This window comes from Arsukibacterium sp. (assembly GCF_018402695.1).
Taxonomy (GTDB): domain Bacteria; phylum Pseudomonadota; class Gammaproteobacteria; order Enterobacterales; family Alteromonadaceae; genus Alishewanella.
Window position 1 is genome coordinate 286,578 of sequence record NZ_JAGYIM010000024.1, and the last position, 57,671, is coordinate 344,248.

Sequence of the window (57,671 nt, forward strand, 5' to 3'; positions counted from 1 at the left end):
TGCTGCGCACTAACGGGGTAGAAGCTCAGACTCAGCAGCAGAGAAAGCACAGCCAGCAGGCGGCAAAACGGCAAAGGGCTTAGCCCTGAGTTGAAAAACATATGCCGGTTCCAGATGAAATAACTCTGTTGAAGATAGCGTATTTTGCCATCAATTACAGCAAATGATGCGACTGAGCCCCTGCTTCTGTCTGAATATTTTCAGTTGCTTAGGGTTATTAGCAGCTGATTAAAGCTCTGCTAACGTGCTTTCTCAATTTTGCTTATGTTTGCCGATAGCGCTGACCATTTTAGCCCGCTAACGGTGGCCCTTTGATCGTCAGATAATTCACCATGTTCTGTTTGATGGCCCCTTGTAAATCATCGGTCAGGGCCTGGCGGGCATCGGCGTAATCACAGCGCAAACCGGTAATAGCGTATACCTGATTACGGCCATTAACTTTGCTCAGGTACAGCGCCATATCCGCTATCTGTAAAGCGCGTTCCCAATCCAGCTCCTCTTCACTAACACCGGCAAACGGCAATGGAATAAAGCCGCCACTGGCAGTTACCGGAATGGACTTACCCTCATAGAATACCGGCTCATTGCCAATCACTTTCAGCAGGCGCTGGCAAAAGCCGGCTACCTGCTCAGGAGATATACTGGCCAGGTACAATAAGAATTCTTCACCACCCCAGCGTACCACCAGATCCTGCTCGCGGCATGCCACTTCCAGCCGGCTGCTAAGCTGTTTCAGTACTTCGTCGCCGGCGGCATGGCCGTATTCATCATTAATCTTTTTGAAAAAGTCGATATCCAGTAACAAAAAGCCATTGGCCAGCGGGGCGGTATCGTCTTGTCTGCGGCCATAATTCTGGCGGCGTTGCATTTGCTCCTGCAGTGCACGCCGGTTGTACAGGCCGGTAAGCGGATCACGTAGTGACTGATATTCCAGTTGCTTGTTCGCTTCTTTTAAACGGCGATTGGCCTGGCGAACTTTCGCCATTAACTGTAATAGTAATAAAGCGCCAAATAATATTGCCACGATAAACAGCAAGGTGACCTTTTGTTGTAATTGCTTGTTTTGCAGCAATTGGCGGGTTAAATCGTTATCTTTTTTCAGCAGGCTTATTTGTTGGGCTTTGGCTTTGGTATCATAGCGGCTTTGTAAGTCATGCAATACCTTGTCACGCTCCGTGCTCAGAATTTGCTGCTGAAGCGCCATTTGTTCCGCCAGGGTGTCTGCTCTGGCTTCATGTTTGCCGGCCAGGCCATAGGCCTTTGCCAGCCAACCCAGTGTGTCCTCTAGTTGGTTTTTATGGTCGTTTTTGCGAAAATAACCAATAGCCTCCTGCATGGTCGCCAATCCCTGCTGATGCTTACCTTGAGCAACGTCAATATATCCGAGGTTAAAGCGGATCAGGTGGGCATCATCCGGAGTTTGCATGTCATTGGCTTGTTGCAAGGCATCGCTTAGGATTTCACGGGCTTTAGCGAAGCTTCCTTGCTGGATATAGCCAGCCCCTAAATTATTTTTGAAGATTAAAGCCAGATTGTCTTGCCCCAACCTTTGTGACTCTGCCAGCCCTTGCAAATTAATCTGTTCAGCCAGTTTATCCTGCTGCTGATAACTGACTATAAAACCATACAGTAAATAGTATTCCGGTAATGCCGCCTGTAATTTTGATGCTTTTGCATCTGAAATAAGCTGTTCTATCAATGCCCGGGCTTCGCTGTAGTTTTTTAAATCAGCATGAATACTGGCAATCATCTGATTCAGAAACATATTTCTTGGCAAGGTCCGCTGGTCTTCGGTTTCGGTCACTGCTTGTAGTGCTTCAGCAAAATGTTCAAGAGCCAGCTCGTATTGGCCATCATCGCGAAAAACCCGACCCAGCAGATTATGCGCATAATAACGCACCCGGGGAGCGACAGCCATGAGACCAAGCTGGTGCAGCTGTTCAGCTTTTACCACAGCATCGTTAAATTGCTGACTACTGGCGAGTATTTCAATTTCCGTGGCATAGGCTTCGGCCAGCCCGTCCGGATCATTGCTTGTAGTTGCCAGAATGAGCGCCTGGTCAAGCCAGAGTTCGGATTGCTTCTTATCAGCAGCATCAAAATAATGAATCGCCAGATAGCTGTATAGCCGAACCCGACTGGCGACCGGGAGACTGTCTGAATCCAGTTCCTGCAGTTGCAGCAGTAACGCGGTTGCTTGTTGATAATCCTCTGCCGCCAGTTGCAGAAAATTATCAAGCTGTAGCTCAAGTTCGTCCTCTTGCCCGACAGCCTGAGTGCTTAAAAGCACGCTGCAGAAGAATAAAATACCCATCACAACTGCATGGACAGTTGTCCGGCGGCAGTATTCAAGAACAGAGTTTTTCATTGTAGTTTTTTCTCGTTACTGAACTCTACTATTCGTTGTAATAAAACCAGCCGCAGATTACCAGCCTTATTTTAGGGTGTGTTGAGGTTTGGGGGTTATATTGTCAGCACATAGTTATTTTGCAATGATATTTTCCGATGACTAGCGCTTTTGTCTTATCAGAGCCGCTATAATCAGGGTTGCTAACCTGAACGGATAAAATATGAGTACCCTGGAATACCTGTTTATTATGTTGCTGCTGGTGGCTGCCAGTTCCTTTTTCTCCGTATCTGAAATAGCTCTGGCAGCCTCGCGTAAAATGCGGTTGCGCTTAATGGCCAGTGAGGGCGATGTCAGCGCGGAAAAAGTGCTGATGCTGCAGGAGCATCCGGGCAATTTTTTCACCGTGGTACAGATTGGGTTAAATGCGGTTGCCATTTTAGGGGGGATTTTAGGCGAGTCCGCGTTTACGCCATACTTTGCCTCCTTGCTGGGGTTGGTTACCGACGCAAGCTGGGTGTCCGGCGCGGCCTTTATGTTGTCCGTATTTTTTGTCACGTCGCTATTTATTTTATTCGCTGATTTAATGCCAAAACGGCTGGCGATGATTGCCCCGGAAAAAATTGCGGTAAAAATTGTCAGGCCAATGACACTGTTAATTTTATTGCTTAAACCTTTTGTCTGGTTGTTTAACGGCCTGGCTAACTTGTTTTTCAGTTTGTTTAACGTGCCGACGATGCGTAAGGACGATATTACCCCTGATGACATTATGGCGATGATGGACGCCGGCGCTCAGGCCGGGGTGCTGCAGCAGCATGAGCATCAGTTGCTGGAAAACGTGTTTGATATGGAATCGCGCACCGTGACGTCGGCGATGACAGCGCGGGAAAGCCTGATTTTTTTTACCAATAACGAGTCGCAGGACAACATTAAAGCCAAAATTGCCGAACACCCGCATGCCAAGTTTATTGTTTGTGATGAAGTGCTGGACCGGGTTGTGGGTTATGTTGATACCCGGGATATTTTAATGCAGGTGTTGCACGACCAGCCTATTTCGTTGAAAAAAGAAGGCATAGTGCGTTCGCCGTTGATCATTCCGGATACCTTGTCGCTATATGAAGCGCTGGAGCATTTTAAATCTACCGGCGTCGATTTTGCGATTATTATGAATGAGTACGCGCTGGTGGTCGGGATCATTACCCTAAAAGATGTAATGAGTATTGTGATGGGCGAACTGGTCAGTTCCGAAGAAGAGCAGATAGTAAAACGCGACGCGAATTCCTGGCTGGTAGAAGGCCTGACTCCGCTGGCTGACGTGATGCGGGTGCTGGATATTGACAGCTTTCCCAACCCGGAAAATTATGAAACCATAGCGGGCTTTATGATGTTTACCCTGCGCAAAATACCCAAGCGCACCGACTTCGTGCTGCACGGTGGCTATAAATTTGAAGTGGTTGACATCGACAGCTATAAAATTGACCAGTTGCTGGTTACCCGGATTGATAGCCCGGATAACTAAGGCAGTTAGCCCGGGCTGTTAATTAGCGGGTAGGGTTGTCTGGTTCAGCAGTATCCTCTGGCAAGTCTGGTTTAGCCTCAGTTGTCTGCTCAGCCAGCTCCAGCATTTTCTGGCGGAAGTTATCCAGGCCCGCCATCACTTTGGCGTAGGTCTGGTCAACCCCTCAGAGACTTCACCTTCATAAACTTTTAAGCCTTTCAGAATATCTTTAGCATCGGTAAAGCCTTTTTCGATACCGCCGCCAATCACTTCTAAAAAGCTGTCCAGTTGCTCCTGCTCTGACCGGTCCGGATTCAGCTCTTTGTAGCGGCTGTAAAAACCGGTAGCAAAGGCCACAATGCGCTCGGCTGTGGCCTCGGGTGACGTATCAATACCAGAGTCATAGATTTTCTGGGCGGCATTCTCGCCAAACACCGGTTCAAGCTCGGCATTAATGCCTTCCAGCGCTGTTTTATACAGCAAGCTCAGCGAGTCGTTATTACTGCTCAGTGAGACTTGCTCATTAGCGCGTAAAATAGCCACGTTTTGCGCCTGACGGGCGCTAGCCGCGTTGTCTGCAATACCTTTACTGCCGGTATTTTTGTTCTCAATATTTTTGCTTTCAACGTTTTTGCCAGCCGTGCTGGCGGCAGGGGCTGAACTTGGGGTAATAGCCATAATGATGACCTCTTGTTACGTCAGCCAGCTATTAATGCTGGCGGTTAGTTAAAGTATAGCGTAACGAGGGTATCGGCCGGCGTTGTTGAAACTTTAAGCTTAGTTTGGATAAAAAAACGGCGCTGCTGAAATGGCGCGCCGTTTTAAGTGGGGTAGCTTAGAAAGTATCTGTCCCGGGTGCTTATCCCGGGTGCTGCTCTGCGGCCACTATTGGTGTTTTAGTGGTTATTGAATCAAGCCCATGGCCTCCCGGGCCCTGCTCAGTGCGCCACAGTTTGTACGAGAAATACAAACCTAACGAGGCCAATGCGGTATAGAACCACATACCTGGGGTATAGCCATCAATATTTTCAGGCCCCGCCAGGTAAACATCGTTCAAATAACCGACGGCCAGTGGCACTATCGCCCAGCCAATTTGCTGGCAGAAAGTCATTAAAGCATAAGCACTACCCAGCCGGCGGCTGTCAACGATGTAGGCAACCGATGGCCACATCACCGCCGGGATCAGCGAGAAAACCATACCTAACAATAGAATTACCATCAGCAGGGTAAGCGGTACCACGGCACTGCCAATAAAGGGGATCATCACATTAACGTCGGGCCCGGCAGGCAGGTAGGTCACCATTAAAAACAGTGGCAGCATAACCAGCGAGCCAACGGCCATAAACAATGCCCGTTTGCCTACCCGGTCAACCCACAGGCCGAACAGCGGGGTGGCAATAATAGCGGCAACCGGTAGCAGACTGCTTAAAATGCCGGCGGCTTCGCGGTCCAGGCCATGGGCCTGTTGAAAATAATCAATCGCAAAACTGCGAAACGGGAATACTGTGGCATAAAACACCACACAAAGCGCTACTATGTACCAGTAGGAGGCGCTGAAAGAGTACAGGCTTTTAAATTCCAGTTTATCGGTGCTGTCTGTTACGCCTAAGTCGTAGCGGCCTTCGGCCCGGCGCTCTAAAATCCAGTATAAAATGGCAGCGGTAACCGAGATGCCGGCGACGGCGGTGGCCAGCCAGAGTGGGTCTTGCCAGTTTACATACAGCGGGCTGGCAAAGCCGGTTGACCAGTCGGCTGAGGCCGAACCCAGCCGCGAGATAGATAAGTTGATGCCAAAGGCAAAGCTCAGCTCTTTGCCCTTAAACCATTTAGCCAAAACTGTAGTTGCCGCCACAATCAGTGGCTCTGCACCCAGGCCCAGCATAAAGCGGCCGGCAAACATGGTTTCAAAATTGGGGCTGAATGCTGTTAACCCTGCTGCTACCAGACAAATTAACGCAAACAGGGTAATGGCCTTTTTGGTGCCCCAGCGGTCAATAATATAGCCGCCGAGTAACAGCACACACAAAGCCGCGATATTGTAGGCAGTCGATAACCAGCCAATTTGCTGATAACTGAAATCGCGCTGCTCGCGCAGTAAGTCAACAATCGGCCACAGCGAGTCGTAAATATAATAGTTACCAAACATTGCCAGGCTGACAAATAACAATACCATCCATCGGTAAAATGATGATGGTTGCGGCAAAGCCGACAGTGGCGGTGAAATAGTGGAAGTACTCATGCAGGTTGCGTCTCGTTATTAGTGAGTGCCCGGGGCACCCTGGAATTATGACGCTGTCCACTCTAACCGAGGGGCCAGCGCTTAGCAATAACTTAACAATAAGCCTGAGGTTTTTAAGATAATGATGACTGCACTAACTGACCGTTTTGCCACTGGTGTCGCAGTACCAGCGCCAGGCTGATACTGCGCAGCGCCATAAATACCGCAAGCGCTGCCCACAAGGCATGGTTTTGCCAGCTTTGCAGCAGGTAGAAGCTAACGGCAAAACCTAACAGGGCGATGACCATGCTGTTGCGCAGGGTTTTACCCTGGGTAGCACCAATAAATACCCCGTCCAGCAAATAGGCCCAGCAGGCCAGCAGTGGCAGCAACATCATCCAGCCAAGATATTGTGCAGCATGCTGTCGCACTTCAGGCAGTGATGTCAGTAAACTGACAAAGCTATTACCGAATAAGCCGTAACCCACGCTAAACAACATTGCCAGCAGTAAGCACCAAAGGGCCAGTAAACCAAGGGTATTACCTAGCAGGCGGTTATCACACGCGCCAATGGCTTTTCCTACCAGGCTCTCGGCTGCGTAGGCCAGGCCATCCATGGCGTAGGATACCAGCATTAAAAAGCTCAGCAATACGGCATTGGCCGCCACGGTATTATCGCCGTATGCCGCACCCTGAAAGGCAATAAACACAAACACGCTTTGCAGGCACAGGCTGCGCAGAAAAATATCGCGGTTTAGCGCAAACAGACGTTTTAACCCCGATAACTTAGCAAGCTGACCGAGCAGGGCGTTTAGCAGCGCTTTAGCAGCAAGGCGGCGCAGGAGCAGGCTGCTGCCCAGTAGTAAGCCGGCATAATCGGCTACGACCGAAGCCGCCGCAATGCCGGCAACCTGCCAGCCAAAGCCCAGCACGAATAACAAGTCGAGCAGTATATTGACCAGATTGGTAACCACTAACATCCACATTGGATAACGGGCATTCTGCCGGCCTAAAAACCAGCCCATTAACACCAGATTTAGCAAGGTGGCCGGGGCGCTCCAAATCCGAATGCTGAAATACAGCTGCGCTTGTTGGTTTACCTCGTTACTGGCATCACTAAAGCTGAATGCCAGCTGGGCCAGCGGCCATTGCAGCAGTAGCAACAGGGCAGCCAGCAACAATGCCACTAACAGGCTCTGGCTTAAACACCGAAGCTGACCCGCGCTGTCATTCGCACCATAGGCCTGAGCCGTTAAACCGGTGGTGCTCATCCGTAAAAAGCCCAGCAGGAAAAACAACAGGCTGATTAAACTGGAACCGAGTGCGACGCCGCCCAGATACCAGGCATGCTCCAAATGACCACTTACCGCGGTATCAACCAGCGCCAGTAGCGGCACCGATAAATTCGACAGCACCATCGGCAAGGCAATGGCGGCCACTTTTTTCTGTAGCGGGGCGTTGAGAAATAACGACAGCAAATAAGGGTCCTGTAGCATGCGGCAGTGGCCTCATGATACACGGCTTGCCGGTTGCTCGAAACTGCCTGGTAAAGTCGCTATACTGCTGTTTTCCCGGCGAAGGGTGCTGTTAATGAAAAAGCCTGCCTGTGATCACGTATAAATCAGCAGCGTTTTATCAAAGCTGCTTTGCGCTCTGTCTGGCTGCTGTGGTGGTATTTGCTAACCTGCACTTATTGCAGCCACTGTTGCCGCAGCTCAGTCGCGAATTCCAGCTCAGCCCGCTGCAGGTTAGTCTCAGTTATACCGTTGCCACCTTTGGCCTGGGGTTATCTTTATTAGTGTATGCCTCGTTATCTGATGCCTGGGGCCGTAAAACCTTATTATTGCTAACCTTAGCGGGCATGACGCTAAGCACTCTGGCGCTGACTCAGGTAGAAAGCTTTGCGGCGCTGGTATGCTGGCGGGCGATTCAGGGGGTTTGCCTCGGTGGCTTGCCGGCCATAGCCATTGCCTGGATGGGCGAGGAATATTCCACGCCGGCGCTGGTGACAGCGGTGGGCTATTACATCAGCGCCAATTCGCTGGGCGGGATCGGTGGTCGTTTACTGGCCGGCGGTCTGGCTGATCTGGGCCACTGGCAGTGGGTGTTCTGGCCTATGGCAGTGCTAAGTGCAGTTAGCTGCTACTTTATCTGGCGTTATCTGCCGGTATCCGAGCGCTTTACCGCGCAGCCTTTTCGCCTGAGACAAGCGCTGCAAAATCATGCCTTTCATCTGCGCCAGCGGCTGCTGTTGCTGACTTACCTGATTGGCGGCCTGAATTTTCTGGTGTTTTTAAATCAGTATACGTTTATTAGCTTTGTGCTGGCTGCACCGCCATACCTGCTTAGCAGCAGTATGCTGGGGTTATTATTTATTACCTATTTTAGCGGTACGGTCGGGTCTGCACTGTCGGCAAAAATTGCCCGGCGCATGTCAGCACCGCTGGCGATGGCGCTGGGTATTGTGCTGATGATGCTGGGTAGCCTTGTTACCTTGCATGCTCAGGTATCTGTTATTGTCAGTGGCTTTTTTATCAGTGCCTTTGGTTTTTTTCTGTGTCATTCGCTGGCCAGTAGCTGGGTAAACCAGCATGCCACGCGGGCTAAAGCCAGTGCCAGTGCGCTTTATCTGGTGTTTTATTATGTCGGCGCCAGCGTGGGGGGCCTTTACCTGCAACCATTCTGGCAAGCACTGGCCTGGCCTGGTGTCGTCGTGGCCTCATTGCTGATGTATGGCGTAACCCTGTCACTGGCACTGTGGCTTTGGCTAGGTAGTCGCTGAAATTTTTTCGCCCGCTTTAAACCTTTCCAGGACAACATTCGACTAACCTGTCAGTACTTATTTAACACGGCCAGTAAAGGGCATGTATGGCAACGGAGATTGCAGCAGCAATCGCAGCAGCGCAGCAGGGCGACAAGCAAGCATTTTACCTGATCTACCAGCAGTTTATCGGCCGGGTATATGCAATTTGCTGGCGACTGTTAGCCAATAAACAACAGGCTGAGGATGCCAGCCAGGAAGTCTTTATTAAGCTGTGGCAACAATTGCCGGCGTTTCGTGGCGACAGCAGTTTTGCTACCTGGTTGCATAGTGTGGCTACCCGCACCGCGATTGACTGCTGGCGACAGCAGAAAAATCTGCGTTTAACAGACAGCAGTGATCAGCTTGACATGCCGGAGCCAACTATTCACTGCACGGGTGACACAGCCACGCTGGAACAAGCGATTTTACGGCTGCCAGCGCAGGCGAGGGCAGTATTTGTGTTATTTGCGCTGGAAGGGTATCAGCATCAGGAGATTGCCAGCTTGCTGGGTATCGCCGAGGGTAGCAGTAAAGCCCAGTACCACCGGGCCAGGCAATTATTACGGGAGTGGTTAGCCGATGAATGAGCAACAATTTGAGCAGTCACTGCAACATTTAGCGAGAGAACGGCAACCAGAGCGCGATCTGTGGCCGGCTATTGCGGCCCGGTTGGAGCTTACCCACCAGCAACCAGGTAATGGTGCACCTGTACCAATGGCTGTTGCCGCGCAGCACCACAGCCCCCGGCTTATTCACTGGGCCAGTGCCGCAGCATTTTTACTGGTGGCACTCATTGGCTGGCAGCTGGCCATTTTGCCCGCAGCGGGCCAGCGCACAGTAGCATCGCCAAGCGCAGAACTTATCTTGTTGCAGGTTTACGAGCAGCAAAAATCCCGGCAGCTGGCACAGGTAGTGGCAGTGGCTGAGGGCTTCGACAACTGGCAACAACAGCTTACCATTTGGGATCAGGCCATCGCTCAGGTGCGTCTGGCCCTGCAATTTTATCCGGATGAACCGCAGCTGTTAGCGCAGCTGCAACAGTTATATCAGCAGCAACTGCGCTTTATTCAGCAGGCAACGTTGCAACAACCGTCAATAACCAGTTAGGAGTGTATCATGCAACAAACAATAACAAACTGGCTTGCCAGCCTGGCCGCTATAGTACTGTTAGCCGCCAGCCAACTGGCGCTGGCCGACCCGCGTGAAGTGGTAAATGAAAGTCGCAGCGTCAGTGGCAACGAGAAAATTTATATTGAGGTAATGAGTGGCGAAATTACCATTACTGCAGTGTCAGGTAATACCTTCAGCGTTAGCGGTAAACTCGATGAAAAAGCGACTGGCTATGAGTTTGACAGTAAAGATGGTTTTAGCCGCTTTGAAATGACTATGCCGCGTCAGGTAAATTACAACTGGAAAGATAAAGCCAATGCAGCAGAACTGCGGATTGAAGTGCCGGTTGGCAGCAGCGTCGAGTTCAAAGGCGTCAACGGCAATGTCAGCGTAACCGGTATTCATGGCAGCAGTGATATTGGCACGGTAAACGGGAAGATCAGTGCCAGTGACTTACGAAGCAGCGTCAAGCTCAGCACCGTTAATGGCGAAATAAAAGTTAAAGGTGCCAGCGGCAAGGTAGAGCTGAACTCAGTTAACGGCGAAATTAACGATGAAGGTTCATCGGGCCGGCTACGCTACGAAGTGGTTAACGGCAAAGTGCAGGCCAAAAGCCAGGCAGAAGAGGTCAGCATCAGCACAGTAAACGGCGATGCAAAGCTGGAACTTACCGGCACAAAGCAGCTGAAACTAAACACAGTAAATGGCGAAATTGAAGCAGAACTGCAAGGTGTAACCAGCCCACGGGTAACGGGCAGCAGTGTTAGCGGTGATATCGAACTTAAGTTCGCAAGTAATGCCAGTGCCCGGGTTGAGATTAAAGCTTCAGCCGGTGGCAGCATTGACAATAAGCTAAGTAATGACAAAGCAACGAAAGCGAAATATGGCCCGTCACGCAGCTTGCAGTTCACCCTCGGCAATGGCGATGGCAGCGTGGAGCTTACCACCGTCAGTGGCGATATCAAGCTGGAGAAGTTGTAACAATTTGAGCAATTGACACGGTGAGTGATCCGGTAAATAACAAAGCCGCTAATGCGGCCTTGTTATTCAGCTAAATCGATTTGTTGGGGCGTTAGCTTTTTCGCTTACTCCAGAATTGCTGTGAGAGCTCACTTAATCCAGTTGATAATTTGGCAACAGCTGAGGCACTTTCCAGGTTTCCTTTGCCTATGTTGACACTGTCATTAGCGGCCTCGCGAATGAAATGTACACCCCGGTTAATATCCTGGCTTACTGCCCCTTGCTGTTCTGCAGCTGTTGCAATCTGTACATTCATTTCACTAATTTCATTTACTTTCTGGCCAATACTTTTTAGTGCTAATGCGGCATCTTCAGCATCCTGCACGCAGCCATTCGCCTGAATGCTGCTCTGAGCCATTGCAGTAACGGCGGTCTGGGCCCGTTGTTGCAGGGTATCAATCATGTTCTGAATGTCGGTTGTTGATTGCCGGGTGCGACCAGCAAGGCTTCTGACTTCATCGGCGACAACTGCAAAGCCTCTTCCCTGCTCACCAGCCCGGGCAGCTTCAATAGCCGCATTCAGCGCCAACAGGTTAGTTTGTTCAGCTACTCCACGGATAACTTCAAGAACGGTTGATATTTCAATGCTTTGTTTTTCAAGCTCGTTTATTGCCTGGGTGGCTTTACTCAGTTCTTGCTCCAGGCTTTTAATTGAACCTCTGGTTTTCTCGACCAATTGCTGGCCATTTGCCGTTTCATTGTCGGCTTGCTCGGCGGCATTTGCTGCAACCTGAGCGCTGGTTGCGACTTGCTGAATGCTGGCAACCATTTCGTTAACTGCGGTGGCTATTTGATCTGTTTCAGCCTGCTGTGAGCTACTGACTTTGTTGCCTGCTTCCACCTTTAATAATGAACTACGGGTATGCTCAGTTAATTTGCCTGAGGCGTCATTTATTCTACCAACAACCGAGCCGGTTTCAGCTTGCAACATGCGTAATGCAAATTCAATCTGACCAAATTCATCATTGCGATTGGTATACAATTTTTGGCTCAGTGGATTATCAGCTATTGCCGCTGCAAGTGATTTTAGCTTTGCGAAAGGGGCCAACAGGTAGCAGACAACTGTGCTGCAAAGTACAACCGAAACTGCTAACTGGAGGGCAAATTGCAGCCAGATCACCGTAGTCGTCAAACTTATAACTCCCGCTGCCATAATGCTGCAAATTATCAGTAAAATCAGCTTTAACTGCACTGATAACATTGGTCTACCCGGCGCTGCTTTGCCCTGGTTCAGCTGTGCATAGCCTTCTTCTGCGCGCCGAACGAGTTCAGGGTCGGCTTTGGTTCGAACAGATTGAATTTCGGTAATAGCGCCATTTTTACTGATCGGTGTTACAAAAGCGCTAACCCAGTAGTGATCGCCATTTTTACAGCGATTTTTTACCAGTCCCATCCACGAGTTCCCGGCTTTCAGGGTCGACCACATGTGTTTAAACGCGGCTTGTGGCATATCGGGGTGGCGCACCAGGTTATGCGGTTGCCCTAACAACTCTTCTTTGGTAAAGCCACTAATTTCTATAAAGTCATCGTTTACATAAGTTATATGGCTGTTTGGACTGGTGGTCGATAAAATATTAGATGTGTCACTTAAAAAAACCTCTTTATTGGTGACAGGCAGGTTACGTCTCATCTGGCTTGGCTCTTAATCTTCTAGCAATGTTAATGTGAAACTTGGCTTGACGATTTCAAGCTCAGTTTGAATAGTTCATTTTTTGAACCGGCGCGGATAGTATAGATACAGTTCAATCCGGTAAAGTGAATTATTCTGCTTTTTCTAATCATTTTTTAGAATGAATATTTGCAGCTGAATGAGCAAGAAAAATTAAGCTTTGACACTAATAACTTAGGATAAAGCTTTAGGTTTATTTACATGATCTTATTGCTGATAAGACTGCTGTTGCAATGCACTGACTTCATCATTTTCTAACTCCCGGTACTGATCCATCGCCAACTCACCCAGCGGCAGGGCGCCGATGGCAGTGCGTTGTAAGGTTAACACCCGGTAACCCAGGGCTTTACACATATAGCGGATTTGCCGGTGCAGGCCCTGAGTCAGGGTTATTTCAAATTGTTGTGGGCCGCGTGCATTTACCTGACAGGGACGTGACTGATAGTGGTTTTTGCCCAGTGTCCAGCTTACTCCGCTGGCCATCTGTTGCAGAAACTCTGGAGTTACTGTTTTATCCGTCGTTACTAAATAGGTTTTGCTATGGTAATGATCCGGATGTAATAACCGCTGACTCAGCGCACCGTCGTTGGTTAGTAACAGCATACCACTGGAGTCTTTATCTAGCCGGCCCACTGCAAACAGGCGTAGCGGCAGGGTTTTTAGTAACTGATGCAAACTGGCCGGGTCATTTGGCCGGTTATTACAGTCGATACCGACAGGTTTATGATACAGAATGTAACAACGCGCAGGCTGCGCAATAAGGCGGATATCGTCTATTAAGATGCGGTCAGAATTGTCTACGAGGTCGGGATGTCTGGCAGCCATACCGTTAACATGAACCCGGCCGGCAGTAATTAACCGCTCAGCCGCACGGCGTGAACAGTGGCCACTTTGAGCTATCCATTTTGCTAGGCGATGTTTAGTTTCCAGAGTCGTGCTCAACCGTGCTCAGCTTACTGTTAATTATCAAACTACCTAAAAAACGCAATATTACCCTACTCAGCGGATAAAAAGCAGATCTCAGGGCAATTTGTCATAATACTGCCATTAACAGCTGTCAAACTTAGCCCTGTTACACCTTCCTTCCTGGATATTATTCACTCGGTTAGTGATGGGAGCTTCGGCTCCCATTTTTTTCTGCCATTTGGCTTGATTATTTGTTTTGCTCAGTCAAACGGGTCGGATAACTTTGATAAATAAGCTGCACTGTTTCATTTATCGCTTGCTGTGGGTTTGCCATGGCTTTTTTGGTAAGGCGGCCGTCAATCAGGCCCTGCCAAACCAGCCGTTTTTCACTGGCATCAATTACATCAATCGTTACCGTGCCTACTTTGTACTCCGTTTTTTCCACTTGATTGCCAAACAGCGGAATGCCAAACATAAAACTGCTGCTTCTGCCGTAATAACCGTAACCGGCATTAATTGAGAACGGTGAGCTACGCACATCACTGCGGGTTTCTACATTTGTCATGTAATTAACTAACAGCTGTGGGTTTTGTTCGCTGTACTGATAGCCCAGTGCTGCCATTTCGGCGTTAATGGCACTTTTAAAGTGCTGATCCAGTAAGGTGGTATAGGCTTTAGCATCGGCATCCTCAGTTTTTGCCTCTTCTGCCAGCGGTTCAGCTGAAGCGGCTTGCTCAGTTGCTGCCTGTTCTTCCGGGCTGGGCTGATAGAAGCCGTAAGTTTGGTACTGTTTAAAATTTACAGTCCGATCATAGTCTACCGTAGCCTGGCGTGGGCTGGAACACGCGCTAAGCCCAAGCAATAGCGCAGCGCTAAGGCTGAAAATACGTAGCTGTGGGTTGTTAATAATAGCCATAATTGCCTCTTAACAGCATAGAACAGTAACTTAAGTGTATAGCAGCTAAGACCCAAAGCTAAACAATAAGTTTGGTTAATTTGTAAAGCTGTGGGTCAGGCGGTATTAAAACCGGTAATTAAACTGCACGGCCAGTAATTGTCCTTTGTTGCTGTACTGCCCCTGATAGCCGCTGGCGTAAAGTGGCTCATTCTGCACATTATATTCACGCTCATTTACCGCCACATCACCGGTAAATAAATAGCCATAAGCCACATCCATTGTTAATTGTTCAGTAAACTGCCAGTTAGCACCCACGGTCAGCCATAGCCGGTCATCAGTTGGGATCCGGGCTGTTTTATGCGCTGAGGCAATCGGATTTTCGTCAAATGCCACACCGGCTTTCAGGGTCAGCTCTGGCCGGACAATGTAGGTTGCACCTGCAGCAAAAGACCAGCTGTTTTGCCATTGCTGCGGAATATAGCCAATGTAACCTGCACTGTTCAGGTTGGGTGGCAACTGAGTATTTAACGAGATGCTGGGGGCCGCATCATTGCTAACAATATCGATGCTCTGAAACTCGCTCCACTCGGTCCAGGCCAGGCTCAGCTGGACAGATAACGCTTTGGTCAGTTGCTGATCCAAACTGAATGCTGCACTGGCCGGGGTGGTAAGGGCTAATTGACTGGCTTCTGTTAACAGAGGGTTTGCGGCCAGTTTACCGGTGCTTAAATCGATAGCAGGTAATTGTGGCGCTATTACCTGGTAATTCGGATTGCCGGCAACGCTGGCGCCGGTGATCGGGGTGTTGCTAATAACTGAGTCACCTTGCAGCTTGTAGCGTACTGCAGAATGCCAGGTTAATGCCAACCGGGTGCCGGCAATGGGTTCACCATGAATACCCAGGGTATAACCAAAGGCAAAATCATCGCCGGTTACTTCGTAATGGCTGTTGCAGTATGCATCGTTATATACCGGTGCGCCGAACATGGCGTTAGTGGCCGCCTCGCCAAGTTCACACAAACCGCTGTGATCTTTATATTTTGATAAGGTGCCTTCAATATGGTTTACCGAAATGCCGGCGCCGATTGACCACTGTTCATTTAACTTATAACCAACAGCCGGTTGCAGGCTCAATACCTGAATTGCCGTTTCATCGGCAAAGTAGCGGCCGACAAAGTCATTGTCGTAATCTGAAGACAAACCAAAGGGCACATAGAAACCAATGCCCCAGCTTAATTGTTCCGACAGCTTGTCTGCGTAAAACACAAAAGGAATTAGTTCATTTAAACTATTTGCCCCTTCTGTCCGTCCAACTACGGGTTGGCCGCTAGCACTTTGCGCGCTGGCATTGCGGTAATTGGTTTTGGCGTTTATCAGGCTTATGCCGGCAGACAATTCTGCGCCGCTTAGCCTGGTCATAGCGGCCGGGTTTGAATACACCAGGCTGGCATCAGTAATTTGCGCACCGCGACCAGCATAGGCATTGCCCATGCTACTGACTGATTGTTCGAACAGTTTGTAGCCTTCAGCAGAAACAGTGGCACTGCTAACAGCCAGTAATACAGCCAGGCTAAGGCGGTTTTTTGAAAAAGTCATGTGCTTACTCCGTAATTAACGTTTTACCATTATAGAGAGGTCAGACCTTAGAGTATATGCACTACTTCCTGCTATTTGGCCTATTAAACGCAAGAATTCGCTATTTTTAACCAAATTTTAGCGTAACTCGCCAACTGCGGGATGCCAATAATATTTGATTACATATTAATACCGTTTAACTTATTGAAATTAAATAATAAAAATATAAGATTCAGGCTGGCACAGGCTCTGCATTAGTCGCTACCAGCAGTAACTACAAATTTAAAAGCACCGTTAGCCCATCAGCTGACGGTAAGTGCATAACAAGGACCTAATAAAATGAAAAAGTTATCTCTGGTTGTGGCAGTAATTAGCGCTGCAGTTTATTTAACTGGCTGTAACCAGGCCAACAGCAGCAGTAACAGTGATACCGCTGAAGTTATCGCGATACCGGTGGAAGCCGCTCTGGCCCGCCAAGGCGAAATCAGCAGCAGCTACCATACCAATGCCACCCTGGCAGCGCGGGCGGAAACAGACGTTATCAGTAAAAGCAGCGGCATTGTTCAGCAAGTTCTAGTGGAAGAAGGTGACTCCGTGCAGGCAGGTCAGTTACTGGCGGTGCTGGAAAATGAGCGGCAGCGCTTTATGCTGGCCAAAGAGCAGGCTGAATTAAGCCGGCTGGACAGCGAACTGCAGCGGATGGGCGAAATGTATCAGCGCAAATTAATCAGCACCGATGTGTATGAAAAATTGCGCTGGCAATATGACTCCGTTAAAGCCTCTGTGGATTTAGCGGAGTTAAGTGTCCGCGAAACCGAAATTCGTGCCCCAATCAGCGGTGTGGTGTCCCGTCGGTATGTGAAAACCGGTCAGTTGATCAGCCAGATGGCACCGCAGTCATTATTTCATCTGGTCGCTAATGCAGAGCTGGAAGCCGTGGTGCATATTCCGGAGCAACAACTGGCGCAGGCGAAAGCCGGTCAGGCAGCTATTTTACGTTTTGCCGGCATGTTACCGGTAGAAGCCAATGTCAGCCGTATTTCACCGGTGGTTGACGCCCAGTCAGGCACAGTGCGCACCACCTTAATTATCGACAATAGTGACGCCAAGCTGCGCCCCGGTATGTTTGCCCAGGTAGAACTGAAATTTGATGTTAAACCAGAAGCGCTGCTGGTGCCTAAGCGGGCCATTATTACCATTGACAACCAGCATAGTGTGTTTGTGGTGGATACAGAAGATAAAGTCAGCCGCAAAGCCGTGCATCTTGGCTACAGTTCAGACACGACGGTGGAAATTTTAGAGGGTGTGGCCACTGGCGAGAAAGTTGTTATTGCCGGCCAGGGGGCCCTGAAAGATCAAAGCTTAGTGACGGTAGTGACTACCCGCGAATTTTAACTGCTACGCCCGGCCTTGCCGGGCGGTTAACCACAGTAACGAATAAATAATAAAAAATGCTGAGAAGGAACCGATTATGAAACTGGTTGATGTAGCGGTAGCACGCCCGGTCACAATATGGATGTTTACCCTGGGTATCCTGTTATTTGGCTTAGTCTCTGCCGGACGGCTGGCCGTAAATTTACTGCCCGATCTATCTTATCCGAGTTTAACTATTCGCACTGAATACCTCGGTGCAGCACCGGTAGAGGTGGAGCAATTAGTTAGTAAACCGATTGAAGAAGCGTTAGGCATTGTCAAAGGGGTGCATAAGGTGCAATCTGTGTCACGCTCTGGCCGCTCTGATGTAGTGCTGGAGTTTGACTGGGGCACCGATATGGATCTGGCCATGCTGGAGGTACGGGAAAAACTCGACGTACTGATGCTGCCGCTGGATATTGAAAAGCCGCTGTTGTTACGTTTTAACCCCAATTTAGACCCGGTGGTGCGGCTGGCTTTAAGCCGCGAAGGGGGCATCAGCAGCGAGCGGGAGTTGGTGTCATTACGCACGTACGCTGAGGAAGATTTACGCCGCAAACTGGAAGCGATGCCCGGCATAGCCGCGGTGCGGCCGGACGGCGGTTTAAACCAGGAAATTCAGGTGCTGGTCGACCCGAACAAGTTAAGCCAGCTGCAACTGGATATTGGCCTAATCAGCAGCCGGCTGGCCGAGGAAAACATTAATTTAGCGGGCGGACGGCTGGAAACTCCGGGCTACGATTTTCTGGTGCGGACCATTAACCAGTTTGCCGATTTGTCCGCCATTGAAAACCTCTATCTGGCAACGGTCGGCACCTCGCAGATACGTTTAAAAGATGTGGCTACCGTGGTCGATGCCTTTGCTGATAGGAAAAGCGTAACCTACGTTAACGGTAGCGAAGCCATTGAAGTGGCGATTTACAAAGAAGGCGATGCCAACACCGTTAACGTCGCCGAATCGCTGCTGGCCGAGCTGCCCAATTTGCGCAAAGGGCTGCCGCAGGATTACAGCCTGACCCTGGTGTACGATCAGTCGGCTTTTATCAAGCAAGCAATCAATGAAGTAAAATCAGCCGGGATCATCGGTGGTTTACTGGCGATGCTGGTGTTGTATTTATTTTTACGCAACGTCTGGGCCACAGTCATTATTTCGGTGTCCATTCCTGTTTCTATTATAGCGACTTTTAATCTGATGTACGGTCAGGGTATTACCCTGAATATGATGAGCCTGGGCGGCATTGCCCTGGCAGTGGGCTTGCTGGTCGACAATGCGATTGTGGTGCTGGAAAACATTGCCCGCCACAAAGAGCAGGGCAAATCTGCGCCCGAGGCAGCAAGAACCGGTACTGGTGAAGTGGCAATGGCTATTACCGCCTCAACCCTGACCACCGTCGCCGTATTTTTCCCACTGGTGTTTGTCGAAGGCATCGCCGGCCAGCTTTTTAAAGATCAGGCACTAACCGTTACCTTTGCTTTGCTGGTGTCACTGGTAGTGGCCTTAACGCTTATTCCTACTATGGCGGCACGTCAGCGCCGGGTAGTGGATGGCAATGTTGAACCAACAGTGGCCAAAGTAAAAGGCACGCGCTGGTATCACAAACTGGGCCGTATCTTGTGGTGGGTGCCCGGCATGATTTTCAAAGGCCTGTATTTTATCTTGCTGGCACTGCTAAGCCTGTTTACGTTGCTGTGGCGGGCAGTCAGCCGGGTGCTCGGGCTGGTATTTAAACCGCTGCTGTTTGTGGTTAAAGCCAGTCTGGACGGCCTTACCCGCATTTATCGCCGTTTACTGAGCGGCGCTTTGCAGGCGAAGTTGCTGACAATTGGCAGCACCTTACTGGTGGCCGCGCTTTGTTATAGCCTGCTGCCACGTTTAGGCGCAGATGTGATCCCAGAGCTGAGTCAGGGCGAATTTTATGTTGAAGTGCAACTGCCGATTGGCAGTGCCATTGAACAAACCGATGCTGTGCTGAAAGATCTGGCAGCAGTTGCGACGCCGCTGGCCGGGGTTGCCCGTAGTTACGGCCAGGTAGGCACCGGTGCTCAGATGACAGTAGACCCGGCCATTGGTGGCAGCCACTGGGGCAGGTTGAACATTGTGATGCAGCCCGGCAGTGATGCCCGGGCCGAACAACAGGTCGTAGAGCAGTTACGCCAGCATATTGCCGGTATGGCCGGGGTTAAAGCGCGTTTCGATAAGCCGGAACTGTTTAGTTTTGCCACGCCGCTGGAAATTGAATTAACCGGTTTTGAACTGGCCGAATTGAAGCAGGCGGCTGATCAGCTGCTGGTCAGCCTGGCTGCAGAGCCACGCTTTACTGATGTTAAAACCAGCCTGCGGCCGGGACAGCCAGAAATAACGCTGTACTTTGATCATGCCCGGCTGGCACAGCTTGGCATGACAGCGCAGCAGGTGGCAAAACGGGTAGCGGTGTATGTGGGTGGTGAAGTCGCGGGCCAGTATTCGGTGAACGACCGCAAAATCGATATCCGGGTGCGTTTGGCTGAGGAATATCGGCAAAATGAGCAACAGTTAGCCTCGCTGATTATTAACCCGGGCAGTGCCCAGCCGTTACCTTTATCGGCAGTGGCCGATATCCGCCGCGAGCTTGGCCCCAGCGAAATTACCCGGGTTGCCCAGCAACGGGTGGCGATTGTCAGCGCTAATCTGGCATTTGGTGACTTAGAACAAGCCACCGCCAGTGCCCGTGCCATCGTTGCAAAGCAAAGCCTGCCCTTTGGTGTCAGTGCGGTGGTAGCCGGCCAGAGTGAAGAAATGCAGCGGGCTTATAGCTCACTGACGATGGCGTTATTGCTGGCTGTTTTTCTGGTGTACTTGGTGATGGCCTCACAGTTTGAAAATCTGCTGCAGCCGCTGCTGATTTTATTTACGGTACCGCTGGCCGGTGCCGGCGCTATTCTTGGCTTGTGGCTAACCGATACCCGGTTGTCTGTTATTGTGTTTATCGGTCTGATTATGCTGGCGGGTATTGTGGTTAACAATGCCATTGTGCTGATCGACCGGATTAACCAGTTACGCCACAGCGGCGTTGAATTAACCGAGGCAATTATTGAAGGCGGTGCCAGCCGCTTACGGCCGGTGCTGATGACTACTCTGACCACAGTACTGGGCTTATTACCGATGGCGCTGGGTGGCGGCGATGGCAGTGAAATCCGTGCGCCGATGGCGGTTACGGTTATTTTCGGTTTATTGTTATCTACCTTGTTAACCCTGGTATTTATTCCGGTGTTATATGGCTTATTCAGCCGGCAACAGCACGCTGCTGAGCCGGCTGTGGTCGCGGAAAATGCGCAGGAGGCGGTATGACTGAGAAGCCATTAGCCATTACCCGGCTGGCGTTAAGCCGGCCGGTTACCGTCACTATGCTGTTTATTTCGCTGCTGTTATTCGGCGGCCTGGCCAGCCGGTTGTTGCCATTGGAAATGTTTCCCGGGATCGATATTCCGCAGCTGTACGTTAATGTGCCGTATAACAACGCCAGCCCGGCAGAAGTTGAGCGGCTGATCACCCGGCCGCTGGAGGAGGCACTGGCGACGGTCAGTGGTATTAAACAAATGCGTAGTTTCTCCAATGAAAACAGCGGTGAAGTGTCGCTGGAATTTAACTGGAGTGAAAACATTGGTAGCAAAAGTCTGGAAGTGCGCGAGCGAATAGATACGGTGCGCCACTTATTACCGGACGATGTCGAGCGGGTGCTGGTATTTCAGTTTAACACCGATGATATGCCGATATTTCAGTTGCGGATATCGTCCGAGCGTGACCTGGCGATGGCCTACGATTTGCTGGAGCAGCAGATAAAACGGCCGCTGGAGCGGGTGCAGGGGGTGTCTAAGGTCGAATTGTATGGGGTGGAGAAGCGCCAGGTCATTATCCGGCTTGACCCGGACAAACTGAAAGCACTGAATGTCGACGCCAATGCGTTATTGGCCCAGTTGCGCGGCAGTAACTTTGCACTGACTGCCGGCGAGCTTAGAAACGCCGAGCAAAGTATTTTGATTAAGCCGCTGGGTGAGTACCGCGAGCTGGCCGAAATTGAACGCTTGCCGGTGCGGCCCGGTTTAATGCTGCGCGATGTCGCCAGTATATCGCTGGAACTGCCAAAGCGCGAGGATGGCCGCCATTTGAACCAGACTTATGCAGTCGGTATGAATGTATTTAAAGAGTCGGGCGCCAACCTGGTCGAGGTGGCCAAAGCCGCGATGGCAGTGGTGGAAGCGGCCGACAGCAATCCGGCTTTTAACGGCATTAATCTGTACATTATGGACGATGTTGCTGATGGCGTGACAACCTCACTAAAAGACTTATTAATGGCTGGTGCTATTGGCGCCTTATTGTCTTTTGTCGTGCTGTACTTATTTTTACGGCACTTAACCACCACCATTGTGGTCGTGCTGTCGGTACCCAGTGCCATTATTATTGCGCTGGGCGCCATGTACTTTATGGGCTACAGCCTGAATATTCTCAGCATGATGGGCCTGATGCTGGCCATTGGTATGCTGGTCGATAACGCGGTAGTGGTTACCGAGAGTATTTTTCGTGAGCGGGCGGCAGGGGGTGATATCCGGGCTGCCACCGAACGCGGTGTGCGCCGGGTAAGCCTGGCTGTGCTGGCTGGCACCGCGACGACTGCCATTGTATTTCTGCCGAATATTATCGGCCAGAAAATGCAGCTGACTATCTTCCTTGAGCACGTAGCTATCGCTATTTGTCTGTGTCTGGCCATTTCGCTGGTGATGGCACTAAGCCTGATCCCGCTGTTAACCACAAAGTTAAAGGTCATTCCGGTTGAGAATGCCAACGGCAGCAAACTGGATCGTCTATACAAGCGCAGCCTGCAAGGCGTAATGAACTGGCCAAAACTGTCGGCGCTGGCCGCTCTGCTGGTGCTGGCCAGTATTGTCGTGCCAATGGGCTCTATGGGTTCAGACGACGGTGATGATGGCGATAATGGCCGGTTGTTTCTTAATTATCATATTCAGGGCAATTACAGCCTGGAAGAAGTACGCGATGAAGTCAGCCTGATGGAAGCCTACCTGTACAGCCGCCAGGACGAACTGCATATCGAGTCGGTTTACAGTTACTACACCGCCGGTTATGCCATGTCGATTATCTTATTAAAAGAGCAGCCGCCACTAAGCCTGACCCAGCTAAAAGATGAAATTCGCAGCGGCTGGCCTACGTTAGTCCGGGCCCGGCCGGTGTTTGGCTGGGGTGGCGGCGGTGGTATGCAACTCCATTTGCTCGGTAACTCTACTGAAGTGCTGATGGAATTATCTGAGATGCTGGTGCCGATGCTGCAAGGGTTAGCCAGCCTGGAGGATGTTACCTCGGACTTAACCGATGGCCAGCAGGAAGTGCAGATTATTCTCAACCACCGCCAGCTGGAACGCTATGGTGTCAGTGCCCAGCAGGTTGCGCAAAGTGTATCGCTGGCCCTGCGCGGCGTGAACTTACGTACCTTTCGCAGCCCGGAGCAGGGTGAGTTGCTGCTGCGGCTGATTTATGATGAGAAAATCAGCCAGTCGGTTGCAGAATTAGAACAGCTGCCGGTAACCAGCGCCAATGGTGTGCCAATAACCCTGGTTCAGCTGGCTGATTTAAATGTTATGCCACGCTTATCCAGCATTCGTCGCTTTGACCGTGCTACCGGCGTTGCTATTCAGATGAACCCGGCCAAAGATTCTGATATGGACAAAGCCCGGGCCGATATTGAACAGCTGATGAAAAGTGTGGCCCTGCCGGAAGGTTACCGCTGGTCATTCCGGGGGAGTTTTCAGCGCCAGGACGAAGAGCAACAGGTGATGATGGTCAATATGCTGCTGGCAGTCGCGATGATTTACATTGTAATGGCCGCGCTGTTTGAATCATTGTTGCTGCCAACAGCGGTTATTGGCTCATTGCTGTTTTCATTGGTAGGGGTGTTCTGGACCTTCCTGTTAACCGGCACCGGCATGGGTGTGATGGGCATGATTGGGATGCTGGTGCTGATGGGGATAGTGGTCAATAACGGTATAGTACTGGTCGACAGGATTAATCAGGACCGCGAGTTATGGCCGTTGCAGGACCTTAAAACCACTATTATTCACGCCTGTGAAGCCCGTTTAAAACCGATCTTAATGACGGTGTCGACCACCGTGCTGGGCTTGTTGCCGCTGGCGATGGGTGGTACCCAGATTGGTGGCGGTGGCCCCAGTTATGCGCCGATGGCGATTGCCATTATTGGTGGGTTATTATTTTCGACCTTAACCAGTTTACTGCTGGTGCCACTAACCTATTACGGCTTGCTGAAACTGCGCGGCGCCTGTGGCCGGCTGGTTAGCCGCAGCAGAAAAATCAGCGACAAAGTATTGCTGGCAAACAAACCTGGCCAACAACCTCCGGGCTAATTTAACGTTGCGGCCGGCGGGCAGAGTTCATACAATGCCTGCCGCCCTGCGTAAGTTCGCCACCGAGAGTTGTAATGGACGCTTTATTTTCCTCGTTTTCTGCTGTCGCCATTGCTGAAATTGGCGATAAAACCCAATTATTATCGTTATTTCTGGCGGCGCGGTTCCGGGCCAAAGGTGCCATTATTGCCGGCATTCTGGTTGCGACTTTATTAAACCATGCGGCATCAGCCTGGCTGGGTGTCTGGCTGGCGCAGTTTATCGCCCCGGCCATTGGCCCCTGGTTACTTGGCGGCTCTTTTATTGTTGTTGGTTTATGGCTGCTTATTCCGGATAAAGATGACAGTAATGAAACCGGGGTACTGAGATACGGCGCGTTTGCGGCCAGTTGTATTTTATTTTTTCTGGCTGAAATTGGTGATAAAACCCAGATCGCAACGGTTATTCTGGCGGCGACTTTTGAGGACGCCGTCTGGATGGTGATCTGGGGTACTACCCTTGGCATGCTGGCGGCCAATGTGCCTGTAGTATACGCCGGCAGCTGGCTGCTCCAAAAAATCTCGCTGGATTGGGCCCGGCGTATCGCCTGCGCGGTCTTTATCATCCTTGGGGTAGTAACCATACTCTCAGCATAAGGAATTTAAGCTACCTATTATCAGCCAGGGTTCAGCCGGGATCGGTTCTGATAGCGTCATGCAATAAGAAATGCAGCCAGATCGCGGCAGCCACAGAGAACCTTTATGATGAAATTAATGCTTATTAGTGCGGGTTTGCTAACTTTTATACCGGCTGCTGTTTTCGCCGATACGGTGCTGACCGAGCAAAACCTGAGCCGGCTGGAAGCGGCTTTGCCGAAACTGGCAAAAATAAAACAGGATGATGTGAGATCACTGCACAATGTAAGACTGCAGCGCCACTGTGACTGGTCGCGCCATGCCATTGAGGTAAGGGCCCAGCAGCAGGGTAAAAGCTACCTGGCCGAGGTAGATAACATACTGGCTGAACATCAGTTAAGCCCGTCATTATTTATGGAGCTGACAGCTAAAAGCAGCTGGCCACTGCTCCGGTCACTGCAGCCGGTATTGTCAGTTACCCGGCAAACTCTGGCATTTTTACCGCAAGCGCAGCGTGATCAGGCCGAACAATTACTGGCCCAGACCGACAATATGACCCAGGTGGTAGAGCCATGTTTGTCTGAGGCGGATAGCATCGCGTTGCGTCAGCACCAGCAGCGCTTAATTGCCCTGGCCAGCAAACTGCCGGGCAGTATTTTGCCGGTGCAACCGGGTGCCGCGGCCAACCCTGATTAACCCCATTTCGCCGCGGAAACAGTTAAGGAACACAATGAATAGTGTCACCATTTTGGTTGATGTACAGAATATCTACTACACCAGTCGCCAGGCTTTTGGCAAAAGCTTTGACTACAACGCCTTCTGGGCAGAAGTGACAGCCGGGCGCAAGGTGGATAAAGCCATAGCTTATGCCATAGACCGCGGCGATGAAAAGCAGCGCCAGTTTCAGAATATTCTGCGGGCTATCGGTTTTGAAGTAAAACTGAAACCCTTTATTCAGCGTGCTGACGGCTCGGCCAAGGGCGACTGGGATGTGGGTATTACCCTGGATGCAATTGAATATGGCCAGCACAGTGATCTGTTGGTACTGGCCTCGGGTGACGGTGACTTTGCCCTGCTGGCTGAGCGTTTGATCAGCAACTACCAGACTGAAGTCGAGGTTTACGGTGTCCCAAGCCTGACGGCACAGGCGCTGGTGAATGCCGCCAGCCGCTTCATACCCATTGGCCCGGCACTATTGCTCGGTTAAGCCAGGCGACTGCACCGCTTTAAAAAAACGTTGCCAGTTGTTGTAACGGCCGGTACTGATCGTCGACCAGCCACAAGTAACGCCATTTGTCGAAAGTAAGACAAGGATGCGAGGTACTAAGCAGCACAATATCACCTACTTGTGGCGTCACGGTTGCGCTGTATTGCCAGAATGCATGCTGATCCATCACTTTTACTGTCTGACAATCGCCTAAGTTGTCACTGATAAGTATGCCGTCGCGGTAAATGGCATCAGCTTGCGGCAGACCGGCATCAAAGGCGGCATCACGTTTACCAAAGGCCAGAATGGCCAGCCCCGGCTCAGGTAACGACTGTACATATACTGCTATTTGCAATGCGTTGACAAGGCTGGAGCCAAGCTTAGCGGCCAGTTTGCTGCGCTTATCTACCGCATGTTGCGCCTGACAGTAAATGCCCTGATCATGGCTGACATAGCAACCGGGGCGCAGCACAATCTGCATGTTGGTTGGTACCGTGGCTTTGGTTAATTCCGCGGCCACAATATCGTACCAGGCCGAGCCAGCCCCGCTAATAAGCAACTGTGAGTGCGACAGTAACTGTTGTCGATACAGCGCTTTACAAAGTGCTGCAGCTTGCTGGGCGAATTGAGCAACGCTATCTTTGACATTGTTGCTGTTAATTACGCCTTCATAGAACTCAATACCCGCCAGTGTCACGCCAGGCATTCCGGTAAGCTGTTGCGCCAGAGCCAATGCTTGCTGATTAGTGCGGCAACCGCAACGTCCGCCCGGCACACCCAATTCAATCAGCACCGGCAGCTGCAGTTGCCGCGCCTGAAAGAAAGCTGACAGCGCCGCAGCGTTATCCGGATGATCAACACAGACAAACACCTCAATACTATCGGCCAGCAACGCGGCTACAATCTGCATATTGGCATTACCCACTAACTGATTGGCCAGAATGATCCGGCTGGCGCCCGCTTCAGCAGCAATTTGCGCCTGATACGCAGTTGCGACAGTTAAGCCCCAGGCGCCGGCAGCCAGTTGCTGTTGAAACAACCAGGGGGTCATGGTGGTTTTACCATGGGGTGCCAGTAATACGCCGCTGGCATCAGCAAACTGCTGCATCCAGCGAATGTTATGGAGTACCGCTGGCTGCTTTAACAGCGCAGCAGGCAGACAGATATCATGCCCAAATAAAGTTGGTTCGGTGTTATCAGCTTCCGGCATCGCTGCTTTATGGTTTACTTTTTGGTACTTCATAACATCCTGCTTGTTGTTTTTTAAGTGTATTTTCACCATCACTTCAGTAAATGACTGTAATAAAGCCATTTTAATATTTACTTTCTGGCGTTGATGGTACAAAGTATCTTTATTGGTGATGTGAATGTTACTTTAGCAAAAGTTACTGAGTAACACTATATAACAAAACAGGTATTAACGATGAGTTATGAAATTGATGTGCTGTCACGCATTTCTGAGCGGTTTGTCGAAATGAGCGAGTCAGAGCAGCGGGTCGCCCAGCTTATTCTGGACAACGTTAAAGCGGCAACCGAAATGAGCATTGCCAAACTATCGGCTAATGCCGGGGTTAGCCAGGCTACGGTTACCCGCTTTGCCAGAACAGTAGAGTGCAAAGACGTACGCCAGCTTAAAGTTAAACTGGCCCAGTCGCTGGCGGTAGGCCAGCGCTTTGTCGAGGAGACACCCGATTTAGACGGCATTCAGGGCGTTTACGAAGCCATTAAAAACACCCTGGATTTAAGCCGCAAGTTGCTGGTTGAAGCAGATATCCGCCTCGCCGTCAGTTACCTGCAAAATGCGCGGATGATTTTTTGTATTGGGATGGGCGGCGGCTCATCGATTGGCTCGCAGGAGCTGCAATACCGGTTATTTCGCTTCGGCATGCCGGTATGCAGTTATCAGGATGGCTTGTTAACCCGAATGGTGGCGGCGGCGGTAGAGCCACAGGACGTAATGGTAGCCATTTCGCTTACTGGTAATACCGGTGAAATTATTGATTCAGCCGCCATTGCCAGACAGTATGGCGCTAAAGTCATCGCGATTACCAAGCCTGGCTCTGCGCTGGCGGCCAATGCCGATATCGTACTGGGCTTACAAGCTCCGGAAACCGACTTTATTTACAAACCATCGGCATCGCGCTACGCCATGCTGGCGATTATTGATGTGCTGGCAACCGAAGTAGCCAAGCTGAATAAGCGCAAGTCGCGCGATAAGCTGCGCCGGGTAAAACTTTCACTCGACAGCCACCGCGGTGGTGATGAACGCCAGCCACTGGGAGATTAAGCAGATGACCATTACCCGCTACGGTATAGACCAAAGCACCGGTACCGGTGGCCAGCGCTTACCCTTTGCCAAGGCCGTAGAGGCTGGCGGCTGGCTGTATGTGTCAGGCCAGACCCCAATGCGCGATGGCGAAGTGGTTGAGGGGGGTATTGTTGAGCAATCGAAGCTGGCCCTGCAGAACTGCCTGGATATTATGACCAGCGCCGGCTTTGCGCTTAGCGATGTGGTGCATGTCAAAGTGTATCTGACAGATGCCCGTTATTTCAGCAGTTTTAATCAGGTATTTGCCAGTGTATTTGCCGACGCGCCACCGGCACGGATCTGTGCCGTGGCAGATTTAGTGGTGGATTGTAAGGTAGAAGTGGACCTTACCTGTTACCGCGCCGACCGGGCCTGATATGAACGGCGGCCACTTTTTATTTGGCTTTGGTTTATACCTGTTACTAATGATTATCATCAGTTATCTGGTATCGCGCCGTCAGCACAGTAATGACGATTTTTTGTTGGCCGGGCGAAATGTCTCAGCCCGTCTGACTTTTGGCAGCACGGTGGCGACCATGATTGGCACTGGTACCAGTATGGGGGCCGTCGGTTTTGCCTACAACCATGGCTGGAGTGGCATGTTATACGGGGTCGGAGGGGCGGTGGGCATTTTGCTTACGGCCTGGTTATTTGCACCGCTGCGACGCATGCGTTTTATGACCATGAGTGAAGAGCTGAGCTATTACGTTGCTGCTAATCTGTGGGTGAAACAGGCAAGTGCGGTCCTGATTTTTCTGGCGTCGCTGGGCTGGCTGGGCGCTCACATTATTGGCGGGGCGCTGTATTTATCCTGGGCCACCGGTATTGACTTACTGTATGCCAAACTAATGATTGGCGGCGCTTACACCCTGTATGTGATGATTGGCGGCTACCGGGCAGTGATCTGGACTGACAGCATGATGGCCCTGGTGCTGTTCAGCGGCTTCTTGTTGATGGGCTACGCCGCGTTACAGGCAGTGGGTAGCCTGAGCCAACTTAATGTCGCGCTGACAAGTGCTACAGAAAGCGGTGTTATCACCCATATTTCATTGTTGCCGGCGATTTCACTGGCTGCCGTGGTCGCGGTGGGCGTACTGGCCACCCCGTCTTTCAGGCAACGGATCTATGCCGCAAGAGATGTCAGAACAGTGCGCCGCTCCTTTATCTGCTCTGGCTTGCTGTATCTGGCCTTTGCTGCGTTGCCGGCTTTAATCGGGATCTCGGCACGGGTTCTGAGCCCTGAACTGGCTAATCATCAGTTTGCTTTTACCACCCTGGCAGTGGTGCTGCTGCCGGGCTTACTTAGTATGGCAGTATTACTGGCCGGATTATCTGCGACCTTGTCATCAGCCAGTTCTGATGCCATTGCAGCGGTATCGGTATTGATCCGTGATCTGTATCAGGGGGCGACCGGCACTATGCCCGAGGCGGGCAAAGCCATTTTGTACTCGCGGCTGGCAGTATTGCTGGTGTCTGGCCTGGCATTAACCCTGGCGCTACTGTCTGATGATTTAATCCGTTATATCACCGGCATGATCGCCACCCTGATGTCCGGCCTGTTTGTCTGTGCTTTGTTAGGGCGCTTCTGGCTGCGTTTCAGTTGGCAGGGAGCGCTGGCGGCAATGCTTACAGCCATGTCCACTTCGTTAGCGATCCTGAATCACGCCGGTTGGCTGGCTTACTGGGGCAACCCCTGTTTACCGGCAGTAGCAGCTTCTATGCTGGCGGCGGTGGTAGTAAGTCTGGTCACGCCAGCGCCTGCTATCAGCCGGCAGCAGGCGCTGGCAATAATTACTGCCCAGCGCGAACCGGCCATGGCTACGTCGCAGCAGCCGGTAGTTCAATCACCCCACACCCGCAGCACTTAGCGGAGGACTAATGCGTATTTTCACTGCATCACTGGCTACCGAAACTAATACGTTTTCGCCGATGTATACCGACATTCATAGTTTTTATGACAGTTTTTATGCACCACCTGGTCGGCATCCGGCAACGCCAACCCTGTGCAGCGCGCCGCTGGTTGCCTGCCGGGAAATTGCCGCCGCCGACCCATCGCTCGAGGTGATTGAAGGCAGTTGTGCCTGGGCAGAACCTGGCGGTTTATTAAATCGCCAGTCGTATGAACAGCTGCGCGATGAAATATTGCAGCAGCTGCAACAGGCCATGCCGGTGCAGGCCGTATTGCTGGGGTTGCATGGCGCTATGGTGGCGCAGGGTTATGATGACTGTGAAGGGGACCTGCTAAGCCGGGTGCGGGCAATAGTTGGAGCCGAGGCTATTATCGGCGCTACGCTTGACCCGCATAGCCACTTAACGGCCCAGCGGCTGGCGGCAGCCAACCTGTTGATTGCTTTTAAAGAATTCCCGCATTTAGATTTTATGCAGCGGGCGCGTGAGCTGGTACAACTGGCCCTGGCTGCGGTAAGAGGTGATATTAAACCGGTGATGAGCAGTTTTGACTGCAGGATGATTGATGTATTGCCTACCAGCCACGAGCCGATGAAGTCTTTTGTCAGTAAAATAAGGCAACTGGAGCAGCAAGCCGGGGTGTTATCGATTTCAGTGATCCATGGTTTTATGGCGGGCGATGTCGCCGATATGGGCAGCAAATTGCTGGTGATCACCGATAATCAGCCCGAGCGGGGACAGGCACTGGCTACAACACTGGGAATGGAGCTGTATACATTTCGTGGCCGCACCTTGCCACAGTTCAATGACATCGCCAGTGCACTGGATCTGGCCGCTGAGGTGAAGGGTACTACCGTACTGGCCGATGTCTGGGATAACCCGGGCGGTGGGGTTGCCGGTGACGGCACCCTGATTTTAGAGCAAATTATTGCCCGCAAGCTCAGCGGGGTAGCAGTGGGCACTATCTGGGATCCGATGGCGGTTAAATTGTGTTTTGCCGCAGGAGAAGGTGCGGTTATTGAGCTGCGTTTTGGTGGCAAAAGTGGCGCCACGGCCGGACCGCCCCTTGATAAGCAGGTAGTGGTAGAGCGGTTACAGGCCAATGCTGAGCAGCAATTTGCCGACAGCAGTGTACCGATGGGTGACTGTGCTTTAATAAGCTTTGAGGGTATTAAAGTGATTTTAAACAGTAATCGTTGCCAGTCATTCGACCCCAGTTTATTCCGGGCGCTGGGAATTGCGCCGGAGCAATGTCGGATCCTGCTGGTGAAATCGACCAACCACTTTTATCAGGGCTTTGCGCCGCTGGCCGAGCAGGTGATCTATGTCGATGCCGGGGCACCTTACCCCAGTGATCCGCGGCACAACGGTTATAAAAAGCTTAGCCGGCTGTTATGGCCAATCAATGACAGGCCATTTGACTAGCCATTTGACTATCTCCGCACTACCCGCAGCTAGCGTGGCAGGTTAATGCGCTCGATACAGCCACATTGCTGAATAGTGATATATAGCAGCGAATCATCATTATTAAGGCTGACATTGGTCGGCAGCGGGTGATTCAGCTTGTATTCGGCCAGTAGCTCGCCCGTGCTGCTGAGTTTAACCACGGTACCTTTGCCATAGCGTGCTACGTACAGGTTACCGTTGCGGTCAACGCGCATGCCGTCCAGGCCATGATCGCTGAAACGGGCGACCAGTTGCTTTTCGCCAAGGCTGTGGTCGGCGTTTATGTTAAAGCGCCAGATCTGACGCTGAACACTTTCATTCACATATAAATAGTGTTGGTCGGGGCTGATGGCAATACCATTGGTTGTGCCCATTACAGCCATAAGCGTGCTGTCGCCGTCTGGGGTAACCCGCCATAGCTGACCGCTGTTATCAGCCCAGTTTGGGTCGCTGGCATAGATCACACCGTTATCCAATACCGCCAAATCATTCGGTTGGTGCATGGCGCTGTTATGGGCGTGCACGGTTAAATTGTTGTGCTGATATTTAAGAACATTATGGCCGGTATAATCGGCAATATACATAGCGCCGCTACGGTCAAAGACAATGCCATTGCCGGTGCTACCCTCTGGCAACTTCAGGTGCAATGATGCGGTACCTTCAGGCGTTACTTTGCCAATAGTCCCGTCCACTTCAAAATTAACCGCATACAGATTTCCTCCGCTATCCACCGCAGGCCCTTCCACTGCGGCAGAAAAGGTGCCGGGCTTCAGCCAGACTTCACTGTGGGGCGCAACTTCCAGCAGCTGTTGCAGCGGGCGGTGCAGGGCGATGATCATTTCCTGTTGAATAGTTGCAGCACCGGTCAGTTGCCTGCTGATAAGATCCCGCTCTGTGGCAGTTAGCGGTTGTTGCTGAGCGATGCGGTTAAGCATGGTTAGCGCAGACTGACTAAGGGCTGCTATCTGATCAAATACAGGCGCCAACTTCGGATGGTTAACATCAGCTAATGCTTCAGCTGCCTGGAGCCATTGCTGCAGCTGCGCAAGCAGCCGGGCATAAACTGCCGGATTTTTATCGGCCAGCCAGTGGCTGATTTCTTCGCTGAACCTGCGCATCGCAGGATGCTCTGCTGGCAGATAATCTACCAACTGATTAAGCGGTGCATCAGCATGATAAAAGCCAGCCACTGATTTTTCATGCAGGCGGTGGTAGTAATGGGCCGGCTCCAGCGTCTGACTAAGCAGGGTCAGTGCTGCCAGCTTATCCTTGCCAACCAGCGCAGCAAAGCCCTGCTGTTGCTGGCGAACGCTATGCAGTTGGTTGTTGGTATTGGCGTGCTCAAACCGCTGCTGCATGCGCCGGTACAGGCTTTGCTCATCCTGCAAAGCGGCGGTTGACCATAAGCGCTCGGCAACGGCAAAACCGTTTGGCCATAACCGGATATCAATGTTCTGTGGTGTTACCAGTTCGCCCCACAGCGCTATTTCCCCGCCGACAATCCGCTGCCGGCTGGCAGCGTCCAGCTCCTGCTGCTGCAAGCGGAAGGGCAGTGCTTTGCTTGCCGGTTGTGCCAGCGCTATCGCTCTGCCGTCGACTGAATAGGCGGCATTGCCGACCAGCAGCTGGCCATGCAATCCGGCTGCCGCCTGATTATCGTCAGCATCAGCAGTGACGCTAAACTGCCCTTGCAATGGCCCCATCCAGCTATCGGCAAAAAAACTGAGCTGATTGGCATTAATGCTGAATTGCTGCAGCAATTGGGGTTGGCGCCCGCTAAATTGCAGCAGGGCATGACTGTTGCCGTCCGCCAGATATAACAGCAGTAATTGGCCACTGATGGCATTGCCGCGCTTACGGGCAAATTGAAACTGCCAGGCCGACCATTGCTGCAACGTACTAAGATCGGGCATTGATGTTGCGTCAGGCAACGGATCATTGCGATAGTGATAGCTGGCAAATTGCGGCTGATCCAGATAGTACCCGGTCGATAACATGGCCTGATGGCCGGCCCGGGCGGCATCGGCCAGTGATTCAGTACCCCGCCAGGACTGAACAAGTACCGATGTTGGCAGCTCACCTTCCAGTACCTCATCCCAGCCAATCATCTGCCGGTCTAGTTGCTGCACTATTTGTTGCAACCGGCGATTAAAGTAGGCTTGCAGCGCCGGTGGATCAGCCAGTTGCTGTTGCTGCATAAAGTCGACGATATGTGGGGTAGTCAGCCAGTGATCAGGCAGTACTTCATCGCCGCCTATGTGCAGGTAGCGATCAGGAAATACGGCGGCCACTTCGGCCAGCAAATCGGCCAGGAAAGCATAGACCTGTTCGTTACTCGGATCTAACACCGCTTTGTGCACGCCCCAGTGCCGCTCGGGCACCGCCGGCCCTGCTGCGGCCATCAGTTCGGGGTAGGCCGCGCCCAAAGCAGTAGTATGGCCGGGTAAGTCTATCTCCGGCACTATTCTGATGCCACGCTCGGCGGCGTAATGCACCAGCTCACGCAGTTGTTGCTGGGTATAGTAGCCGTCGCGGCCACCAACTTTATGTAATTCAGGGTAGCGAAGTGATTCAAAGCGCCAGCCCTGATCGTCTGTTAAATGTAAATGCAGCACATTTAGTTTTGCTATCGTCATCATATCTAACTGGCGTTTTAAAGTTGTCAGCGGCAAGAAGCGCCGGGCCGGGTCCAGTAACAATCCGCGCCAGCGAAAGCGTGGCTGATCGTTAATTGTCAACGCCGGGACACTGATCGTACTGTCACTTATCTGCACCAGCTGCAATAACGTTTCAAGGCCGCGCACTATACCGATATTATCCGGCGCCTGCAGGAGAATCTGGCCGGGCGTTACCTGCAGCTGATATTGCTCGGCCATCCCCAGCTGCGGTACTGGCTCAGCCGGATCACTGCCAGATAGTTGCAATAACAAAGTGGGGTTAATATCAGAGTTAAAAGCCAGTCCGGTTTGCTGGCTTAACCGCTGTTTAAATCGATTTGCTGCTGCTTCCAGCATGGGATTGTTGGCAGGTACGGCAATTGCAAAGTCGCTGCTGAGCGCAAAGTGGCCAGTCTGTCGGGTTAGCTCTGCCGGATACGGCAACAGCGGCAGCTTCGAGGCAGCGAAAACCGGCGCCATGCATGGGATCAGCAGAATTAACCAGCATAAATAACGCATAACAAAAGTGCTTTTTGTTGTTACTTGGTAACATATTAATAAGCAATAACTTCAGGCTTGTCTAGAATTAGATGCTATATAAAGCTGTTTTTTCGCTGATTAATGTTTACTTTTTGAACTCAATGGTACAAAGTAACATTTGAGCTTGGCGTATTTGGTAGTGATGTTGGGCTTTACCGGGAAGAGCAAGATAAAAATATAACGACTTTGTCAGTAGCAAACCCGCTGACAGCTTGCATGGATAACAACAAGAACAGAAGAGACTTAAACTATGTCTGAATTACTGAGCGACAATAATACGTGTGGGATCAGGAAAGCCCGATTAAGCCTGGCAATTTCTGCAGCCTTACTGGGGATAAGCCCAATGTGGCTGGCGGCACAGGCTTTGCCTGAGAATGACAGCGGTGTCATTGCCCAGAGCAACGCTGAGCAAGTAGAAGTAATTGAAGTAAAAGGGATCCGGGGCAGTATTCAGTCGGCTCAGGATTTAAAGCGGTATGCTGACACGGTGAAAGACGTTATTACTGCCACAGATATTGGCGCGCTGCCGGATAAATCGGTTACCGAAGCCCTGCAACGCATTCCGGGTGTGACCATAGAGCGTTTCGCCTCTTCTGACGACCCTAAACATTACGCCGATGAAGGCACCGGTGTTTTGGTGCGCGGTCTGGATCGGGTGCGCTCAGAAGTGAATGGTCGTGGAGCCTTCAGTGCCAACCCTTGGGGTGGTCTGAGCTATGAAGACTTCCCGGCAGAATTACTGGGTGCAGTTGAGGTAGTGAAAAACCAAACTGCGGATCTGATCTCCGGTGGTATTGCTGGCACAGTAAACCTGATTACCCGCAAACCCTTAGACTCTCATAAGCGTTTGCTGTCTTTTAACGCGAAAGCGAATTACGGCGATTTTCGCAAAGAAGTGACGCCTTCTTTCTCTGCGCTGTTCTCAGATAGCTGGGAAACCCGGGCTGGTAAATTTGGTTTTCTGATTGCCGGTTCGCAATCAGAATATAAATCACGTGGTGATGGTATTGGTTTAGGTAATTTTCATTCCCGGGGTGATGCATTTATCCCTACTCTTGATCAGTGGGGAGGTATCACCGGTGTAGACCCGGCATCTCCGGTGGATGGACCGGCGCTGCCGGGTCAGCCTGCTGGCAGCGTCTGGCATGTGCCTGTAGCAATTCACATGAGCACGGCCGAAAATGATCGTAAGCGTACCGGTTTCACGACTTCTTTGCAGTGGGCTAATACTGATAACACCATTGTTGCCACCCTGGAACACATTAATTCCGAAGCCTCTTTGGAGTGGAATGAGCGGCAAATTGGTCAGGCGGCACAAGGTTTCAGAAGTTTTATGGGTTCGTCGCAGAACTGGCAGGACGATGCCGCTAATGGTTATCCTTTAACTACTGACGGCGGTTTCGTCACGTCAGGCATTGCGCTTGGGGTAAGTCCTGAAACACCTTTTTTCTATCGCAGCCGCTGGAATTACAACGAAAATACGGTTGAAGACACTTCATTCAATCTGATGCTAAAACCATCGGATCGCCTGACATTAAACTTTGATTATCAGCGCATCGATTCTGAGAAAGTAGTTCATAATTACAGTATGTCAGGACAAACCCGCGGTAATCATGTGCATGTGGTATCTCCATACTTCCTGGACATGCGGGGTTCCCGCCCAACAGTTGAATTTCTGAGCGACAACATTCTAACCGCCGGTTGGTCTCCGAATAGCGACTGGGATGGACCTGTGCCTAATGTATTTCTGGGCAGTGGTATGGAGCAGGAAGAACACAATACAGCAAAAGCTAACAGTTTAAAATTCGACGTCAGCTATGAGCTGGATGGTGTCTTCACGGGCCTTAAAACAGGTTTGTACCACTCCGATAAAGATCTGACTGTTCGTGACACAGCATATGAGGGGTGGTCTGCCATTGGTACCCCGTGGAATATGAATGACCGTAATGCAGCAGCTGCTGTCAACAGGCCTGAGTTGTTTGAGCGCGTGGATTTCTCCGATTACTACAATGGTAATGTCCTTATTGGCAATGTTAATAACTTTCTGTTCCCTAAAATGGAACTTGTGAAAAACTATGCCGAATCGTTACGCCAGGGCTGTCAGGATGGATGGCACAACGCTACCAGCAGCGCTGCCAATAATGGTATTTGTACAGGCACTTATGTGCCTTATGCCGACAAACCTAATCGGGTTGAAGGACCATTCGCGGCACATAATATCAGCTCGTCGAATGAAAAGCGTACTGAGTTTTATCTGCGCGGCGATTTTGAGTTTATCAATCAGGATATTCCTATAATAGGTAATTTCGGGCTGCGCTATGTCAGTTACCAGCTGGAATCAACCGGTGCCTTCGTGCAGCCATTAGCATCGAGACGTGGTGAGCCGGGCACATCTCTGAATAATGTAATGCAACAGCCAGAATATCGGCGTTATTATGATCTGGCTTCTGGCGAATCTGAGTTAAGCACCGTGCAAGGTACTGACTACGACACGGTATTGCCGAGTTTAAACCTGAACTTTGGGGTAGCCGACGATGTAGTGGTGCGCTTTGGCGCCTCTAAAGGTTTGTATTTCCCAAGCTTAGTGGATGCCCGTAATATCAGCCTGCTGGATTTGGACTATACCCGTCGTTTGCAAACGCCAGGGCAGGACCAGGATGAAACCACTAACCCGGTTGTAGCTCTGGATGATATCGAAGTCACTGCATTGGCAGGCAACCCCTATCTGGAGCCAGAAGAGTCTATTAACCTAGATTTAACTGCTGAATGGTACTTCGCGCCGGCTGGCTTTTTAAATGTGGGACTCTTTCACAAAAAGCTGGATAACATTATTCGCAACAGACAATTTGATCTGGATGTGATGTATAACGGTGAGAATTACGCCGTATCCGCTTATGGTCCTGCCAACACAGGCTCTGGCACGATCCGTGGGGTTGAATTTTCATACTCCCAATTCTATGACATGTTGCCAGGTGCCTGGGGCGGTTTAGGCTTGCAGTTTAACTACACCTATATCGACCAAAGTGGTCTGGAAGATCCTAACGAAGTCGCTGAGGGTACGCTTGGCTTTGACGAAAATGGCAATCCAATTGCGGATAACCGCAATACCTTCCGGGTATTTAGTGGCTTGCCATTGCAAGGTTACTCAGATCAGAACATGAACATCGTTGGTATGTACGAATACAACAATATCTCATTCCGTCTGGCTTATACCTGGCGCTCCGAATACCTGCTGACATTACGTGAATCTGAGGAATACGTGCCGGCATATGCAAAAGCATCCGGCATGATGGATGCCAGCCTGTACTACACCATTAACGATAACTGGAAAATTGGTATTGAAGGCAGTAACTTGCTGAATACAGAGACCAAAACCCAGTATCAGATGAACCAGGCCGGTGTCAGAACGGATGCGCTAAGCTTCACGACGGATCGTCGTTATGCGCTAAGCGTGCGGGCTATTTTCTAGTGGTTTTTGCCCCGTGGAAACGTGATTAACTGTGTTACTGCGGGCGGTTACTTGTGCTTCTCCCTGCTTCAGCATTATAAATTGTTGAGTAAAGTAACCGTCCGTGTCTTATTTACCTCCATATTTTACAATTTTTGCATATTTAACCAGCTAGTCCCATTTTTACGGTGTAGTTCGGGGTAGTCTATGCTTTAAACAGAGACGCTAATTGCAATATTGCTAACGGAGGTATTTTGACTGAAAGTGTAACCAATTTATTAGGTAACTGGCCAGAATGGTGTGCGGTGGCGATTGAGTTGCTGGGCATTGGTATTATTACTGTTATTGCTGTGTATTCGTTGTTGCATGGCATTATCCGGCTGATTAAACGCGATTCACCCCGGGCTATCCAGCAGGAAATTCGCCAGCGGCTGGGGCGGGGTATTTTACTGGGGCTGGAGTTTTTGATTGCAGCCGATATTATTCATACCGTTGCCGTTGAGTTGACGTTCTCTACTGTCGGCGTGCTGGCGCTGGTCGTGCTAATCCGGACATTTTTAAGTTTTACCCTCGAGGTAGAACTTACCGGCAAATGGCCGTGGCAGTTGGCCAGTTCAGAAACGCCGGAATAATACTGGGTTAAGCCGGCGCCTGATTGGCTGAAGGTACATCGGCGCCGGCTAAACACTGACATTTAACCGCCGACATATTACATGACGCTGCTGATCGCATCACGTGCACTGCGATACAGCGCCGCCAGCGTTTTATCAAATACCCAGCGAATAAAGTTAAAACTTAACTCGGTTACTGTTGTTACCACTTGTCGGGCAAATACCAGCATGTGCCCAAGTAATCCTCTTGTTTGCTCAGCCAGCTTGCCTGAGGCTTTTGCTACCGCCTCCAGGGTTCTGGCCAGCATATCGTAAAATGTTAAGCCGGTACCAATTGCTGCCTGAGCCATTACCGCGCTGTAGTATCCCGCATCTTTGAGTAAGGTAATTAATCCTGAGCTTATTTTATCCGCCCAATAACCGCTGAAAGATGCCTGATGACGGTTTTCATAGTGCAAACGCACGGTGCTGTGGTTAATTCCTGACTGAGTTTGTAAATTAGCCCAGCTATTATTATTTGCGGTATTCAAATAACCGGGTGATGCTTCCATCGCCATTTTGTGAGCGTTAAAACTAATGCCCTGACCCGGTGCGAGCAGCACTTCCTGGCCTTGATAGGGAGCATGGACAAAGGGCCATAGCGGCACCATCGGCACCGGATCGGCGGCATGGGTGCAGCGGAAGATCCGGTCAATATTGGTTGAGGTTTTTATCGCAAAACCATCAAGTCCTACTCTTGGCGCACCAAAAGTGTAAAGAAATACCTGGTTTTTAAAACGCCGTTTTACCCAGTCGGCAGTAATGTGGGCGAGCGCACCGCCTAAGCTGTGGCCAACGCAATGGACTGTGCCATTGCTGCTGCGGGATAGTAGCGGGCTAAGCGCATTTTCCAGTGCTGGTTTCATACTGTGGAAAGTTTTATTAAAACCGGCGTGGATTAATGAATTATTATCCCCCCCGGTCAAACCAATATGAGCATCGGTAATGCCATCAGCCAGGCTGGCCGTGCCGCGGATAGCGATCACATGATCACCCTGATAGCCGGCCTTACCTTTACCGACCATCGCAAAGCCGCTACTGCGTTTTAACATTCTGGCCAAAATGCCGCCAGAAATACCCTGAATGGGGCCGTTAGTTAAATCAAACTGAAAAGCCCGGTCAACGTCTGGCGCCGATTTGCCGAAGCGATATAAACCTGAGGAACTCGGTTCTTTAATTTCGTACGCAAGTGAGGCCAGTTGTACTGCCAGTTTAGGCGTTAAGGTTGCCATTTGCTAATCCTTTAATGGGTGGTTAATCCAGACTGCATACACCTGTAACCCCATGAGGGTGCTCAGGAAACTCTTGGTTCGGTAATTCGTAGGTTTTTTCCGGCTGTGTTAATTCACAGTTTAATTGTTGCAGTTTGCCGGTCAGCGTTGCTGCTGCGCCGGCATTCAAGGTGCTGTAGTACCAAAGCAAATAGCGTTGATTGTTGTGGTCGACATACAAGACCTGGCGTTTGGCGGTATCAAAAGCGCTACCTGGACGACGTGAACGAATTGATTTTGCAGCAAAACTGAAATTACCTTCGCCGTCAGTCAGGGTGTGATCCAGAAATTCCCGATGGTAAGTCAGTTCGCGGTAAACTTTAAGCTGAGTAACTGGCTGCCCGTTATAGGTAATTGTTCCGTTGATTGCAGGGGATAAATGCACATCATATTTTTTTAGCCAGTCAAACATATTTGCGTTAACCTGCGATGACAATGTAAGTGAAATCAGTATGCTCAGTCGTGCCGTCAGCAACAATATTGGCCTGAATCTAACCAGCAGCATAGCCAATGCACTCCGGCGAAAATAACGTTGCTAAAATATATCAAATAAAAATTAATTGTAAACTTATTATTTTTGAAATTTTGATGAAATAAGAAAGAGAGGGACAAAGCCGGACTTTTTTCTGTCCGGCCAGCTTTAATCAGCTTAAGTGGCTGCTGTTAGCAGCGCATCATCCAGCTTGTTAGCGCGAATAGCGGCTTCCCGGGCATACAGGCGCTGCACATATTCAGTAAAAGCGGGACGCGCTTCCACCGTTTTAAATTGCATTCCCCAGCCAAGATGGCTACCGACGTAGACATCTGCCGCAGTAAATTGCTCACCACAAATATAGGGGCCATTGTTAAGTGCCGTTTCCAGCGTATTCAGCATATCCTGATAAAAACCGCAGCCAACCGCCTGCACATTATCATCATCAATCCGCCAGTCATATGCTTTTGCTGTGGTGGCCATTTCCATCGGCCCTGCCGCGAAGAACAACCAGCGATAATAGATGCCGCGCTCTGGGCTGTCAGTGGCCGGCGCCAGATGTTTCTCAGCGAAATAGTCCGCCAGGTAAGCACATATTGCCGCGGTTTCAGTTACCACGACATCACCATGGGTAATAACCGGTACTTTTCCCAGCGGGTTCAGCGCCAGAAATTTTGCTGACTTGATGTCAGCGCCATACTCCAGCACTTTTACAGTGTAAGGTACGTTTAACTCTTCCAGCAGCCAGCGAATAATCCGGCCGCGAGAATTAGGGTTTGTATATAAAGTCAGTTGCAGCATGTTTCTGTTCCTTGTTGGTTAATAACATCAGAATGTTGCGGCTAATCAGCATAATTGATAGCACAATTACCCTGGTTTACCGTGCGAACAACCCACTTTACTTGCCAGTAGGACAGATTACGTCCTAGTTGTTTGCTATATTTGCTGGCAGGTTAACCGTACCGAGTCAGACAATGCAAAAAGAGGTGGAATGGTGAGTGCGCCGACGGTCCGGGTGCTGAGTTTGCTGGAGCTGTTGCAGTCTAATAATCAGCTTAGCGGCAGCGAGTTGGCCAGCCGGCTAGGAGTAGATAAGCGAACGGTCAGGCGCTATATCCGGGTGCTGGAAGATTTGGGTATTCCGGTAACCTCAGTGCAAGGTTGCAGTGGCGGCTATATGCTGGTGGCGGGCTATAAATTGCCGCCGATGATGTTTACCAATGAAGAAACGCTGGCGTTGTCACTTGGCCTGTTAGCAGCGAAGAACCTGAGACTGGCAGATACCGAAGCGGCAATAAGCGGAGTGCAGGCTAAGCTGGAACGGGTCATGCCAGCGAAACTGAAGTCGCGGGCCAGAGCGATAGCCGGCAATATTAATATCATGCTGCCGGAGGCTGCGACTGACACCCCGCGCCAGCATCTGGAGCCACTGCTTAATGCTATTGAGCAGCAATGCTCAGTAGTCATTAGTTATGCTGCCAATCAACAGCAACCAATAACCCGTCAGATAGACCCCTATGGTTTGCTGTTTCGCCAGGGGCACTGGTATATGAGTGGCTATTGTCATTTACGCCAGGCGCTGCGTACTTTCCGGCTGGACCGATTACAGCATGTCGAGCCGCTCGCTGATAGTTTTACCCGGCCGGCTGACTTTAACAGTGCAGAGCACTTTCAGCACAGTCTGAACAATATGCCAGGTAACCTGGATGTGCAGGTGCTATTACAAACAGAGCAACGCACAGCAGCAGAAGTGTTAGGTGCCATGGCCAGTATGCTGAAACCGCAGAATGGGGGCTTGTTGCTTAGCACCCGAACGGACAGCAGCGACTGTTTCGCTTTGTGGTTATGCCAGTTGCCTTTTGCTTTCAGTATAATTCAGCCGCCAGAACTGAAACAGGCGCTGAAGCGTCATGCTGATAAATTATTGAAAATTGCTGAGTGTTAGCCAGAGATATTAATTAATACCGTAACCAATATAGAAAAATATAAATGGTAAAATTGCTGGTGTACTATCAGAGGCAGGTTTATACGAAGTGTGTAACGATAATATAAGGAAAAGGGCGCAGTATTGCGCCCTTACGTTGAACTAGGTGATTATCACTATTACAGTGGGTGAGAGGAATTTATCCTCACTTTGCCTCGTAAAGCGGGGGTTGAACCTTCACAGTGCTGAACGAAGTCTACCGCCAGACTTGTAACTTCGAAAAGATTTTCACCGTAGTCGTTCGTGATTTCAGTGAACTCAATTTCAAATATCTCAAACCAACCTGACTGGGTATTACAGCCCCGGCCATCGCCAAAGAAGTCTATACCATTGCCCCCAGCAGGCTTAAATGCCGCTCTGGTCGCATTCTGATAAAGGCCAGGCTGCAGCTCGGTACCCTCTGCCGTCGCTAACTCAAGAAACCACCACACATTATCCTGGTTATATTGCCCTTCGTAATTTACGCTAAGCTTGCTTTTATTACCCATTGCGGTGTTGAACTGGCCGAAATTTGTGGTCAGAAAACGGGTTTGACCTTGTCCAATATAATCTCCTTTATCGCTCTCGTAATACAGCACGTCAGTATCACCGGAGTTATATAACAACTCCACTTGTGTAGTGTGACTGCGACCAAGTGTATCTGTGACGGTTAAACCGATGAGAAGCAACTGACCCGGGTCGACTTCCGGTACTGTAAAGCTTGTCGATATAGCGTTAGGGGCATCGAATACCACCCCAAAGTCGGTCAGCTCGTGCCACTGATATGTCACCGTCAACCCCTCGGCGATAATAGACTCTGAAGCAGATAACGTGGGGACCGAATCGGCAGAAACTGCAACTTTATCCTTTGTGATAACGGCGCGGATAGCGTTGTTGACAGTAAGATCCTGTCCGTAATAGTGATAATAAGTTACACCCAGCTGGTTGATTGCTTCAAAACTGCCAAGGCGATAGGTGGCACCCGGTTCAAGGGCTGTTTTCGGTGTAATATGGACTAAAGCGCCCTCAATAACTGCTTCTGCGCCAATGTCAGCGTAACCCCACTCAGTATTGCTAAAGAAGTTGTTTAGAGACTGACTATTTATCGAGGCCACCGGCCGCGAAAATAGAAATGTAACTGTACCAAGGGTCGGGAAGTCATTGAGATTATTACCGTCGATCGTGCCGATAAGGTCAAAATTATCATGCCGGAAGGTGCGAATATTCTGATTGGTCGTTAAACCTGGCCAACTCCAGTAAGTGCCTTCAGTAAAAGAGTTCCAGTAGTACAACATACTGTCACTTTGATTAAATTTTAAGTTCGCCAACTCAGAATTCACAACCTGATTAGCACTGATAGCAAGCAAATTGTTTTGACTGTCCGTTAATTCAATCTGCCCCTGATGCGGGTACTCACCAAGGTAGCCCTGCAAGGGAACTGATGTTCTAACAGTTAAATACTGGCTAAACTCGTTAAACGTTATGCGTCCCTGGTAATCATTCCGATAGAGCGCAGTCATCAAATCAAGCTCGCTACTTAATTGAAACTGACTCAGAGTAAAAATATCACCGTCACTCGATGTAAACCGCACCTGAGAGCCCAGCGGTTTTACCTGGATACGTTTTAACAAATTATCAGTAATGAAGGTCACGTTTACTGTATCAAGCACGGTAATTTCCGGATACCCTTTGAAAACGACTTTACTAAGGTCGACGTTCATTGTCAGGGTATCGCCGTTCGCAGTTTGTTGCTGGTTAGTAATAGTAAGCGTAACTTCGCCAGTTAATACGGCATCCAGAGCTGTCACCTGACAATCGTCCAGCTGGTCAGTTATAACACTGCCAGTAGTGAGGGGGAGCCCCGTATTTAAACTGATGGTGCGGCCACCGCCATTTTCACAAAGCTGAAATTGCCCGAATGGGAAACTTTGCTGGATAGCAAGGGTATCGGTGTAATGAGCAATTTGCAGCATACTTTCCGGTAGGTTCACGGCAACAGTTGCGAATGCATCGAGCTCACTTGAATTAATAAGGATTGGAGGTAATGGATTACTCCCACCAGATCCACTGCCTGAGCCTCCACCGCCAGTCGGTGGGCTACTATCACTGCTACCACCTCCGCAGCCAGCCAGCAATAACATCAAACTAAATAAACATCCTTGCCAAGTACTACTCATTAAAATGTCCTTATATAGGTAAATTTTTTCGAAGTGTAATTCTAAAAAATGTAGCCGGCAATCAAAATGTTTTAAATTTCAACATGGCGTTAATTTTAAAATTTCTTTACTAGGTGTTTATTTTTTATGTTGCTGTTTTGTAGGAATATTTTATGGGCTAGGGCGTTTGGCTATGGGTTGGATCTAACTGGGAGATTGTTAAATAAAAAATAGCTTTAGAGAAAAAAGTAAACCGGACGAGCCGGTTGAGTAAGCTATTAAACGCTATTATGCGCCAGTATAATTTGGGTTATTTTTGCTTATTCAGCAGCGCTTTTAAATCAGCGAAGGGATTATGGGTCGCTGCAGCCACTTTTTGTTCAGTGGTGCCACCATACAGCACAAATTCGTGGAATTTATTGTGTTCGTTGTCATGGCAATAAATACACAGTAATTCCCAGTTACTTCCGTCCGCCGGGTTATTACTATGGTTGTGATCAATATGATGCACGGTCAGTTCGCGCAGGTTAGAGTGAACAAATTCACGGGCGCAACGGCCACATACCCAGGGGTACATTTTTAGTGCTTTATCACGATAGCCCTGTTCTTGCTGCTGATAGGCCTGGGCGCCGATGCTGTTTTTACTCATTACAGTCTGCTCTTTCCGGTTTCAGTTTTTACTGACACTAAGCATACCTCAGCTGCCGTCTGGCGACACGGGTTTTCGGCGTCAATTCTGTCGGTAATCCTTAATGATGCTGCCATAGAGTCCCATTTCTGCCTCATGGCCCGGTTCGCGCCAGCTTTCCAGCAATGCCGCCTGATACCAGGCCTGCATGGCAGGTAGGGTCAGCAGGTGCTTAATATACGCCATGGCATTGTTGCTTAGCTTAAGATCATAACTTTGCACCCGAAATGCCACCGGGGCAAAAAACGCATCAACCGCGGTAAAAGAGGTTCCCGTCAGAAAGGGCCCGCCAAATTGGTTCAAGCCTTGTTGCCATAGCTCGTCCAGCCGCGCCAGGTCTTTTGCCAGCTCAGCGGGTGGGTTGTTTAACTGCACTCTGGCACCACAATTCATGGTGCACACATTGCGCAGGGTACTGAAGCCAGCATGCATTTCACTGGCAGCACAACGGGCATAATTACGGGCTGCTGCATCTGCCGGCCAGACCCCAACATGCCGCTCGGCCAGGTATTCGACAATACCCAGCGATTCCCACACCACTGTATCGCCATCATGCAGGCACGGCACTTTTGCGGTCGGTGAGAACTGGCGGAAATTATCATAGTTGTCGACTTGAAACTGCTGTAATTTTTCGTCGAACGGAATACTCAGCTGTTGCATTAATAACCAGGGCCGAAGCGACCAGGATGAGTAATTTTTATTGGCAATAAACAGTTGATACACAGGCACCTCCATGGCTAAGTTGCTAAAGATTACGCTGCTTGTAATTTGGCATCAAGTCGGACGATGGCTTAATTTCAGGCCATACCAGCTTAGTGTATCAGCTGGGTATTGCAGAATAACCGCCAGGCCGTTTACATTAGGGACTGTTCTGTTGCCAGAAATGGCCCATTCGTCCGGCCCGGGGTTGAATCATGCTAGCAAGACTGCTATTTCTTTCACTGCTATTACTGGGCAGCTATCTGCTGTTGTCAGCCTGGTTTGCTGCAGAGCGGCCACAGCCGCAAGTAGTGAAACAAATAGCAGAAAAAGCCCTGCGTCAGCAATTGTGTCAAACCCCGGTACTCTGGCGCGTTGGCCAGCTTGACCCCGCTTTTGCGCTAACAGCTGAGCTAGCCGAGCAGGCCGCCCATAATGCGGCGAGTGGGTGGAACAGGGCGGCAGGACAGGAGCTTTTCCGACATGACAGCGTACAAGGTTTCCCAATAAATTTTCATTATGACGAGCGTCAGCAGCAGATGCTGCAGCAGGCAATGCTCGAGCGTAATATTCAGCGCTACGATAGCAACATCGAGCAGCGGGCGGCAGCTTTGCAGCAGCAGAGCGAGCAGCTTCAGCTGCGCCACCGTGATTTTAGCCAGCAAAACCAGCAGTTTGCGGCGGATATCGCTGCATTTAGTCAGCAAGCGGCCAACGCCAGCCAGGCTAATCTGGCGGCGCTGCAACAAAAACAGCGACGGCTTGAGCAGCGCGAGCAGCAATTGCAACAACAGGCACAGCGCCTAAATGAACAACACGCACAATTGCAACGTGAGCAAGACTATCTTAATGACACCGTAGCGGATCGCAATGCACTATTTTCAGATCAGCTGCCACCATTAGCCGCTGAAGTTGGTTTAATGGAAATTGTCAACGGTAGGCGTAACATGACTATTTTCGCTTACAGTACTGCAAATGCCTTGCAACTGACCATAAGCCACGAATTTGGCCACGCTCTGGGGCTCGGCCATACCGATAATGATACTGCAATAATGCATTACGCTCTTAATCTGCAGCAAACAGGCCCGACAGCAGAAGATGTCGCAGCACTGAAGCAGCAATGCGGCTTTTAAGCGTGGACGCTTGACAGCTTAAGGTGATGCCATGATGCTGAAGCTGTTTTCATAGCAATGCAGAGGATGCCATGCCACGTCAGGGTGCAACCAGATCAGTTATCTGGCATGTATTTATTATTATATTGGCAGGTGAGCTGATTTTTGCGTTGCCCTTTCACCTGGCGCGTTTTTTTCGCCCGACCTTTTTGCAGGCGTTTGAGCTAAATAATGCTCAGCTTGGCGATATTTTTGCTGTCTACGGTGTGGTGGCCATGCTTTGTTATTTTCCCGGCGGCATTATTGCTGACAAAGTGGCACCCAACCGCTTGATGAGTGTGTCCTTGCTGGCAACAGCGCTGGGTGGCGCTTATATGTGGACCGGGCCCGGTGTTACCGGTTTGGCACTGCTGTTTGGCTACTGGGGTTGCACCACCATTTTACTGTTTTGGGCGGCGATGATAAAAGCGACGCGGTTCTCTGCGCCTGCTACCCGCCAGGGCCTGGCGTTTGGCGTACTTGACGGCGGCCGTGGCCTCGTTGCCAGTGTGTTTGCCAGTGGCGCAGTGTTGCTGTTGGGCCGTTATACAATATTGGCAGACGGTAACTTTGCCAGTGCAACCGAGGCGCTGGCGTCACTTCGCAGCCTGATTGTTTATTACAGTATGCTAACCGTGCTTACCGCTGGTCTGGCCTGGTTTTTTATCAGCAGTATCAGGGTGCAGCCTGAGACAGGGCAGCAAGCACCAACCTCCGCCAGGCTGGGCGAAACTTTGGCAAACCCACTGCTTTGGTTGCAGGCCGGCGTGGTAATCTGTGCTTATTGCGGCTATAAATCGCTGGATAATTACGGTCTGTTTGTGGTGCAATCCTTTAATTGGTCACAGCTGGAGGCGGCGCAATTTACCACGGCGGCCAGCTATCTGCGGCCGGTGGTGGCGGTGGCTGCGGGTTTACTGGCAGATCGGATCCGGGCCAGTCGTCTGACATTGGGGCTGTTTAGTGCGCTGGCCCTCAGTTTTGCCAGCATAGCGGCACTGACGGAACTGTATCCGGCAGTTATGCTGCTAACGCTAATGTTAGCGCTAACGTTTGTGGGCGTGTTTGCCTTGCGGGCCGTGTATTTTGCTCTAATTGATGAAAGCCGGCTGCGGCTGGGTGCTACTGGCACTGCGGTGGGTGTTATCTCATTGCTGGGTTTTACCCCCGATGTGTTTTTCGCGCCACTCACCGGACGCATGTTAGATAATCCGGACGGTGGTTTTGCCGGCTATTTTTTATTGATGGCACTGATTATGTTGCTTGGCACCCTGTGCGCGTGGTTGTTAGTCAATAGAATGAGCAAGAGGCGGGTGTTGGCATCGGCTAAGCCTGCTTAGTGGATGGATTAATAACTGAAACTACTAATTATCAGGCGGGCCGGGTCGTAAAATATCCTACCGACTGTTCTAGCCTGTTTCTTATCACCTAATAACAGGAGAGATATGCGAGTTATTTTATCAGCATTGCTGCTGCTAATGTCGTTCAACAGTATAGCGAAAGATTGTGTGGTGCTATTGCACGGCCTGGCCCGCACCGCCGGTGCAATGGAAACAATGCAGCAGGCGCTTGATGACGCTGGTTACCATACCGTGAATGTAGATTACCCTTCACGAGAGCACGCTATTGAGGTGTTAGCGCCTATGGTTATTCCTCAGGCGTTGGTGCAGTGCAGGGCAGAGCAAAGCAGCGTTATTCATTTTGTTACCCATTCGATGGGCGGCATTTTGCTGCGCCAGTATTTACAGGATAACGATATTACCGACTTAGGCAGGGTGGTAATGATGGGGCCGCCAAATCAGGGTAGCCAGGTGGTCGATAACATAAAAGATATACCGGGTTTTAAAGCCTTTAACGGCCCGGCAGGTATGCAACTGGGTACCGGTGAGCAGGATGTGCCCAAACAACTGGGGCCGGTAAACTTTGAATTGGGTATTATCGCCGGCACCAGTTCTATCAATCTTTTATTGTCTAACTTTCTGCCTAACCCTGATGACGGCAAGGTATCTGTTGAAAACACCAAAGTACAAGGTATGTGCGCCCTGGTTACGGTAGAGGTATCGCATCCGTTTCTGATGAAACGGCAAAAGGTGATTAGGCAAGTGCTACATTTTTTAAAAGCAGGTAAATTCAACGGCGATACTGCCCGGCAGTTTGATTGCCCGACGCAAGTAGAACGGGAAGGGTAAGCGCCGCAATCGAACAGGCCTGGCTGCCAAGGTGCTGGCTACTATTCATGACAACCCCGAGTTCTGCCACCAACTGGCTGCGAATTAAGCTGGCCGCCACAGCAAAACAACGTAGAGGCGCATCAATGCGGCCCTATTCTTCGCGTAATCGCTACGACCTGATAAAAATAGACTTCTTTTCTTGCGTTTCTTTTAGTTAACAATTAATTTTCATTAAGGTTTTTATATTGGAAATATAGCTTTTAACCTATATAGGTTTTAAGCTATATTAGCTAAGGGCATCTTATGTGGATGGTAGAAACAACGGATCTTTTCGATAGCTGGTTTGATAGGCTGGACGATACTGACCGTGCCAGTGTATTGGCGGCGATGTTAGCTTTACGAGAGCGCGGGCCAATGTTACCCAGACCATACGCAGATACGGTAAAAGGTTCTCGTTATATGAATATGAAAGAGCTAAGGGTGCAAAGCAAAGGCAACCCTATCAGAGCGTTTTTTGCCTTTGATCCAAAACGACATGGCATAGTGCTGTGCGCCGGCAATAAAGCAGGCAACGAAAAACGTTTTTATCAAACTATGATACCGCTGGCGGATGAAGAATTTAGTAAGCATTTACAGGCATTGCAGCAGGAGTAACGGTTATGACAAGAACACTTGAACAAATACTGGCGCATGAGAAACCTGAAGTAGTGGCAAGTGCCAAAGAGCAGGCTGCCGAGATATTGCTGAATATTCACCTGGCAGAACTACGTGAACGTATGAATCTGACTCAGAAAGACATTGCAGCAGCACTTAGTGTGAAACAGCCTACGGTATCTGATATGGAAAAACCGGGGCGCGATCTTAAGTTATCATCGCTTAAACGCTATGTAGAAGCCTCTGGCGGTAAACTGAGGTTAGACATTGAACTGCCAGACGGCACTCATTACGGTTTTACGGTATAGACGACAACCTCGGGTTTTCCCACTAACTGACGAACCACGCCAAATCAACGTAGGGGCGCATTATTGCGCCCTTTGCTTTTGCCGCAAATAAATCCTTGACCATGTTCAGTTTTTCGGTAAATGTAACAATACATTGAATGTTGATTAATCGGCTTAAGAATGGAATCAAGTGCATTTATCATCAGTTTGGTTGCAGTAATTATTGCGACTGCATCGACAGTAGTTAGCTATTTAATATACAGACAAGCAAGAGATCCTGAGATTGTTGTGTATGCTCAAATTGATGAAAGAAGGCCATCGATTATTAATTTGGTAATAGAAAATATAGGTAATAGTCCTGCTTGGGGTGTTAGTTTTTCATCATCTGAGCCAGTACCATATAGAGCTTTTGGGATTGATAAATTATCTGATTCGGAGATTATGAGTAATGGGCCATTGATTAATGGCATACCATGTTTCGGTCCCAGAGCCAAAAGAGTATTGACGTGGGGCCAGTTTGGTGGAATTCGAGACAAATTGGGTGACGAGTGTTTAGATATTGAAGCTAGTTATTATAGCAAGCCAGCCCTTAGTTTTTTTCGAAAAAAACACAAATCAATATCGAGGCTAGATATTAAATCTTTTGAATGTTCTGATATTTCTGATCATAACTGGAATAAAAAAATTGCAGAGGAATTGAAGAAAATTGCAAACTTCATGAAATCTCAATAGAAAAGGCAGGTTTCTATCAAGTCAAGTGCTTGAGTTGGGTTGAGTCTGGATGACGCTGCTGAAGTGAGCGATCATTCGCCTTTCCCCCCGACACCTAGTATAATACGCGCCCTTGCTTCACTCAGGTGCTTAATTTATGTCCACTGTTGCTACTGCCGTCTCCCGCAAATCTGCTCCTGTAGCGCGGATGGCACCTGAGCGCGATTTATTCAGCTACCCGAAATACTGGGCCGAGTGCTATGGCACGGCGCCGTTTTTACCGATGTCGCGCAAAGAGATGGACCAGTTTGGCTGGGACAGCTGCGATGTAATTCTGGTAGTCGGCGATGCCTATGTTGACCACCCCAGCTTTGGCATGGCAGTAGTCGGGCGGATGTTAGAAGCGCAGGGTTACCGGGTCGGGCTTATTTGTCAGCCGGACTGGCACAGCAAAGACGACTTTATGCGCCTGGGTAAGCCGAACCTGTTTTTCGGCGTGTCGGCCGGCAATATGGACTCGATGATTAACCGTTATACCGCTGATAAAAAGCTACGGCATGATGATGCGTACACACCGGGTGATATTGGCGGCAAGCGGCCGGATAGGGCGGTTACTGTTTATACCCAGCGCTGCAAAGAAGCCTATAAAGAGGTGCCGGTGATTATTGGCGGCATTGAAGCCAGTTTACGCCGGATTGCCCACTATGATTACTGGTCAGAAAAAATACGCCGTTCGGTTATCTTTGATGCCAAAGCCGATATTTTAATTTACGGCAATGCCGAACGGCCATTAATTGAAGTGGCCTACCGGATTGCCAGTGGTGTGCCGATTAGCGACATTCAGGATGTGCGTGGCACGGCGGTTATTCGTAAAGAGCCGTTACCAGGCTGGCGCGGGGTCGATTCCACCGCCATTGATAAAATTGGCAAAATAGACCCGATATCCAACCCTTATGGTGCTGATGATGTTGGTTGTAGCAGCTATTCTGAGTTTGCTAAAGCCGGTATTGATTTATCTAAGCCGGCGCAAGTAGAAGCTAAACCGATACTGGTGCAGCCGGCGCGGCAAAAGCCGTGGGAGCAAACCTACGTTAAACTGCCGGCGTTTGAGCAAGTCAGCGTTAACAAACCGCTATATGCCCATGCTTCGCGTATTCTGCACCAGGAAACGAATCCCGGCTGTGCCCGGGCGATTATGCAGCGCCATGGCGATCGGCATATCTGGGTTAACCCGCCAGCCTTTCCGCTAAGTACTGAAGAAATGGATTTAGTGTTTGGCCTGCCGTATCAGCGGGTACCACACCCGGTATATGGCAATGCTAAAATACCTGCCTACGAGATGATTAAAACTTCGGTTAACGTGATGCGCGGCTGCTTTGGTGGTTGCTCGTTCTGCTCGATTACCGAGCATGAAGGCCGGATCATTCAAAGTCGCTCAAAAGAGTCGATAATGCAGGAAATTGCAGATATCCGCGACAAAGTGCCGGGTTTTACCGGGGTGATTTCCGATTTGGGTGGCCCGACAGCCAATATGTACAAACTGCGCTGTAAAAACCCGAAAGCCGAGCAAACCTGCCGCCGGCCCAGTTGTGTATACCCGACCATTTGCGAGCATATGGACACCGATCAAAGCCCGACGGTAGAGCTGTACCGGGAAGCGCGCAACTTACCCGGCATTAAGAAAGTACTGATTGCTTCTGGTGTGCGCTATGACTTAGCAGTGGAAGATCCGAACTATGTGCGCGAGCTGGTGCAGCACCATGTGGGTGGCTATTTAAAAATCGCCCCGGAGCATACCGAAGACGGCCCCTTATCGAAGATGATGAAACCGGGCATGGGTGCCTACGACAAATTTAAAGAAATGTTCGACCGCTTCAGCAAAGAAGCCGGTAAAGAGCAGTATTTAATTCCGTACTTTATTGCCGCCCACCCAGGTACCACAGATTTAGATATGGTGAACCTGGCGCTGTGGTTAAAAGAGCGTGATTTTAAACTGGACCAGGTACAGAACTTTTACCCGAGCCCAATGGCTAACGCGACGACCATTTACCATACCGAAATGAACTCGCTGAAAAACATCAATAAAGCCAATGCTGAAGTGGTGGCCGTGCCGAAAGGCGAGCGGCAACGGCGCTTACATAAGGCGATACTGCGCTATCACGATCCGAAAGGCTGGCCGCAAATTCGCGAAGCGTTAATTAAAATGGGCCTGAAGCATTTAATCGGCCGCAGCAAAGGCTGTTTAGTGCCGGAAGAAAGCAAAGATGAGCTGTTTAAAAAGCCTGGTAAAGGCGGTAAACCGGCGCTGAGCCGGCACACCGGGTTAAACCCGGCGGCCAATGCTATTACCCGGGCTGCTAAAAATGCTAAAAAAGACGCTGGCGGCAAAGCTGCTGGCGGCAAAACCAGTCACCGAAAACCGGTAAAAGCCCGGTAATTATGCTGCAGCCGGTTACAGCCAGCCGCAGCCTGCTATATTTGGTTACACTTTATTAAAACTGCTGCTTTACAGCACAGTAGCGCTTCTATAGTTTAGTTTGGTTAAGCTACAACACAGCTTAAGCTAACGGAGCGCTTATGAGATCGTTGTTTACGGCCAGTCTGGCCATCACCTTGCTGTTGGGGCCGATAGCGTCTGAGGCTGCCACCAGCACTACCGCAGAAACGGCCAGTACGGCAGCAAATGAAGTCCAGCAATTTACCCTCGACAATGGCATGCAAATTCTGGTGCTGGAAGATCATTCCATTCCTAACGCTAATATGTATTTATTCTGGAAAGTCGGCTCGCGCAATGAAGCGCCCGGCATTACCGGTATTTCTCACTTTTTTGAGCATATGATGTTTAACGGCGCTAAAAAATATGGCCCGAAAATGTTTGATCAGGTAATGGAAGCCTCTGGTGGCGCCAACAATGCCTATACCACCGAAAACCTGACGGTTTACACCAACTGGTTTCCACAATCTGCGCTGGAAATTATCTTTGACCTGGAAGCCGACCGGATTGCTGATCTGGCGATTGACCCGGCCATGGTGGAAAGCGAGCGGGGCGTGGTGATCTCTGAGCGCAGTACTGGCCTGGAGAACTCAAACTACCGCACCTTAAATGAAGCGCTGAAGAGCGTGGCTTTTCAGGCCCATCCTTATAGCTGGTCTATTATAGGTCACGAGTCTGATATTCAGGCCTGGACCCTCGATGATTTAGTGCAGTACCACAAAACCTATTATGCGCCTAACAACGCCGTGGTAGTTATTGCCGGTGCGGTTACCCTGGCGCAGGTACAACAATTGGCAGAGCAGTATTTCGGGCCCATTCCGGCCCAGCCCGCGCCACGTGACGTCAGAACCGTTGAGCCCGAGCAAAAAGGCCAGCGCCGGGTGTTTGTGCAGAAAACCTCAGCAACTTCACCGAATATTATGCTCGGTTACCATGTACCGGCGACTTCCGATCCGGATTACTACGCACTGGCGTTGATGAGCACTATTTTAAGCAATGGCAAAAGTTCACGCTTGTATCAGGCATTGGTAGAGCAGCAACTGGCCACCAATGTCTTTACCAACCTGCCATTGTCGTTCGACCCGAATCTGTTTTACGTATATGCCATTGCCCGGCCAGGCGTTGCCGCCAGCACACTGGAGCAGGCTATGTTAAAGGCACTGGCTGCGGTAGCAGATGAGGGCGTGACGGCCCGGGAACTGGAGAAAGCAAAAAATATTCAGCTGATGGACTTTTACCGCAATATGCAAACCATTAATGGCAAAGCCAATAATATTGGTACCTACCAGCTGTACTTTGGTGATTACCGTAAGCTTTATCAAACCGCTGAATTGTTCAATAACGTTAGTGCAGCTGATATTCAGCGGGTGGCCAGTAAGTATCTTACCCGGGCTAACCGCACTGTCGGTGTGCTGGATGCAACCGAGGAGGCGGACGAATGAGCCATTTTTTTAGTAAAAGAGCGGCGCTGACCGCGCTGACCGCCTGTTGTATTACCCTGGCTGGCTGTAGCAGTGCGCCGGAGCAGACTACCCGGGCGGCAACCGTCAGCAGCGCAACGGCAGGTACGACGGTCAAAGGTTTCCAGTTACCAACTTATCAGACTCTGGTGCTGGACAATGGCTTAACCTTATATTTAATGCCCCAGCACGAAGTACCACTGCTAAGTATAGAAGTGGTTATCGGCGCTGGGGCGGTGCTGGACCAGCAAGGCGGTGAGGCGTTTTTAACCTCGCAAAGCTTACTGCTGGGTGCCGGTGGCAAAAGCAAACAGCAACTGGAGCAGGAAACCGACTTTATTGGTGCCAGCCTCAGTACCAGTAACGGCAAAGAGGCCAGTTATCTGAGCATGAGCTTTATGCAAAAAGATACCACGGCCATGCTGGATATCCTGGCGGCGGTATTGATGCAGCCGGCGTTTAACCCCGAAGAGTTCAGTAAATTGCATGCCCGGCTGGTGGCCCAGCAACAGCAGGTAAAAGAAAGCCCGCGCAATGTGATAAGCCGTTATTTCGACAGTTTGCTTTATGGTAATCACCCCTATGCCAAACCTAATACCGGCAGTGAGCAATCGCTGGCGGCACTGGATCTGGCGGGCGTAACCGGCTTCTATCAGCGGTATTATCAGCCCGATAATATTGCCATAGCGGTGGCGGGTGACTTTACCATTGCAGAACTACGCCAGCAGTTAAGCAAGCGCTTTGCGAACTGGCAGGGCAAAAGTGCCGCAAAACCGGCATTGCCTGCGGTTGCTAAGCCGGCAGCAGCCCGGGTATTGCTGGTAGATAAAGCGGATGCAACAGAAACTACCCTGATGTTTGGTGGCGTGGGGGTTAGCCAGAATAACCCGGACTATGTTGGTCTTGAGGTTATTAACACCATCCTGGGTGGCCGCTTTACTTCCTGGCTGAATGACGAACTGCGGGTTAACAGCGGGCTAACCTATGGCGCCCGATCGGGGTTCAGTTCGCTAAGCGCTGGTGGTGGTTTTCAGATCAGTACTTTTACCAAAACGGAAACCACTCAGCAAACGCTTGATTTGGCATTGGCTACCTATAACAGGCTGTGGCAACAGGGCATAGATCAGGCCACGCTGGATTCTGCCAAAGCCTATGTCAAAGGTCAGTTTCCGCCAAACTATGAAACCAACAGCCAGTTAGCTGACTTGCTTGGTAGCATGCACCTGTACCAGTTTAATAAAGGGTATATCAACGACTTCGAGCAAAAGGTCGATAGCCTGACCCTTGCCGATACTGAGCGGCTAATCAAGCAGTACTTTCCGCAGCAACAATTGCAGTTTGTGTTAGTTGGCAAAGCCAGTGAGCTTACCGATCTGGCCCAACGCCTGGGCGAGGTAACAACCGTGGCGATTAAGGACAATGGTTTCAGCCCGCAATAAATAAGCTGCATCCTGCAGAGAAAAGTAGTAAAGCCGCGTGCTTAGCCTGAGGTAACAGAGGCTAAGCAAGCGGCTTTTTAATTGTTATAACAACTCTTTACCAGCACACGGTTAAGTGTTTTAGCACAAGCTGCTATAGTTCATCAGTGATTAATTTTCGCCGGTTATACTCGGCGGTATCTCTGGTTTTTCCCGTGGTTATAAATACCCTGCTTTGACAAGGAATGGTTATGCCTGCCTCTGGTTCATCTGCGAATAATGTATTTCGCGCAATATTTGGTTCGGTTAACTGGGCGGCACCTGGCTGGCTGATACGGTTACAGCATACAGCCAAAACCCGGCCCGGCCGGTTCTGGGGGGCGGTGGTTATGTTGCTGCTGTTACTGGCAGCAATAGTCGCCGGCTACTGTTATTACCAGCAATTGCCCAAGCCATTGCAGGTAAAGGCAGAGGTTGTTAGTCCGGAACTGGGCCATTATCAGGACGATGTCGAGCAACCGACACCATTAGTCCTGAAATTCAGTTATGACTTTGGCGATCATGCTCAACCTCAACCTCAACCTCAACCTCAACCACGCCTTGCTGTCGGCGATACATCGATGCCAGCGCCAATGCTATCCGCCGCCCGGCTCGACTTAATTGGTGAAGTGCTAAGCGAGGGCGCAGCCATCAGCCCGGCCATTGCCGGTAAATGGTTATGGCAGGATGACAATACCCTGACTTTTACCCCTGAGCAGGCCTGGCCGGCCGGCCAGAAGTACAGGGTTAAACTGGAAAAGCGACTTTTTAACCCGGAAATTAAGCTGGCACAGCAGCAGTACCGCTTTACCACGGTGCCGTTGACCGTTGAAATTAACCGGCTGCGGTTTTATCAGAACCCTACCGAGCCGACCAGTCGGCAAATTGTCGCTACCCTTAATTTCAGCCATCCGGTAGAGCTGGAAAGTGCCCGCCAACAGCTGAGTATGCTGATGCGCCCGGACCCCAATAAACAAGATCATACAAAAAAAGTCAGCAAGCCACAGGCTTTACCCTTTACGTTCACAGTAGATAACAGCGGCCGTGAGGTGTATGTGCAATCTGAAGCCATTACCTTGCCAGCCCAGGAGCAATATTTAACGCTGCAGCTAAAAGCTGGGGTAAAGGCTGTGCAGGGTGACGCTAAAACGGATGATGTAGTTGAAGCGCAGCTGTTAGTGCCAGATAGTGGCAGTTTTTTAAAAGTCAGTGAACTGCGCACCGATATTGTCAGAAGCGCTGAGCAACAGCTTGAGCAACAACCAGAGCAAATGCTGCTGTTAAGTTTTACCGACCGGCTAAATCGCAGTGAACTGCAAAATAAATTAAAATTGTATGTCTTGCCGAAAAACCCGCGGCGTAAGTCAAATTACTGGGCACCGGGCGAGGTAAAC

Annotated in this window: 45 protein-coding genes and 1 pseudogene (2 of these 46 cut by a window edge); 29 read left to right on the plus strand and 17 right to left on the minus strand. The window is 50.3% G+C overall.

Features of this window, described 5'->3' with window-relative positions; all coding sequences use genetic code 11:
- Together KG631_RS17230 and KG631_RS17235 are read right to left on the minus strand one after the other, a co-directional pair.
- A protein-coding gene (locus KG631_RS17230; protein ID WP_214000873.1) for a GGDEF domain-containing protein crosses the window boundary here: on the minus strand, positions 1-101 show its beginning. It extends 1,993 nt beyond the left edge of the window; 101 of the gene's 2,094 nt are visible here — the first part of the coding sequence; it begins with the start codon at positions 99-101; the stop codon falls past the left edge of the window.
- A 188-nt stretch (positions 102-289) separates the two neighbouring features.
- Positions 290-2,368, minus strand: a complete 2,079-nt coding sequence (locus KG631_RS17235; protein WP_214000874.1) for a GGDEF domain-containing protein — start codon at positions 2,366-2,368, stop codon at positions 290-292.
- Between the two features lie 202 nt (positions 2,369-2,570).
- On the opposite strand from KG631_RS17235, the gene KG631_RS17240 reads away from it, so the two are divergent.
- On the plus strand, positions 2,571-3,866 hold the full coding sequence (locus KG631_RS17240; RefSeq protein ID WP_214000875.1) for a hemolysin family protein: 1,296 nt from the start codon (positions 2,571-2,573) through the stop codon (positions 3,864-3,866).
- 135 nt (positions 3,867-4,001) lie between these two features.
- Here KG631_RS17240 and KG631_RS17245 read toward each other — a convergent pair whose 3' ends face one another.
- The 3 genes from KG631_RS17245 to dinF all read right to left on the minus strand — a co-directional run bounded on the left by KG631_RS17245 (position 4,002) and on the right by dinF (position 7,559).
- Positions 4,002-4,523 (minus strand): DUF5610 domain-containing protein, encoded by a 522-nt coding sequence (locus tag KG631_RS17245; protein WP_301003963.1) that lies wholly within the window; start codon positions 4,521-4,523, stop codon positions 4,002-4,004.
- A 181-nt stretch (positions 4,524-4,704) separates the two neighbouring features.
- The gene (locus KG631_RS17250) at positions 4,705-6,084 is read right to left on the minus strand and encodes an MFS transporter (RefSeq protein ID WP_301003964.1); all 1,380 of its coding nucleotides are present in this window, start codon (positions 6,082-6,084) and stop codon (positions 4,705-4,707) included.
- A 113-nt stretch (positions 6,085-6,197) separates the two neighbouring features.
- Positions 6,198-7,559, minus strand: coding sequence for an MATE family efflux transporter DinF (dinF, locus tag KG631_RS17255; protein WP_214000876.1), 1,362 nt, complete (start codon positions 7,557-7,559; stop codon positions 6,198-6,200).
- 110 nt (positions 7,560-7,669) lie between these two features.
- Here dinF and KG631_RS17260 point away from each other — a divergent pair, with 110 nt between their 5' ends.
- The 4 genes from KG631_RS17260 to KG631_RS17275 all read left to right on the plus strand — a co-directional run bounded on the left by KG631_RS17260 (position 7,670) and on the right by KG631_RS17275 (position 10,957).
- Positions 7,670-8,845 (plus strand): MFS transporter, encoded by a 1,176-nt coding sequence (locus KG631_RS17260; protein WP_214000877.1) that lies wholly within the window; start codon positions 7,670-7,672, stop codon positions 8,843-8,845.
- A gap of 86 nt (positions 8,846-8,931) precedes the next feature.
- The gene (locus tag KG631_RS17265; protein ID WP_214000878.1) at positions 8,932-9,453 is read left to right on the plus strand and encodes an RNA polymerase sigma factor; all 522 of its coding nucleotides are present in this window, start codon (positions 8,932-8,934) and stop codon (positions 9,451-9,453) included.
- Positions 9,446-9,973, plus strand: coding sequence for an anti-sigma factor (locus tag KG631_RS17270; RefSeq protein ID WP_214000879.1), 528 nt, complete (start codon positions 9,446-9,448; stop codon positions 9,971-9,973). Before KG631_RS17265 ends, KG631_RS17270 begins: the two co-directional genes overlap by 8 nt.
- 9 nt (positions 9,974-9,982) lie before the next feature.
- Positions 9,983-10,957, plus strand: a complete 975-nt coding sequence (locus KG631_RS17275) for a DUF4097 family beta strand repeat-containing protein (RefSeq protein WP_214000880.1) — start codon at positions 9,983-9,985, stop codon at positions 10,955-10,957.
- Between the two features lie 91 nt (positions 10,958-11,048).
- Here KG631_RS17275 and KG631_RS17280 read toward each other — a convergent pair whose 3' ends face one another.
- The 4 genes from KG631_RS17280 to KG631_RS17295 all read right to left on the minus strand — a co-directional run bounded on the left by KG631_RS17280 (position 11,049) and on the right by KG631_RS17295 (position 16,065).
- Positions 11,049-12,626: a PAS domain-containing methyl-accepting chemotaxis protein gene (locus KG631_RS17280; RefSeq protein ID WP_214000881.1), complete on the minus strand. Its 1,578-nt coding sequence runs from the start codon at positions 12,624-12,626 to the stop codon at positions 11,049-11,051.
- Positions 12,627-12,872: 246 nt separating this feature from the next.
- Entirely contained in the window at positions 12,873-13,607 is a 735-nt protein-coding gene (locus KG631_RS17285) for a pseudouridine synthase (protein WP_214000882.1), read from the minus strand.
- A gap of 211 nt (positions 13,608-13,818) precedes the next feature.
- Positions 13,819-14,487, minus strand: a complete 669-nt coding sequence (locus KG631_RS17290; protein ID WP_214000883.1) for a DUF4136 domain-containing protein — start codon at positions 14,485-14,487, stop codon at positions 13,819-13,821.
- 105 nt (positions 14,488-14,592) lie between these two features.
- Positions 14,593-16,065, minus strand: coding sequence for an outer membrane protein transport protein (locus KG631_RS17295; protein WP_214000884.1), 1,473 nt, complete (start codon positions 16,063-16,065; stop codon positions 14,593-14,595).
- Positions 16,066-16,383: 318 nt separating this feature from the next.
- On the opposite strand from KG631_RS17295, the gene KG631_RS17300 reads away from it, so the two are divergent.
- The 6 genes from KG631_RS17300 (at position 16,384) to KG631_RS17325 (ending at position 25,686) form a co-directional block, all read left to right on the plus strand.
- Positions 16,384-17,439, plus strand: coding sequence for an efflux RND transporter periplasmic adaptor subunit (locus KG631_RS17300; RefSeq protein WP_214000885.1), 1,056 nt, complete (start codon positions 16,384-16,386; stop codon positions 17,437-17,439).
- Positions 17,440-17,515: 76 nt separating this feature from the next.
- Complete coding sequence (locus KG631_RS17305) at positions 17,516-20,785, plus strand: efflux RND transporter permease subunit (RefSeq protein WP_214000886.1); 3,270 nt, start codon at positions 17,516-17,518, stop codon at positions 20,783-20,785.
- Positions 20,782-23,865, plus strand: a complete 3,084-nt coding sequence (locus tag KG631_RS17310) for an efflux RND transporter permease subunit (RefSeq protein ID WP_214000887.1) — start codon at positions 20,782-20,784, stop codon at positions 23,863-23,865. The genes KG631_RS17305 and KG631_RS17310 overlap by 4 nt, the downstream gene beginning before the upstream one ends.
- A 74-nt stretch (positions 23,866-23,939) precedes the next feature.
- Positions 23,940-24,500 carry a TMEM165/GDT1 family protein gene (locus KG631_RS17315; protein ID WP_214000888.1) on the plus strand — a complete coding sequence of 187 codons (561 nt, stop codon included), beginning with the start codon at positions 23,940-23,942 and terminating at the stop codon, positions 24,498-24,500.
- A gap of 105 nt (positions 24,501-24,605) precedes the next feature.
- Entirely contained in the window at positions 24,606-25,175 is a 570-nt protein-coding gene (locus KG631_RS17320; RefSeq protein WP_214000889.1) for a hypothetical protein, read from the plus strand.
- Positions 25,176-25,209: 34 nt separating this feature from the next.
- Positions 25,210-25,686: an NYN domain-containing protein gene (locus tag KG631_RS17325; protein ID WP_214000890.1), complete on the plus strand. Its 477-nt coding sequence runs from the start codon at positions 25,210-25,212 to the stop codon at positions 25,684-25,686.
- A 19-nt stretch (positions 25,687-25,705) separates the two neighbouring features.
- Here the strand turns inward: KG631_RS17325 and KG631_RS17330 are convergent, their stop codons facing one another.
- The gene (locus KG631_RS17330; protein WP_214000891.1) at positions 25,706-26,929 is read right to left on the minus strand and encodes an amino acid deaminase; all 1,224 of its coding nucleotides are present in this window, start codon (positions 26,927-26,929) and stop codon (positions 25,706-25,708) included.
- 180 nt (positions 26,930-27,109) lie between these two features.
- On the opposite strand from KG631_RS17330, the gene KG631_RS17335 reads away from it, so the two are divergent.
- Genes KG631_RS17335 through KG631_RS17350 form a run of 4 tightly spaced genes read left to right on the plus strand, consistent with a single transcriptional unit; the run spans position 27,110 to position 31,327 of the window.
- A complete protein-coding gene (locus KG631_RS17335) occupies positions 27,110-27,973 on the plus strand; it encodes a MurR/RpiR family transcriptional regulator (RefSeq protein WP_214000892.1) in 864 nt (287 codons plus the stop codon).
- A 4-nt stretch (positions 27,974-27,977) separates the two neighbouring features.
- Positions 27,978-28,370: a RidA family protein gene (locus KG631_RS17340; RefSeq protein ID WP_214000893.1), complete on the plus strand. Its 393-nt coding sequence runs from the start codon at positions 27,978-27,980 to the stop codon at positions 28,368-28,370.
- Between the two features lies 1 nt (position 28,371).
- Positions 28,372-29,862 carry a sodium:solute symporter family protein gene (locus KG631_RS17345; protein WP_214000894.1) on the plus strand — a complete coding sequence of 497 codons (1,491 nt, stop codon included), beginning with the start codon at positions 28,372-28,374 and terminating at the stop codon, positions 29,860-29,862.
- A gap of 10 nt (positions 29,863-29,872) precedes the next feature.
- Positions 29,873-31,327 (plus strand): M81 family metallopeptidase, encoded by a 1,455-nt coding sequence (locus tag KG631_RS17350; RefSeq protein ID WP_214000895.1) that lies wholly within the window; start codon positions 29,873-29,875, stop codon positions 31,325-31,327.
- A 29-nt stretch (positions 31,328-31,356) separates the two neighbouring features.
- Here the strand turns inward: KG631_RS17350 and KG631_RS17355 are convergent, their stop codons facing one another.
- On the minus strand, positions 31,357-34,524 hold the full coding sequence (locus KG631_RS17355; protein WP_214000896.1) for a family 20 glycosylhydrolase: 3,168 nt from the start codon (positions 34,522-34,524) through the stop codon (positions 31,357-31,359).
- A gap of 271 nt (positions 34,525-34,795) precedes the next feature.
- Between KG631_RS17355 and KG631_RS17360 the strand changes: the two genes are divergently transcribed.
- On the plus strand, positions 34,796-38,014 hold the full coding sequence (locus tag KG631_RS17360) for a TonB-dependent receptor (RefSeq protein ID WP_214000897.1): 3,219 nt from the start codon (positions 34,796-34,798) through the stop codon (positions 38,012-38,014).
- A 233-nt stretch (positions 38,015-38,247) separates the two neighbouring features.
- A complete protein-coding gene (locus KG631_RS17365) occupies positions 38,248-38,625 on the plus strand; it encodes a DUF1622 domain-containing protein (RefSeq protein ID WP_214000898.1) in 378 nt (125 codons plus the stop codon).
- Positions 38,626-38,702: 77 nt separating this feature from the next.
- Here KG631_RS17365 and KG631_RS17370 read toward each other — a convergent pair whose 3' ends face one another.
- The 3 genes from KG631_RS17370 to KG631_RS17380 all read right to left on the minus strand — a co-directional run bounded on the left by KG631_RS17370 (position 38,703) and on the right by KG631_RS17380 (position 41,187).
- Positions 38,703-39,875, minus strand: a complete 1,173-nt coding sequence (locus KG631_RS17370; RefSeq protein WP_214000899.1) for a lipase family protein — start codon at positions 39,873-39,875, stop codon at positions 38,703-38,705.
- A 22-nt stretch (positions 39,876-39,897) separates the two neighbouring features.
- The gene (locus tag KG631_RS17375) at positions 39,898-40,326 is read right to left on the minus strand and encodes a DUF6795 domain-containing protein (RefSeq protein ID WP_214000900.1); all 429 of its coding nucleotides are present in this window, start codon (positions 40,324-40,326) and stop codon (positions 39,898-39,900) included.
- A gap of 237 nt (positions 40,327-40,563) precedes the next feature.
- Positions 40,564-41,187 carry a glutathione S-transferase family protein gene (locus KG631_RS17380; protein ID WP_214000901.1) on the minus strand — a complete coding sequence of 208 codons (624 nt, stop codon included), beginning with the start codon at positions 41,185-41,187 and terminating at the stop codon, positions 40,564-40,566.
- 190 nt (positions 41,188-41,377) lie between these two features.
- On the opposite strand from KG631_RS17380, the gene KG631_RS17385 reads away from it, so the two are divergent.
- Positions 41,378-42,331, plus strand: a complete 954-nt coding sequence (locus tag KG631_RS17385) for a YafY family protein (RefSeq protein ID WP_214000902.1) — start codon at positions 41,378-41,380, stop codon at positions 42,329-42,331.
- A gap of 158 nt (positions 42,332-42,489) precedes the next feature.
- On the opposite strand, the gene KG631_RS17390 is transcribed toward KG631_RS17385, so the two are convergent.
- The 3 genes from KG631_RS17390 to KG631_RS17400 all read right to left on the minus strand — a co-directional run bounded on the left by KG631_RS17390 (position 42,490) and on the right by KG631_RS17400 (position 45,916).
- The gene (locus KG631_RS17390) at positions 42,490-44,526 is read right to left on the minus strand and encodes a hypothetical protein (RefSeq protein ID WP_214000903.1); all 2,037 of its coding nucleotides are present in this window, start codon (positions 44,524-44,526) and stop codon (positions 42,490-42,492) included.
- Between the two features lie 289 nt (positions 44,527-44,815).
- The gene (locus KG631_RS17395; protein WP_214000904.1) at positions 44,816-45,154 is read right to left on the minus strand and encodes a YajD family HNH nuclease; all 339 of its coding nucleotides are present in this window, start codon (positions 45,152-45,154) and stop codon (positions 44,816-44,818) included.
- Between the two features lie 81 nt (positions 45,155-45,235).
- Positions 45,236-45,916, minus strand: coding sequence for a glutathione S-transferase family protein (locus KG631_RS17400; RefSeq protein ID WP_365869349.1), 681 nt, complete (start codon positions 45,914-45,916; stop codon positions 45,236-45,238).
- A 191-nt stretch (positions 45,917-46,107) separates the two neighbouring features.
- On the opposite strand from KG631_RS17400, the gene KG631_RS17405 reads away from it, so the two are divergent.
- From KG631_RS17405 to KG631_RS17450, 11 genes and pseudogenes are all read left to right on the plus strand, one after another.
- Positions 46,108-47,025 carry a matrixin family metalloprotease gene (locus tag KG631_RS17405; protein WP_214000906.1) on the plus strand — a complete coding sequence of 306 codons (918 nt, stop codon included), beginning with the start codon at positions 46,108-46,110 and terminating at the stop codon, positions 47,023-47,025.
- Between the two features lie 71 nt (positions 47,026-47,096).
- The gene (locus KG631_RS17410) at positions 47,097-48,383 is read left to right on the plus strand and encodes an MFS transporter (protein WP_214000907.1); all 1,287 of its coding nucleotides are present in this window, start codon (positions 47,097-47,099) and stop codon (positions 48,381-48,383) included.
- A 105-nt stretch (positions 48,384-48,488) separates the two neighbouring features.
- Complete coding sequence (locus KG631_RS17415) at positions 48,489-49,232, plus strand: alpha/beta fold hydrolase (protein WP_301003972.1); 744 nt, start codon at positions 48,489-48,491, stop codon at positions 49,230-49,232.
- A pseudogene (locus tag KG631_RS19315) lies at positions 49,231-49,320 on the plus strand (transcriptional regulator); the annotation flags it as partial. The gene KG631_RS17415 and the pseudogene KG631_RS19315, both read left to right, overlap by 2 nt.
- 197 nt (positions 49,321-49,517) lie before the next feature.
- Positions 49,518-49,868 (plus strand): type II toxin-antitoxin system RelE/ParE family toxin, encoded by a 351-nt coding sequence (locus tag KG631_RS17420; protein ID WP_214000908.1) that lies wholly within the window; start codon positions 49,518-49,520, stop codon positions 49,866-49,868.
- 5 nt (positions 49,869-49,873) lie between these two features.
- Positions 49,874-50,176, plus strand: coding sequence for an XRE family transcriptional regulator (locus tag KG631_RS17425; RefSeq protein ID WP_214000909.1), 303 nt, complete (start codon positions 49,874-49,876; stop codon positions 50,174-50,176).
- A gap of 159 nt (positions 50,177-50,335) precedes the next feature.
- Entirely contained in the window at positions 50,336-50,887 is a 552-nt protein-coding gene (locus tag KG631_RS17430) for a hypothetical protein (protein WP_214000910.1), read from the plus strand.
- 187 nt (positions 50,888-51,074) lie between these two features.
- Complete coding sequence (locus tag KG631_RS17435) at positions 51,075-53,303, plus strand: YgiQ family radical SAM protein (RefSeq protein ID WP_214001029.1); 2,229 nt, start codon at positions 51,075-51,077, stop codon at positions 53,301-53,303.
- A 140-nt stretch (positions 53,304-53,443) separates the two neighbouring features.
- On the plus strand, positions 53,444-54,802 hold the full coding sequence (locus tag KG631_RS17440; RefSeq protein ID WP_301003974.1) for a pitrilysin family protein: 1,359 nt from the start codon (positions 53,444-53,446) through the stop codon (positions 54,800-54,802).
- The gene (locus KG631_RS17445; RefSeq protein ID WP_214000911.1) at positions 54,799-56,259 is read left to right on the plus strand and encodes a pitrilysin family protein; all 1,461 of its coding nucleotides are present in this window, start codon (positions 54,799-54,801) and stop codon (positions 56,257-56,259) included. Before KG631_RS17440 ends, KG631_RS17445 begins: the two co-directional genes overlap by 4 nt.
- Before the next feature lie 230 nt (positions 56,260-56,489).
- Positions 56,490-57,671, plus strand: partial view of an alpha-2-macroglobulin gene (locus tag KG631_RS17450; protein WP_214000912.1) — the 5' end (the start) only. The gene runs 4,770 nt beyond the window's last position; the window shows 1,182 of its 5,952 coding nt (coding positions 1-1,182); its start codon is at positions 56,490-56,492; its stop codon lies beyond the right edge, outside the window.

What these genes read in the sequence shown, in the direction of transcription:
- KG631_RS17360 (WP_214000897.1), top strand. Translation starts at nt 34,796, where the DNA reads ATGTCTGAATTACTGAGCGACAATAATACGTGTGGGATCAGGAAAGCC.
- KG631_RS17310 (WP_214000887.1), top strand. Translation starts at nt 20,782, where the DNA reads ATGACTGAGAAGCCATTAGCCATTACCCGGCTGGCGTTAAGCCGGCCG.
- KG631_RS17245 (WP_301003963.1), bottom strand. Translation starts at nt 4,523, where the DNA reads ATGGCTATTACCCCAAGTTCAGCCCCTGCCGCCAGCACGGCTGGCAAA.
- KG631_RS17315 (WP_214000888.1), top strand. Translation starts at nt 23,940, where the DNA reads ATGGACGCTTTATTTTCCTCGTTTTCTGCTGTCGCCATTGCTGAAATT.
- KG631_RS17265 (WP_214000878.1), top strand. Translation starts at nt 8,932, where the DNA reads ATGGCAACGGAGATTGCAGCAGCAATCGCAGCAGCGCAGCAGGGCGAC.
- dinF (WP_214000876.1), bottom strand. Translation starts at nt 7,559, where the DNA reads ATGCTACAGGACCCTTATTTGCTGTCGTTATTTCTCAACGCCCCGCTA.
- KG631_RS17425 (WP_214000909.1), top strand. Translation starts at nt 49,874, where the DNA reads ATGACAAGAACACTTGAACAAATACTGGCGCATGAGAAACCTGAAGTA.
- KG631_RS17440 (WP_301003974.1), top strand. Translation starts at nt 53,444, where the DNA reads ATGAGATCGTTGTTTACGGCCAGTCTGGCCATCACCTTGCTGTTGGGG.
- KG631_RS17340 (WP_214000893.1), top strand. Translation starts at nt 27,978, where the DNA reads ATGACCATTACCCGCTACGGTATAGACCAAAGCACCGGTACCGGTGGC.
- KG631_RS17420 (WP_214000908.1), top strand. Translation starts at nt 49,518, where the DNA reads ATGTGGATGGTAGAAACAACGGATCTTTTCGATAGCTGGTTTGATAGG.
- KG631_RS17275 (WP_214000880.1), top strand. Translation starts at nt 9,983, where the DNA reads ATGCAACAAACAATAACAAACTGGCTTGCCAGCCTGGCCGCTATAGTA.
- KG631_RS17325 (WP_214000890.1), top strand. Translation starts at nt 25,210, where the DNA reads ATGAATAGTGTCACCATTTTGGTTGATGTACAGAATATCTACTACACC.
- KG631_RS17295 (WP_214000884.1), bottom strand. Translation starts at nt 16,065, where the DNA reads ATGACTTTTTCAAAAAACCGCCTTAGCCTGGCTGTATTACTGGCTGTT.
- KG631_RS17290 (WP_214000883.1), bottom strand. Translation starts at nt 14,487, where the DNA reads ATGGCTATTATTAACAACCCACAGCTACGTATTTTCAGCCTTAGCGCT.
- KG631_RS17435 (WP_214001029.1), top strand. Translation starts at nt 51,075, where the DNA reads ATGGCACCTGAGCGCGATTTATTCAGCTACCCGAAATACTGGGCCGAG.
- KG631_RS17405 (WP_214000906.1), top strand. Translation starts at nt 46,108, where the DNA reads ATGCTAGCAAGACTGCTATTTCTTTCACTGCTATTACTGGGCAGCTAT.
- KG631_RS17380 (WP_214000901.1), bottom strand. Translation starts at nt 41,187, where the DNA reads ATGCTGCAACTGACTTTATATACAAACCCTAATTCTCGCGGCCGGATT.
- KG631_RS17350 (WP_214000895.1), top strand. Translation starts at nt 29,873, where the DNA reads ATGCGTATTTTCACTGCATCACTGGCTACCGAAACTAATACGTTTTCG.
- KG631_RS17370 (WP_214000899.1), bottom strand. Translation starts at nt 39,875, where the DNA reads ATGGCAACCTTAACGCCTAAACTGGCAGTACAACTGGCCTCACTTGCG.
- KG631_RS17410 (WP_214000907.1), top strand. Translation starts at nt 47,097, where the DNA reads ATGCCACGTCAGGGTGCAACCAGATCAGTTATCTGGCATGTATTTATT.
- KG631_RS17385 (WP_214000902.1), top strand. Translation starts at nt 41,378, where the DNA reads ATGGTGAGTGCGCCGACGGTCCGGGTGCTGAGTTTGCTGGAGCTGTTG.
- KG631_RS17445 (WP_214000911.1), top strand. Translation starts at nt 54,799, where the DNA reads ATGAGCCATTTTTTTAGTAAAAGAGCGGCGCTGACCGCGCTGACCGCC.
- KG631_RS17320 (WP_214000889.1), top strand. Translation starts at nt 24,606, where the DNA reads ATGATGAAATTAATGCTTATTAGTGCGGGTTTGCTAACTTTTATACCG.
- KG631_RS17390 (WP_214000903.1), bottom strand. Translation starts at nt 44,526, where the DNA reads ATGAGTAGTACTTGGCAAGGATGTTTATTTAGTTTGATGTTATTGCTG.
- KG631_RS17335 (WP_214000892.1), top strand. Translation starts at nt 27,110, where the DNA reads ATGAGTTATGAAATTGATGTGCTGTCACGCATTTCTGAGCGGTTTGTC.
- KG631_RS17305 (WP_214000886.1), top strand. Translation starts at nt 17,516, where the DNA reads ATGAAACTGGTTGATGTAGCGGTAGCACGCCCGGTCACAATATGGATG.
- KG631_RS17375 (WP_214000900.1), bottom strand. Translation starts at nt 40,326, where the DNA reads ATGTTTGACTGGCTAAAAAAATATGATGTGCATTTATCCCCTGCAATC.
- KG631_RS17355 (WP_214000896.1), bottom strand. Translation starts at nt 34,524, where the DNA reads ATGCGTTATTTATGCTGGTTAATTCTGCTGATCCCATGCATGGCGCCG.
- KG631_RS17250 (WP_301003964.1), bottom strand. Translation starts at nt 6,084, where the DNA reads ATGAGTACTTCCACTATTTCACCGCCACTGTCGGCTTTGCCGCAACCA.
- KG631_RS17240 (WP_214000875.1), top strand. Translation starts at nt 2,571, where the DNA reads ATGAGTACCCTGGAATACCTGTTTATTATGTTGCTGCTGGTGGCTGCC.
- KG631_RS17415 (WP_301003972.1), top strand. Translation starts at nt 48,489, where the DNA reads ATGCGAGTTATTTTATCAGCATTGCTGCTGCTAATGTCGTTCAACAGT.
- KG631_RS17395 (WP_214000904.1), bottom strand. Translation starts at nt 45,154, where the DNA reads ATGAGTAAAAACAGCATCGGCGCCCAGGCCTATCAGCAGCAAGAACAG.
- KG631_RS17430 (WP_214000910.1), top strand. Translation starts at nt 50,336, where the DNA reads ATGGAATCAAGTGCATTTATCATCAGTTTGGTTGCAGTAATTATTGCG.
- KG631_RS17300 (WP_214000885.1), top strand. Translation starts at nt 16,384, where the DNA reads ATGAAAAAGTTATCTCTGGTTGTGGCAGTAATTAGCGCTGCAGTTTAT.
- KG631_RS17330 (WP_214000891.1), bottom strand. Translation starts at nt 26,929, where the DNA reads ATGAAGTACCAAAAAGTAAACCATAAAGCAGCGATGCCGGAAGCTGAT.
- KG631_RS17235 (WP_214000874.1), bottom strand. Translation starts at nt 2,368, where the DNA reads ATGAAAAACTCTGTTCTTGAATACTGCCGCCGGACAACTGTCCATGCA.
- KG631_RS17280 (WP_214000881.1), bottom strand. Translation starts at nt 12,626, where the DNA reads ATGAGACGTAACCTGCCTGTCACCAATAAAGAGGTTTTTTTAAGTGAC.
- KG631_RS17270 (WP_214000879.1), top strand. Translation starts at nt 9,446, where the DNA reads ATGAATGAGCAACAATTTGAGCAGTCACTGCAACATTTAGCGAGAGAA.
- KG631_RS17345 (WP_214000894.1), top strand. Translation starts at nt 28,372, where the DNA reads ATGAACGGCGGCCACTTTTTATTTGGCTTTGGTTTATACCTGTTACTA.